The following is a 57,671-nucleotide window of genomic DNA, read 5'->3' as shown; positions in this document are numbered from 1 at the left end:
ACTGGCCGGCGGCCTTCTTCTCGCTCACTTGGTCTCCTCCTCGGTACGTGCGGCCGCTTCTTCGGCCTCCATGACCGTCGCGATCCTGGTCGAGGACAGGGCCGGCGTGACGATGCGGCGGGCCACGGCCTCGTACGTGGGACGGAAGTGCTCGATGAGCTTGTCCATCCATCCGGGCAGGTAGTTCTTCAGGCTCATCGCGGGCTTCTCAATGAGGTGCCACGACAGGTAGGCCAGGATGTGCACGGTTACAACGACCGTCAGGTGGTAGGCGATCCAGCCGCGATCCTGCAGGTGGAAGTAGGCGGCGAACGCCATGATCGGCCACGCGTAGATGTAGATGCCGTAGGACAGGTCGCCGTGCTTCTCCCAGTTCTGCAGGGGCAGGCGAATCGCCAGGTACATGAGGAAGTACAGGAAGCCGTACTGACCGACAATGTTCCAGCCGCCCGACGCGTAGGAGAGCACGCCGAAGATCAGCCCACCCCACGCCAGGCGCGAGTCCATGGGGATCTTGTCGCCGTAGAGCGTGAAGAGCATGCCGAAAGCGAAGGGGCCCATGAACATCAGCATGTAGGGGTCGCGCAGCAGGTAGTTGACGTTGGCGACCTGGCCCGCACCCATCCACTGCAGGGCGTTGAGGGCGATCAGCACGAGGGCGAAGGCGCCGCCCACCTTGCGGTTCGCGAGCGCCCCGAACAGGCCGAGGATCGCCACCAGGATGTAGGCCTTGAACTCGTAGATGAGCGTCCAGGCCGAGCCGTTCCAGTCGCGCGCGCCGTGCAGGATGAAGTATGGCAGGTTCTCGCCCATGCCGGCAATATTGCGCTGGCCCAGGTTCAGCCACATGTTGTTCACGAAGTACGTGAGCGGCGACTCGGTGGCCGGGTGCAGGTAGCCGGAGATGTTATGGAAGGTGTGCCAGTAGGCGATCGGCGCGAGAATGCCGACCGTGAAGAGCAGGGCGGCCCAGAATGCGGGGAAAATACGCAGGACGCGGCGCCACATGTAGCGCCAGATCGTCGCGCGACCCATGCGCGAGCGCGTGATCAGGAATCCCGAGAAAAAGAAGAAACCCGCGACGGCGACGCCACCGATGGACTGCTCCTTAGAGATCTGCACGCCCAGGTCCTCGCCGCCGTAGAAACCGGCAATCGGTCCGGCGTGCGAGAAGATGACCATGAAGGCCATCAGCCAGCGCAAAAACCCAATCGAGTTGGACCTGGAGTTGAATGCCTGCGCGACGGACTGGGGCGTGTGGGGGGCCGCAGCCCGAATCGTGGAGGCCAGGCTCATCGCTCACCCTTCATGGATCGGATCTTATGGACGGCGCCGCGAGCCGCGCGGTACGCCGGCTTGAGCGCGTTACCCAGTCCAGGCGTGCGCACCATGATGTTGGTCTTGACGGCACCCAGCAGGTTCGGGACCGCGCCCATGCGCGCCTTGAGGAAGGGCACCTGGTCGATCGCGAAGGCGGGCATCATCGACGAGGTCGCTGCCAGCTTGTACTCCAGGTAGCCGTAGTACACGCCCGCCCACTTCGGGGTCATGACGGGGCGCACGTAGTAGCCGCGCGACAGGACCGCGTAGGACAGGAGACGCTCGATGACGTGCGCCAGGGAACCGTCCTTGTAGCCGCCTTCTTCGGGGAAGTCCTCGGGGACGAGGCCGGCACCGGTCAGCAGGGACAGGGCCTCCGGGCGCGCGATGAACATGGAGCCGTAGGGGGCCAGCGGCTGGTGCTCGTCGAAGGGGACGGTGATGCCGACCTTTTTGGCGAACTCGCGGGCGGGGGCGCGGTTCGCGAACCACGCGTGGCCCATCGTCGGGTAGCCCATGTGCGGCATGGGCGCAATCGCCATGCCCAGGCCCGGGTGGGCCGCGAACTCCGCGAGGATGCCGGCCACGTGATCGGAGGAGGCCAGCAGGTTGTCGTAGAGGTGCTCCTTGAAGAGCTGGGCGGCGTTGTAGTCGTCCTGGACGGACTTCTTGGAGTGGATCTTCACGACGATGTCGTACTCGCCGGAGGTGAGCACGTCGTTGCAATCCACCAGGAACGCGCCAATGTCGCGGCCGCGGTTGGAGGACACGACGCGCACGTCGGCGTCCACGCCTCGTTCCTGGGCGCGCGCCTCGATGAGAGCCTTGTTCTCCTCGTTCGAGGTCGTGGCCACCAGGTGGTAGCCGTCGGGCAGGACGCTCAGGCGGTCGAGGATCTCGTCGGCCATGTCGGCGTAGAAGATGTGTGCGACCGCGAGGACCTTCAGGGAGGCGGCGGCGTCCAGGGTGGCCTGGTCGGCGCGCGGGGAGATGACGGTCGTCAGGCCCGCGTTGGTCACGAGGTCACGCGGACGCGAGGTGCGCGCGAGGTTCGTGAGGATCAGGTCGGTGTCGTAGCCGGCCTTTTCCGCAAGTTCCAGCATGTCCGCGCCAATGATCGCGTGGCGGTCCAGGTAGAGCGGGTCGTGGAAGAGATTGCGGCGCTTGAGGATCGGGCAGCCGTCCGCGAGCAGCATCGAGGCGTTGTCGAAGACGGGGTTGCGCGAAGGGTAGTCCTCGCGCGGGTATGCCACGACGTGCGTGTAGCCGAGGTTGCCGAAGTACTCCGTGAAGCGCGACTCGTGCCACTGGATCGAGTCGTTGTAGGAGCGGATCGGGGGCATCTCGTCCCAGTACTTGCGGAAGTCCGGGGAGCTGAGCAGCGGGTTGCGCACGGCGATCCAGTGAGACTGGATGTGGCGCGGCATGCGGGTGGCTGCCAGGAAGGGGTGGGGGCGCACCTCGTCGTGTTCGGTGATACCCCAGAAGTCCACAGCTCCGGCGGCATCCACGCGGTCGAAGAGGTTCTTCCACGGGTTGACGGGCGCGAAGAAGGTGTAGTTGAAGAGGATCAGCTCGTCGATCTGGCCGAGGCGGTCCCAGCCGAAGCGGGCGATGCCGTCTCGGTAGCCGCCCACGTCGAAGCCGGTGTTTTCGCGCTCGAAGACCTCGGTGGCGCCCTTGAGGAGGCGCTCGCGCGCGGTGTCGTCCAGGGCAGAGTTGGAGACGACGAGGATCTCGTCGAGGTACTCGCGCAGCGAGGTCAGGCACTCCACGATGTAGTCGTCGACGAGGCCCTGGGGATCGAAGAACAGGAAAATACCGGCGCGCTTCACGGCCTTACTCCCCCGCCCCGTCGACGGCTGCCAGGATCTGGCGGATCTTCGTGGCGTCGCCCCACACGCCGGGCGAGTCGTAGGGACGATCTGGGAATGCCCCGTATTCGAGGGTGATGTCCAGGTCGTTCTCGCGGATGTAGGCTTCGACACGGTCGGCGAGGCTCATGGGCTCACCGCTGCAGATGTTGATGATGCCGTTGACGTCGTCCTGGGAGACGGCGGCGGCGATCTGGTAGGCCAGGCCCTGGATGGAGATGAAGTCGTAGAGGTTCTTGCCCGTGGTGAAGGGGAAGGTCTTCTTGCCTTCCTGGGCGGCGGCCAGGAGCTTGGAGAAGATCGAGGAGCCGTGCGCGTCGTCTCCGACGATGTAGTAGCCGCGCAGCCACTGCATGGTCGCGCCGTGCTTGGTGGTCAGAAGCTCCGTGATCTGCCGCAGCGCGTTCTTGGAGATGCCATACAGGGAGGCGGGGTTGCACGCGGAGTTCTCGTCGATGGCGCCTTCCCAGTAGCCGACCTCGTGCATGGAACCCATGACGGCCAGGTGGGTGCATCCACCCTCGAGGAGGTTCTCGATGAAGCGGTAGTGCGCGGGCAGGTCCTCGATGTGGGCCGGCGAGTTATGCACGAAGCCATCGCGCCAGGCGAGGTGCAGGACCACGTCCGGGCGTCCGAGCTGGTCGTAAATATCAGCGTCACCGCTGAAAATCTGGGTGTCGATGCGGCGCGCGCGCTCGTCGACACCGTCGAGGCGGAAGTCCACGACACTGACGTCGAGGCCGCGCTCCAGCAGGGCGTGAACAATGTGGCGGCCAATGTAGCCACCGGCTCCGGTAACGAGGACAGTCTTCACCATGTCAGCCAGTCTATCAAGGCGTAGGCGCTACGCAGCTCCGCCCCGCGTTGTGTGCCGTGACGCACCCGCAGGCCCCGGCCTCGTCCACGAGGCCGACTCCCCTATCGTCGGGGACGCAGCGCGGTGCGGTGGCGCAGCGCGCGAGGCAGAGCGAGGAGCCCCTGGAGGACTCCGCGGGCCACCGGTCCCCGTCCGCCCGAGCGCACCGCCCGAGCAATCGAGCGGGCGATGGCGCGCGCGACAACGCCCCAGGGGGCGTGCTGGGCGGCGACGATGATGCGGTTGCGCGCGTTGACCCGCAGGAACATGGGCGAGGACGTGCCCGAGGAGGCCGCGTGCTCATGGTCGACGACGGCGCCGGCGACGAAGCGCACCTCGTACCCGGCCTCGCGCAGCTTGTAGGACAGGTCGGTGTCCTCGTAGTACATGAACAGGTCGGTGCGCACTCCCCCGACAGCTCGCCACGCGTCGGCGTCGATCGCACATGCGCCGCCGCACAGGCCGAAGACCTCGGGGGCAGGCAGCGGGGAGTTGGCGGGGTCCAGCCAGGAACGGTCATAGCCGTTGCCGGCGTGATCGACCTCGTTGCCGGTGGAGTTGATGAGAACCTGCCCGCCGCTATCTCCGTCGGCGACGCGCGTCCAGCGGCTGCCGTCGCGCGCAACGAGGAACTCCGTGTCGGAGGGGGTGGAGGGACGCCAGGTGCCGGTCAGGAGGATGAGCGCGGTCGTGGCGCCCACGGCCTCGCCCAGGGGCTCCAGGAGCGCATCGAGGAATCCGTCGCGCACGGTCGCGTCGTTGTTAAGCAGGACGACGGCATCCTCGCTCAGGCCGGCCGCTCCTGCCATGACACCGGCGCCGAAGCCGTCGTTCGTCCCGGCGTTGACGAGGGAGACGCGCGCGGGATCGGCGGCGCCGCGCAGCTCGTCGAGCCCCTTGCGCAGGACGATGAGCGAGTCGTCGTCGGATCCATTGTCGACGATGACGAGGTGGTCCCCCTGTCCCATCTGCGGGGCGATCGAGTGGGCGGCGCGCAGGGTGAGCGGCGCGTTCTTCCAGTTGACGAGGATGACCCTGCAGCTGCGCGCCCTCATCGGTCACCCGCCAGGGACGCGTAGATGGCGGCGTGAGCGGCGGCGGAGGCCTCCCACGTGTAGTCGTGGGCGCGCTCGATACCGGCGGCGGCGAGCCGGTCGTGCTCGCTTCCGGCGGCAGCCTCGAGGGCCTCGGCCAGGGCCGAGGCGTCGGTGGCCGGCACGAGGAGACCGGCGTCGCTGCCCGTAATCTCCGCCATGCAGGTGTCCACGCTGGTCACGACGGGCGTTCCGTGCGCCATGGCCTCGAGGACAGGCAGGCCGAAGCCCTCCCAGATCGAGGGGAAGGTGAAGACTCGGGCGCCCGCATACGCGCAGGCCAGGTCGGTGTCGTCGAGGCGTCCGAGGACGTGAACGCGCCCGGCAGGAAGCGGCGCGTCGGTGGGGTCGCTTCCCCATCCGGCGGGCCCCACGAGGACGAGGTCGAGGTCGGTGCCACGCATCTGCTCGTAGGCCGCAAGCAGGGTGGGCAGGTTCTTGCGGGGCTCGCGGGTGCCGACCCACAGGATGTAGGGGCGTTCGAGTCCGTGGCGGGAGCGGAACTCCTCCACCTGCGCGTCGGTGACGGGAGTGTGGCTCAGGCCGTGCGGGATGACGGTGATGCGTGAGGCGTCCAAGCCCGCTTCGATACAGTCGTCGGCGGTGGCCTGGGACGGAACGATGATGGCATCGGCGCGCTTCCTGGTGATCTCGAGGGCGCGGTGGAAGTACGCGGAGCCGTGGGCCGTGAAGTGGTCGGGGTCGCGCAGGAACGCGACGTCGTGGACTGTGACAGCCAGGGGGCGCGAGGTCGGCGGGATCGCCCACGTGGTCGCGTGCACGACATCCGCTCCGCCGCCCGATCCGACGCCGAGCATCCGGTCGACGCTGGGGGTGCCCAGCCGATCCCAGGCGGCGTACAGGGCGCGGCGAGGCAGCGCCGAGTTGAGCACGGGGATGGTCAGGCCCACCTCGTTCGGCGTGGGCTCGCCCGCGCCGCGCCGTGCGGCGATACCGATAGCACGCACGCCCTGGTCTGCCAGGCGAGCGGCGACCTCGACGATGTACCGGCCCGATCCTCCGGGCACCGGCTGCCACATTTGCTCGACGACCATTCCAACGTTGACGCTCATACATCCAGGGTAGTTCACGGGCGCGCGGGGGCGGTAACAAAAGTATCCGCGAGCGCAAAATGGCATACGATAAGGGGAATAGTTGTTGCTCCCGACCCAATGGGGATGATCGTGGCCCACTTCGTTTCTCACTCGCATCCGATCCGCGTCCTGCTGGATGGGACCGCGATCCCCGCAGACCTGGGCGGCGTCGGCCGCTACGTGGACGATCTGGTGCCCGAGCTGGTCGAGCAGGGCGTGGACCTGACGATGGCGGTCCAGGAGCGCGACGCCGAGCACTTCGCGACACGCCTGCCTTCGGCCCGCATTATCCCGATTTCGCAGCGTTTCGAGTCCCGTCCCGCGCGCATGGCGTGGGAGCAGACGGGCCTTCCCAAGCTGATCCGTAGGGTCCGTCCCGACGTCCTGCACTCCCCGCACTACACATCTCCGCAGTTCCCGGGCGTGCCCGTCGTCATCACGCTGCACGACGCGACGTTCTTCTCGCACCCGCAGGCCCACTCGCGCCTCAAGCAGCGCTTCTTCACGGCGGCGATTCGTCGCGCGATCCGCCGCGCGGACGCCCTCGTGGTGCCCTCTCTGGCAACGCGCGACGAGACCATCAAGTACGCGGGCGGAGACCCCTCGCAGTTCTACGTCGCCTACCACGGCGTGGATCGTTCGATCTTCCACCCTGTCTCCGACGCCGAGCGCGAGCGCGTCAAGGCGTCCCTGGGTCTGGAGGGCCGCGACTACATCGGCTTCCTGGGCACGCTGGAGCCCCGCAAGAACGTGCCGAACCTGGTGCGCGGCTGGGTGAAGGCCGTCTCGGACCGCCCGAATCCGCCGGCCCTCGTGCTGGCCGGTGGCAAGGGGTGGGACGAGGACATCGACCCGGCTCTGGCCTCGGTGCCCGAGCACCTGACGGTCCTGCGCCCCGGCTACCTGCCCCTCGAGGACCTGCCCGGTTTCCTCTCGGGCTGCGTCATTTTGGCCTACCCCTCGATCGCGGAGGGCTTCGGACTACCGGTCCTGGAGGCGATGAGCTGCGGCGCAGCAACGCTGACGACCCGACTGACTTCTCTGCCGGAGGTTGGCGGCGACGCCGTCGCCTACTGCGATATCGACCCAGATTCGATTGCTTCCGCTCTCACCGAGCTACTGGATGACCCTGCTCGCCGCGCGGCGCTGGGCGCGGCGGCGATTCCGCGCGCCGACGAGTTCACGTGGGCCCGCGCCGCTTCCGTCCACATCGAGGCATTCCGCGCCGCCGCCCATTCCTGAGTCGACCGCGCCCGAAGGAGGCCGCCGCATGTCCACGTCCACCCCGCAGCGCCGTACGCTCGTCGCGGTGCTCATCCTCGTTGCCGCGGTGGTTGCGGCGTCGCTGGCGTGGGTCGTGGCGTCCCCGGTCGGCTCCTCCCCGGACGAGGACTTCCACGTCGGTTCGATGTGGTGCCCTCCCCCGGTGGACAAGACGGGCTGCCAGATTTCCACCAAGGACGGCGAGAAGGCCGTCATGGTGCCACAGTCGCTGGCCAAGGAGTACGTCACCTGCTACGCCTTCGACCATGACAATTCCGCTCTGTGCGCCCTCAACGCATCGGACGAGGAGCTGGCGCCGACCCTGCGCTGGGACGACGGCAACTACCCCTGGGGTTACTACCAGTTCGCTCACCTGTTCGTGCAGCGCTCGACGAGCCACGCGGTGTTGGCATTGCGCACCGTGAACACGCTGCTGGCGATCGGCCTGATCGGCGCGATCATTGCACTGGCTGATTCGGGTCTGAAGCGCGCGATCAGCGTCGCCGTGACGGTTGCGTGGCTGCCGATGGGCTTCTATTTCGTCGCCGGCATGAACCCGTCGTCGTGGGCAATGACGGGCACGTTTGCATTTGCTGCTGGGCTACTGGCCGCCACCCGTTCGGTGGGGCCACGCCGGGTAGGTCTGATCGCCTGTGCCCTGGCCGGCGCGGTCTTGGCGTGCACGTCCCGCGGCGACAGCGCCTTCTTCCTCTTCGTCGTCACTGTCGCCCTGGCCTTCGCGGTACCGCTCAGCAGGCGCATCATTCCCGAGGCAACCCTGGCATGCGTCGCCTCCGTCGTGGGCATCTGGGTCATGGCGCGCACGAACGTGGCTGCCTCGCACCTGGGTTCGGGTAACGAACTGGCGGAATACTCTCTCAAACACATCGCGTGGCTCAACGTGTCCTCACTCCCCAACTACCTGCGCGGCTTCGTCGGACACCTGCTGGGACCGGGGTGGAACGACGTGTCCTACCAGGGCACCGTGTCCTACGGCGCCTCCGTCGTGGTCGTCGCCGTCCTGTGCTGGTCGCTGCGCTCACCGTCCTGGCGCAAGGCTCTGTCGGCGATCACGGTGGCCGGTGCAATCACGGGCGTTCCCGTGGTGATTGGCCTGCGCGGACACTTCAACAACGTGCTCACCTACCAGCCGCGCTACATGCTGCCGCTCTTTGCGGTATTCCTGCTCATGCTCCTGGCTCCCTCCCCCGCACGTGCGAACGATGAGGGGCGGCGCGTGGGCAGCGAGGAATTCCGACTCCCCACCAGCATCGCTGGGCGCGTGGGCACGGGGCTCGTGGCGGCGACATGGGCGCTCACTAACGCCCGGGCTCTCTACCTCGTCATCGAGCGCTACGCGTTCGGGCGTACACAGCACGGCTACCCCATCGACCTGTCGACGCGGAACCTCAGCGCGGGGAACGAGTGGTGGTGGCCAACGGCTCCGATCGGACCGATGGCCGTATGGATCCTTGGCACTGTCGCTGGCGCGCTTGCGATTGGCCTGGCCGTTTTCCTGTGGCAACGCTCCCCCGAAAAGGCGCCCGAGCCTCGTCGATAGACACTTCACACCCAAACCGTTCACAAATCCACCTAACAGTGCTATGCTCGAACATGTAGCGCCCAAGTGGCTTCCATGAACGAAAGGTGATCGCATGCCCACGACCAACGTCGGCACGCTCAGCGAGCCCCAATTCAACATCCTGAACGCACTGGCCAAGGCCGACTCCCCCCTCACGCAGCGGGCACTGTCGGAGGCCACCGGCATGAGCCTGGGGCGCGTCAACACCGCCACCCGCGAGTGCGAGGCCGCCGGCTACATCGACGAGCGCGCGATCACCGATGCGGGCCGCGAGGCCCTCGAGCCCTACCGCGTCACGGGCGCCGTCATCATGGCCGCGGGCCTGTCCTCGCGCTTCGCTCCCATCAGCTACGAGCGCCCCAAGGGCACGCTCAAGGTGCGCGGAGAGATCCTCGTCGAGCGTCAGATCCGCCAGCTCCACGAAGCCGGCATCACGAACATCGCGCTGGTCGTGGGCTACAAGAAGGAATACTTCTTCTACCTGGCCGACAAGTACGGCGTCGACATCGTCGTCAACCGCGAGTACTCCACGCGCAACAACAACGGGTCCCTCTGGCTCGTGAAGGACCGCCTGGACAACACCTACGTGTGCTCCTCGGACGATTACTTCACCACGAACCCCTTCGAGCCCTACGTCTACAAGGCCTACTACTCGGCGAACTACGTCGAGGGCCCCACCGACGAGTGGTGCATCAAGACCGGTCCGGGCGACCGCATCACGGGCGCAACCGTGGGCGGAGCCGACGCGTGGGTCATGCTCGGCCACGTCTACTTCGACCGCGTCTTCTCCGCGAAGTTCCGCGAGATCCTCGAACAGGTCTATCACCTGCCCGAAACGGTGTCGAAGCTGTGGGAGTCCATCTACCTCGACCACATCAAGTCGTTCGACATGGTGATCCGCCGCTACCCGGACGGTGTCATCCACGAGTTCGACTCGGTCGACGAGCTGCGCAGCTTCGACCCCCTGTTCATGGAGAACGTGGACTCCGAGGTATTCGACCACATCGTCGACACACTGGGCTGCACACAGGCCGACATCCGCGACTTCTACCCCCTCAAGCAGGGCATCACGAACCTGTCGTGCCACTTCGCGGTCGGAGACGACGAGTACGTCTACCGCCACCCCGGCATCGGCACGGAGAAGATCGTGGACCGCAGCGCGGAGTTTGCTGGCCTGCGCCTGGCCGCCGAGCTCGGCATCGACGACACCTTCCTCACGGGTGACCCCGAGGCGGGCTGGAAGATCTCGCGCTTCGTGCGCGACGTGCGCAACCTGGACGTCACCCGCCCCGAGGAGCTCAAGGCGGCCATGGAGATGGACCGCGCGCTGCACACCTCCGGTCGAATCCTGGACCGCTCCTTCGACTTTGTCACCGAGGGCTTGCGCTACGAGGGCCTCCTCAAGGCCTTTGGTCCCATCGACGTGCCCGGATACTTTGAGCTGCGCGACAAGGTCCTGCGGCTGAAGACCTTCGCGGACACGGACGGCTTCGATAAAGTCCCCTCGCACAACGACTTCTTCCCGCCGAACTTCCTGGTGGACAAGGACGGAAAGATCAGCCTCATCGACTGGGAGTACGCGGGCATGTCGGACATGGCCGCCGACTTCGGCACGATGGTCGTGTGCACACCGGAGATGACCCGCGAGCGCGCGGCCGCCGCCCTCGAGTACTACCTGGGTCACGCGCCCAGCGAGGCCGAGGAGCGCCACTTCTTCGCCTACGAGGTGTTCGCCGGCTGGTGCTGGTACGTGTGGGCCCTCGTGAAGGAGGCCGAGGGTGACGACGTGGGCGAATGGCTCTACACCTACTATTCGCACGCGACACGCACGCTCGATTCCCTGCTCGCAGCCTACGAGGCAGCCTCAAGCACTCAGATCTCGACGGAAGGTGAACTGGCATGAAAACTCAGCACGGAGGCAAGCGCTACGGCTTCTTCTCGGGTGCCCTGTGGGGCCTCGACACGGTAGTGCTGGCGATTGCGCTGGCCATGACACCGTTCCTCGACTTTGGTCAGTCAGCGCTCGCCGGGGCTGTCCTGCACGACGTCGCGTGCGCGCTGATCCTGCTGGTCTACATGGGTGTGCGCGGTCGCCTAACGGACACCGTGAAGGCGCTGCGCACCCGCCCGGGTAAGTCGGTGATCGTGGCGGCGCTCCTGGGCGGCCCAATCGGCATGAGCGGCTACCTGATCGCGATCGACAACATCGGCCCCGGCCTCACCGCGATTATTTCGACGTTCTACCCGGCGCTGGGCACCCTTCTGGCTTTCATTCTCTTGAAGGAGCGGATGGCGCCCCGCCAGATCGCGGCCCTCCTGGTCGCGCTTGGCGCGATCGTCGCGACCGGCTGGTCTGCGACGTCGGAGCCGATCGAGGGCGGCAACGCGATCCTGGGCGTCGTCGGCGCGCTGGCGTGCGTGATCGGCTGGGGATCCGAGGCCGTCATCCTCACGTGGGGCATGCGCGACGAGGCCGTGGATAACGAGGTGGCCCTCCAGATCCGCGAGACGACCTCGGCGGCCGTGTACCTGTTCATCGTTGCGCCCATCGCCGGCGTCTTTGGCTTCACGCTCCACTCGCTGGCCCACCTGTCCGCGGGCGTGGTGGCCCTGGCCGGCCTGGCGGGCACGGCCTCGTACCTCTTCTACTACAAGGCTTTGTCGGCGATCGGCGCCTCGCGCGGCATGGCCCTGAACATTTCCTACTCGGCGTGGGCGATCATCTTCGCCCTGGCGTTCCCCCCGCACACGATTCCGACGCTCACGCAGGTCATCTGCTGCATCGTGATCCTCGTGGGCACGGTCCTGGCGGCCACCTCCAACTGGGGTGACCTGCTTCCCAAGCGAACGGAGAAGGTCACGAGCTCCCAGGCGTGAGACAATGGCGGGTGGGCGCAGGCGCGCCCACCCGCTTAGTCGTATTCGGAGGACTTATGACGACGCCCGACGCCGACCTGCGCAAGGTCCAAAAGCTCCTGACGCTGATCCTGGCCGAGCTCGACCGGGTGTGCCGCCGCATCGGAGTGTCCTATGCGATCTACGGCGGCACCGCGATTGGCGCGATCCGCCACGGCGGCTTCATCCCCTGGGATGACGACATCGACGTGATGATGACGCGCGCCGACTACGAGCGCTTCCTGGCAGAGGCGCCCGCGCTGCTGGATGAGCGTTTCCGCCTGGACAACACGCGCACGCGCGAGGACTTCCCCTTCATGTTCACGAAGATGGTCATGCCGGGAACCCTGCTGATCCCCGAGGCGGACAAGGACTCGAAGTACCGGATGCCCTTCTTCTTGGACATCCTGCCTCTGGATGAGATTCCGGACGACGAGAAGGCCTTCCAGGAGATGTCGCGCCAGTCGTGGTGGTGGGGTCGCCTCCTGTTCCTGCAGGGCACGCCTCGTCCGCACCTGATCAACACCCCCGCGTGGAAGAAAGCGCTGATCTTCTCGGCGACGACTCTCGCGCACCTGGGCCTCAAGGCCGTGCGGGCCACGCCGCGCAGCCTGCAGGAGCGCTGGGAGCGCGCGGTTCGCCGCTACGAAGGCGCGGGCACGGGCGTGTACGCCGACTTCACGATGCGCGACCCGCAGAACTGGATCGTGCGCGAGGAGGAGTTTTTCCCCACCCGCGACGTTCCCTTCGAAGACATCACGGTCATGATCCAAAACGAGTACGACGCGCTGCTGCGCCGCGGATACGGCGACTACATGCAGCTGCCTCCCCCGGAGCAGCGCTACAACCACGAGGCCGCCGTCATCGACTTTGGCCCCTACGCCGACAGCTTGTAAGCCTCACGGCCCTGAAACGATCGGAGAACTGATGAGCGCAGCAGACCCCGCAACCCTGGCAGCCATTCAGCGCGTCACCAAGCGGTGCCTCGCCGAGATCGATCGCGTCTGTACACTCCTGGATATTCGTTACGTCGCCTACGGCGGAACTGCGATCGGGGCTGTGCGCCACCAGGGCTTCATCCCGTGGGACGACGACGGGGACGTATGCATGCCGCGGGAGGATTACGAACGTTTCATCGCCGAGGCCCCCGCTCTCCTTGGGGACGAGTTCTTCATCGCCTCCCCCGCCACTCACCCTGACTATCCGATCAGCTTCGGCGTGCTGGGCTTGAAGGGCTCGGAGTTCGTCTCGAAGGTCGCGAAGGACCGCTCCTTCCGCATGCCGATCGGCGTGGACTTGTTCGTCCTCGATGAGATTGCCGATGACCCGGCACGTTTCCGCGCCCAGTCGCGCGGCACGTGGCTCTGGGCGCGCCTCATGTTCCTGCGCTCCATCCCCAACCCGCCAACGGGGCTGCCCACGCCCGCGCGCCAGCTTGCCTCCGCGGCGATGGCCTGCGCCCACTGGGGCATGCGGGCGCTGCGCGTCAACGAGGCCTCGCTGTACTGCCGTTGGCTACGCGCCGCCCTCAAGGGTCGCGAGAATCCGCAGAAGGCGGCCGACGGCTCGATCTTGTTCGGTGATTTTTCGACGCGCGATCCGCGTCGCTGGAGCGCCTCCGAGGCCGAGCTCTTCCCGGCACGCTCCGTTCCCTTCGAGGACATCACGGTGCGCATCCCCGCCGCTTACGACGTCGTACTCACGCGCGGCTACGGGGATTACATGCGCATTCCGGACCCCGAGGATCGTGTCACCCACGAGCCCTTCCACATCGTATTCGGCCCCAACGATCCGGGGCCCGAGGCCCCCGAGGAGGCCGGCGCGTGAGCGAGAAGGACACCACGGCCTCGTCCATGCCGCCCGACTCCGGCGATGCGCAGGTCGAGGCCACGGAGGAGGCCCTCGAGTCGCGCGGCCAGCTGGGGCGCGACTACCTGTGGAACACGGCAGCCTCCCTCATGTCGAGCCTCGCCGTGGTCATCATGGGCGTGGCGATCATGCGCTCGGGTGCCACGGACTCCTTCGCACGCGCCCAGTACGGTCTGTTCACGCTGGCGCTGGCGATCGGCCAGCAGTATCAGACGGTTGGCCTGTACGAGGTGCGCACCTTCCACGTGACGGACGTGCGTCGCCGCTTCGACTTCGGCACGTACCTGTCGACGCGCCTGCTGACGTGCCTGGTCATGGTCGGCCTCATCGCCTACCACTCGTGGACCGCGTCGACGAAGGACCCCTACCCCGCGTTCACGGTCATCGCAGCGATGGCTCTCCTGCGCATCTTCGACGCCTTCGAGGACGTGTATTACTCGGAGTTCCAGCGTTCAGGTCGCCTCGACATCGCGGGCAAGGCCTGCTTCGCGCGCATTTTCACGACGACCTTCCTGTGGTCGGGACTCTACTGGTTCACCCAGAACCTGCTCACCTCGACACTCATCACGTTCGCGGTCACCTGCGTGGTGCTCGTGGTGGCCTACGGGCTGCCCGCGCGCGGCGTCTTCCCGCTTCTCCCCTCGTTCAATCTCCGAGGCATCGCGGGAATCCTGTGGGAGTGCCTGCCCCTGTTCATCGCCGCGTTCCTCAACCAGTACCTGGCGAACGCGCCGCGCTTCGCGATCCACGCGAGCCTCGGCGATGAGGAGCTGGGCGTCTTCGCGATCATCTACATGCCGGCGGTCGCGATCAACATGCTGTCGCTGTTCGTGTTCCGTCCGCTGCTTACCCGCATGGCGCTGCGGTGGGCGGAGGGCAAGCGCGAGGAGTTCCTATCGATAGTACGCAAGGGCCTGCTGACGACCGCAGCAGCGTTCGTCGTCGTCGCCGCGGTCACCTACGTGATCGGCGCTCCGCTCCTCACCCTCGTGTTCGGCACAGACGTATCGGGCTACGTCGGCGAGCTCATGGTGCTCGTCCTGGGGGGCGCACTCAACGCCGCCGGCGTCATCCTCTACTACGCACTCGCGACGATGCGCCGACTGCGCGCGGTCCTGGTCGCCTACGCGGTGGCCGGCGGGACGGCCTACCTGATCGCACCGATGCTCACGAAATCCCACGCCATGATGGGCGCCTCGCTCGCTTATGCTGCCACCATGGGGCTGCTCGCGATCCTCTTCGTCGCCTTCATGCTCATCCCCGCCCCTCGCGCGACCATCGAAACGGAGCCCGTCAATGACTGATCGCCCCCACTCCCCCGTCAAGGTCGGCATCTTCATGGAGTTCTTCCTGCCCTACCTGGGCGGGATCGAGCGCTACCAGGATCGCTTGAGCGAGCAGCTGCGCGCCCTCGGCTACGACCTGTTCATCGTCACGTCACTGCACGACGAGTCCCTGCCTCGTTTCGAGAACAAGGACGGCCTGCGCATCTACCGCCTGCCCACCAAGGGCCTCTTCAAGCAGCGCTACCCCTTCTTCAAGCGCGACGAGCGCTTCAAGGAGACGATGGCCGCGGTCGAGGCCGAGAACGCCGACTTCTACATCGTCAACACGCGCTTCCACCTCACCAGCCTGCTCGGCGCACGCCTCGCACATCGCCTGGGCCGCCCCGTCGCACTCATCGAGCACGGCACCGCGCACATGAGCGTCGGCAACCCGGTGCTGGACTTCTTCGGAGGCATTTACGAGCACGGCCTCACCCACTTCGTCAAGAAGCACGTGACCTCCTACTACGGGGTGTCGCGCAACTGCAACAAGTGGCTGCGCCACTTCGGGATCGAGGCCTCGGGCGTGTGGTACAACGCGGTCACCCCAGAGGATACGGCCGTCGCTGACGACCGCTACGAGCGCGAGTGGCCACGCGGCGGTGCCGACTCCGAAATCGTCATCTCCTACGCCGGCCGCCTCATCGCTGAGAAGGGCATCGTCGCGCTCCTCGACGCCTTCGCGCGCCTGCGCGCCGAACTCCCCGACGTACCTCTGCGTCTTGCCGTCGCCGGCTCTGGTCCCATCGAGGACGAGCTTCACGAGCGCTACGGCTCCGACCCCGCCGTGTCCTTCCTGGGCAAACTCGACTTCCCCGCCGTCATGAGCCTGTACCGCCGCTCCGACGTGTTCGTCTACCCGTCCATGTACCCCGAGGGCCTGCCCACCTCGATCCTCGAAGCAGCCCTGGGCGACTGCGCGATCGTGGCGACGCCTCGCGGCGGCACCGAAGAGGTCATCACCTCTCCCGCCCTCGGGTGGATCGTGGACGGCCGCACGTCCGCCGAACTCACGGACGCGCTCGTCCCCGCCCTGCGCGAGGCCGTCACCGACCCCGTGCGTCGCGCATCCTGCGCGGCGGCTGTGGGCGCACGCGTGCGCGAGCATTTCACGTGGCAGTCCGTGGCCCGAGAGGTCGCCTCCGTCATCGACGAGGCCGTGGCGCGCTAACTTCCCGCATCCTCGCGCCACCAGACCTCCGTGCGGCGCGAGCACGCATCTTGTTGTCTATGGCTGCTCTGTGTGCCGGTGGGCGGCGGCCCGCCCGCGAGATCGCCACACGCGAGCTCCGCTCGGAGTGATCGATCTCGAGGCCCGCCCTGGCCCTGCCACCGCCCACCGGCACCGCAGCCACCTCCACCCCAGCAGGCCTCACGCCACCCTCCAGTCGGGCGGCTTCTACCACCTGGCCCTGCCCCCTGACAGCCAGGCAGGCATAGACTCGCAGGTCACGCGCCCGACCGACATTAGAATTACTGACAAATGAAGACCTTTGTCCATTCCACAGTTCACTCGTTTTTGTATGGACAATTGACCGGCGCGACGAATAGGCTTATACCCGTCGGAAGGAACGAGCCCCAGCGGTTCGACGCCCTTCAATTCACAAGGCCGTGTGGGCACACACGGCCTTTATCCGTGTCTCCCACACACATTGACTTTCAATCACACCCAGGAGACACCATGGAAACCCTCGTCCGCGAGACCACGATTGCCGCTCAGTCCGTCCGTTCCGAGCAGGCCTCCGATACCTCCCTCGCCAACAATCTGAGCTTCGCCTTCGCACTGACCGCTGTCTTCATTGCCGGCATCACGATGGCCATCGTCGGCGCCGCCACGGCCTCGACCGTGATCCTCAGCTCCGCCATCATTATCACGACCGTCGCCGCCTTCGTGGGCGTGTACGGCATCCTCAACATGATGACGCGCTGACCTTTACGTCAGATCGATCCCGCGCGGATCGCCACAAACAATAAGTCAGGCCCACTCCCCCGAACCCCGGGGTGAGTGGGCCTGCCCCTATGCGCCGTCAGGTCTCACAGAGACATGTCGACGACAGCGCGACCCTGGACGGCGCGATTGCGCAGTGCCTCGTATCCGGCGGCCGCCTCGTCGAGCGAGAAGCGGCGCGTGACCAGGTCGTCGTAGTTGATGACGCCGCGCGCGGCCAGGTCAACGACCGCCGGCAGGTCCTGGCGCGTGCGCGCGCCGTAGGATCCGAGGATCGACTGGGAGCGGCGCACGGTCCGGTTGATCTCAACCTCGGCGGTCTGGCGGCCGGCACCCAGGCCGATCGGCACCATGCGTCCGCCGTCGGCGAGAACGTCAAGAGCGGTGCTCCACGTGGAGGGAATGCCCAGAGCCTCGAAGGAGACATCAACGCCGCGACCATTCGTCAGCTTGAGGACCTCTTCGCGGGCATCCTGGGTCATGGAGTTAATCGTCGCGGTCGCACCGAAAGCCTTGACGGCCTCGAGCTTGTCGTCTGCGACATCGATGGCGATAACCTGGGAGGCCCCGAAGGCGCGGGCGATCTGCACGATGTTCGAGCCCACGCCGCCCACGGCGACGACGGCAACGGTCTCACCGTACTTGATGTCGGCGCCGCGTCGGACGGCACCGTAGCCGGTCATGGCGGCGCAGCCCAGGATCGCCGACGACACCGGGTCGACACCCTCAGGCACGGGGGCCAGGGCGGTCGCGGGGACGACCGAGTACTCGGCCAGGCCACCCATCGAGTACATCTGGATGGGTTCGCCATCGAGGGAGTACAGGCGGGTCGTACCGTCATAGAGGACACCCTTGAGGCGGTTGAGCTCGAAGAAGGGCTCACACAGCTCGTCGCGGCCGGCGGCGCAGTGGCGGCACTGGCCACAGGGCATGAGGAAGCCGCCGGCGACCTGCTGGCCAACCTCGAGGCCGGTGTGTTCAGTGCCGGGGCCGAGCTCGACGATGACACCAGCGACCTCGTGACCGAGGACGGCGGGCAGCGGGAAGGCAATGGCACCTCCGATGACATGGAGGTCGGAGTGACACAGGCCACACGCGGTCACCTTGATGAGGACTTCACCGGCCTTGGGGCGCGGCGTGCGGATGGTTTCGACCTGGAGGCCCTTGTCGTAGTCGCGTAGGACGGCCGCGCGCATAGTGTCGGGAATAACGGGAGTTTCGGTGCTCATGGGCTTCACCTCGTAGTGGTTGGATGCCGCGTACTTCATCGATCACGGACATCTTTATAATAGCCAACGAGCAGACCATTTGTCAGGACAAATGACCTATATCTGATGATGACCTGACATAGACGAGGCCGAGGCCCCCTACTCCGCATACTCGTGAGGCAGGCGCACCAACAGAAGGATCAGGGCGATGCACTGCAGGACGAAGTAGACGCCGAGAGCCACGCCGCCGGGAAGGAAGACTGTGAAGCCGCCCAGGATAAGCGCGAAGGTGCGCGCCACCACGTTGAGGGTGATGACTGCCTGGCGCTGCCAGGTAACGAGCCACGGCGGAATACGCGGATCTATCGCGCCGTGACAGGCAGGGTAGATCCAGATGCGCTGCGCAGCCATCATGAGCAGGGCAACGATCAGCATCGCAACGGGGCCAATCTCCCCGTTGACAGAGAAGACAGCGACGCCAATCATCGAGGACAGGACAGCCCCCACGGACCCCAGCGACGCGCGCAGAAAACGGTGGGTGCCAACGCGGCTGACAGCGGTCAGGGTCGCCAACGCGATGAGCACAACGCCAGTAGCAAAGGTCAACTGCATCCAACCGTCCGCCCCCACACCGGCGAGCAACGCCGGCGTAAAGATGATGACCGCAACGACGAGGGGCGCCTCCTGCACACACACAAGGGCGAGGGCCGTCGCCAGCGCAGAGCGCACCTGGGGGATGGCGACGTCGCGCAGGTGCAGGGGGTGCTGCTCGCGGGCCATCTCCGCGTCGAGACGCACGTGGTCGATCTCGACCGAGGCCTCGAGCGCACCATGCAGAGACTTGAGCGCCAGGAAGGCGTCGACCTCGCGCCCCTTGGAGGCGTACCAGGCGGGAGATTCGGGCAAGAGCGAGGCCGCGATAAGAAGGGCGAGAGAAAAGCCGACGAGCGTCACGGAGGGCAGGAGCGGCCCCACACCGTGCACGAAGCCGAGGGCAATCCCCACTCCCCCGCCGACGCCAAGAAGGGAGTTGGCACGAGGCACGAGGCGGGCGTGACCTCGCAGGGACAGCTCGTGCGCCATGCGAGGCAACAGCGACCACAGGGCCCCATATCCCAGCCCGAGGAGGGCGTATCCAATGCAGTAGGCGACAACCACGCCCACCCCACTTCCACCAGCACCCACGGCGACGGCGCAGGTCGAGGCAATCACGAGAGATCCCGCGGCGAGCGTCAAGGCTCCCACGCAATTCGGGATGCGGCGCCCGATGTGCTCGGACAGAGACGGGGTGAGGATCGCAGACAGCAATGATGGGAGCGATAAGGCAGCAATGAAGAAGCCGATGGCGTGGGCGAAACCCGCAGACCAGACATGAATGGCCAGGACGCCATCGATGAGACCGATAGTGATGCCCGTCAGGTAGGCGAATGCGCGCATACGTGCCTCACCGCGACCAACCGGCGGACGAGCCGCACCGCTCGCGTTGCGCGTTGCACCTCTTACCATCACCTCTCCTCGTCTCGATGGTACGCGAGCGCCCGGTGGGGCGGCCAAGCCGCCCCACCGGGCTCACGCGTTCAGATCACTGCGTTTCAGGAGTAATCCTTCTGGAACTTCAGCTCCAGCTCCTCCAGCGAGTGGAACTTCGTCTCGGGGACGACCTTCCAGTAGAAGAGGAAGGAGAGGAAGTTAATGGCCGCGAAGATCGCGTACGTGCCTGCCCCACCGACGGTCGCCATGAGCGGCGGGAAGATGACGGAGACCAGCGCATTGGCGAGCCACAGGGTGCCCACCGCGATACCGAGGGCACTGCCGCGGACGGCGGCCGGGTAGATCTCGGAGACGAGGACCCAGGTCACGGTGCCGGACTGCTTGATGAACACGAAGAGGCAGACGATGCCAAGAACCAGCCAGGGGGCGAAGTTCGGGGCGCCGGAGATGTTGCCATCTGCGTCCAGGTAGGGGCTGATGAAGATCGCGAACACAGCGGACAGTGCTGCCAGGGAGATCGTGATGCCGAGCTCCTGGTACATGCCAACGTGGCGGCGAGCGAAGCGGGCGACGAGCCACAGGCCGACGGCGGAGCCGATCGCGGAAATACCACCGGAGACGACATTCAGGGTGATGGCGTCTTCCATGGGAACGCCGGCAGCGTTGAGGATCTTCGGCGTGTAGTACATGGCCGTGTTGATGCCGGTCAGCTGGTCGGCGATGCCCAGGATGATACCGATGTAGAGGAGCTTGCGGGCCCACTTAACCTTGAGGATCTGGGAGAGCGACCACTTCTCCTGCTTGGACTCAGCGCGCTGGACCTCGAGCATCTCGTTGAGCTCGCCGGCGACGTCGTCCTTCTTCTCGTCACGCACGCGCTTGAGGGAGCCGATGGCCTCGACGATGCGCAGGTTCGCGGCGTACCAGCGGGAGGACTCCGGCATCATGCGGATACCGACCCACAGCGCGATGGCGGGCAGCGAGCACAGGATCAGCATGTAGCGCCAGGTCAGGCCATTACCGGCGCTGGTGACCTCGGCGATGTTGACGGCGGCGCTAACTGTCTCCCACGCGACGGAGGTTCCAGCCTGGCCGAGCACGTGGCCAGACGCGTCCACGGCGTCACCGGTCAGCGTGACGGTCGGGCCGCCCTGCCAGCGGGCGATGACGGCGTTCATGGAGAAGGCCAGGAACTGGCCGAAGACGATCATCATCTGGTCGGTGGCGACCAGAACGCCACGCAGGCGCTTGGGCGCGGTTTCGCCGAGGAAGACGGGAACGGTCGCGGAGGCTCCACCGACGGCGAAGCCGAGGATGACACGAGCGAGGTACAGGACCCAGATGTTCGGGGCGATCGCACAGCCGATGGCGCCGAAGAGGAACACGATGGCCAGCAGAGTAATGTTGTGGCGGCGGCCGTAGCGGTCAGAGAGGCGACCGCCAAAGAAGGCGCCGGCGGCGGCGCCGATGCACAGCAGACCACCGACCCAGCCCTCTTCGAAGGTGGTCATGTGCAGGCCGCCGGCGTTTCCGGGCATGTACATGTAGGGCAGGGCGCCCGCGATGACGCCGGTATCGTAGCCGAAGAGGAGCGAGCCAAGCGTCGCGACGGCCGCGATGGCGCCCAGGGAGCACTTCTTGCCCGAGGCCGGGGTGGTCGCGACGAGGTCACGCACCTTATCGGGCGTGTAGTCGTCAATCGTTAGAGTGTTTGACATGTGTTTCTCCTATTGCTTCTTCTTTGGAGCTGTACGGATGAAGAGCGCTTCACCCTGGTCGGCCTAACGGCTGAGCAAGTCCCACTCCCAGGGAGCGAGGATACCTCGCCCACGATCGTGGAATCGCTGGGATCTCGACACTGATTGCTTGACGACATCGTCCCTGTGCATCGACTGGCCACACACTCTCCACTACCCCCTTTCGGCAGCGGTCAAGCATTTGGCAGATCTCGCGTTTGACTTAACAAACATTCGATCGAGTATCGCAACTTTGCTGACTCACTTAGTTTAACGCGCTATATTCATGATTTCAAGCGGCGCTGCCAAACAGTTTGTTACGACAAAGCCACATACAAAGGAGGGGTGGACGCAATGCGCCCACCCCCCATAAGGAGACTGTCAAGCTCAGCCGTTCGTCGGGAAGCTCATGCCGACGTAACCAACCTTCTCACCACGCTTGGGCCAACGGGTCGTGACGACCTTGGCCTTCGTGTAGAAGCGCACGCCCTCGGGGCCGTGAATGTGGGTGTCGCCCAGCAGCGACTCCTTCCAGCCACCGAAGGAGTAGTAGGCGACCGGAACAGGGATCGGCACATTGACACCGACCATGCCGGCCTCGACATCGACGACGAAGTGGCGGGCCGTGTCACCGTCGGAGGTGAAGATCGCGGAGCCGTTGCCGAACTCGGAGGAGTTCACGATCTCAATGGCTTCCTCGTAGGTGTCAGCGTGCACGACGACCAGGACCGGGCCGAAGACCTCTTCGCAGTAGACGCTCAGGTTGCGATCCACACCGTCGATGATGGTGGGGGCCAGCCAGAAGCCATCCGCGTATTCCTCGCCCTCGGGGCGGTAGCCACGGCCGTCGAGGACGATGTTCGCGCCCCTCGCCTCGGCCTCGTCGATCCACTTGGTGATGCGCTCCTGGGAGGAACGGGTGATGACCGGACCCATCTCAGAGGCCGGGTCGGTGCCGGGGCCGACGACGATCTTCTCAGCGCGAGCCTTGATCGCGGGAACCAGCTTCTCCTCGACGCCTCCGACGGCAACGATCACGGGCAGGGCCATGCAGCGCTGGCCGGCAGCGCCGAAGGCGCCGGCGCTAATGTGCTGCGCGGCGAACTCGATGTCCGCGTCGGGCATGACGATCGCGTGATTGTTTGCGCCACCCAGAGCCTGGACGCGCTTGCCGTGGGCCACGCCCGTGTCCTGCACGATGTGGGCGACCGGGGTGGAGCCAACGAAGGAGATGGCATCAATGCCGGGGTGAGTGAGGATGTCGGTGACCAGGTGGCGATCGCCGGCGATGACGTTGAACAGGCCGTCGGGCAGGCCCGCCTCCTTGTAGAGGCGAGCAATGATCAGCGAGGCGCTGGGAACGGTCGAGGCAACCTTGAGGATGAAGGCGTTGCCAGTGGCCAGGGCGACCGGGTGCATCCACATGGGGACCATGGCCGGGAAGTTGAAGGGGCAGATGCCGGCGACGACACCGACGGGCTGACGCAGGGTGTGCACGTCCACGCCGGTCGAGGCCTGATCGGTGAACTCGCCCTTGAGGGCAGCGTTGATGCCACACGCAAAGTCGATGGTCTCGCGGCCACGGGCGATCTCGCCGAGGGCGTCGCCGTGGGTCTTGCCACCCTCGCGCACGATGGCGTCGGCGATCTCATCCTGGTGATCGATGACGAGCTGGCGGAACTTGAACATGATGTCCACGCGCTTGGCCAGGGCGGTTCGAGCCCATTCCTTCTGCGCGTTGCGGGCGATCTCGACGACGTGGTCGAGGCAATGCTTGTCGGCCAGGGCGAGCTGGTCGACGACCTTACCGGTGGCAGGGTTTTCGATGTCGATAGTCTTCTCAGAGTGAGCGACGTACTCTTCGCCGTTGACCCACAGGTTGATTGTCATTGGTTTTACCTTTCTTCCCATTCATCCACGAATGGCGAAACAACTTTGTTAGGACAAAGTGTAGCATGTTCCTAGGACCTATGTCGCGACATCTGCAACATCAGCGCAAACAGGGACCGAATTGTCCCGTCTATTGGACACGCCCCATCGACAACTCCCCGCCCCAGCCAACGCGCCGTTCCAAGAGGCGTTTCACGAGGCGTTTCACGCCGGTGCTACTCACGCACCGAGGCATACGTGAGCGGGGCGGCCCCGGATTTCTCCGGGGCCGCCCCTCACACACTCAGCTCATCACAGGTAGTGACGCTGCGGCTTGCGATCACTGCGGTAGTCCTCGTACGCACGCTGCGTCGACTCGAGCACGGACACCTCCGAGATCGCCACGTCCCACCAGGAGGATCCGGGCGGGTTGGGGCCCATCAGGTCGGTCTCGATGTGGATCATGGTCGCGCGATCCGAGGCAGCGGCAGTCTTGTAGGCCTCCTTGAACTCCTCGATCGTGTGGACCTCGAGCACGTCGATGCCCCACGAGCGTGCGTTCGCCGCTATGTCCACGCCAGCGATCGTGTCCGTATCCTCCAGGTGCGAGCCGGTCCCACGCTGGCGGTACTTCGTGCCGAAGCGCTGGGAGCCGCGCGACTCGGACAGGGCGCCGATCGACGCGAAGCCGTAGTTCTGCAGCAGGACGTAGATGACCTTGATGCCCTCCTGGGCAACCGTGGCCAGCTCCATCGGAAGCATCTGGTAGGTGCCGTCGCCGACGATCGAGACGACCTCGGACTGCGGACGCGCCAGCTTGACGCCCATGGCGGCCGGGACCTCGTAGCCCATGCAGGAGAATGCGTACTCGACGTGGTACTGGACGGGGGTCTTGGCCTGCCACAGGGCCTGCAGGTCGCCGGGCATCGAGCCGGCGGCGTTGATGACCACGTCCTCGTCGCCCATCAGCTCGTTGAGGGCGCCGAAGACCTCGGTCTGAGCGGGCAGCGGGGCGTTGCCCACGTGGTAGCACTGCTCGACCTTGGCGGCCCAGGCCTCGCGCTCGGCGGCGATCTCGGCGGTGTAGGCCTCGTCGACGCGGTAGTCGGCCAGCTCCTCGGTCAGCGCCACGAGCGCCTCGCGCGCGTCGGCCACGACCATCTCGGCGCTCTGCTTGGCGGCGTCGAAGGGCGTGATGTTGATGTTGACGAAGGAGACATCGGGATTCTTGAACTGCGTCTTCGAGGCCGTGGTGAAGTCGGAGTAGCGCGTGCCCACGCCGATGATCAGGTCGGCCTTGTCGGCGAGGTGGTTGCCCGAGTCGCCGCCGGTGGAGCCGACGCCGCCCACGGAGCAGGGGTGATCGCAGTTGATAGCACCCTTACCGGCCTGCGTGTCGGCGACCGGGATACCGGTCGAGGCCGCGAATGCGCGCAGCTCCTCCGAGGCCTCGGAGTAGATGACGCCGCCGCCGGCGATGATGAGGGGGCGCTTGGCGGCGCGGATCTTGGCGACCGCGCGCTCGATGGCGGCACGCTCGGCCGGGGGACGGCGCACGTGCCACACGCGCTTGGTGAAGAACTCGACCGGCCAGTCGTAGGCCTCGGCCTGAACGTCCTGAGGCAGAGCGATCGTGACGGCACCGGTTTCGGCCGGGTCGGTCAGGACGCGCATGCCGTTGAGCAGCGAGGGAATCAGCTGCTCGGGACGGTTGATGCGGTCGAAGAAGCGCGACACGGGACGGAACGCGTCATTGACGGTCACGTCGAGCGAGGTCGGATCCTCGAGCTGCTGGAGGACCGGGTCCGGGATGCGGGTCGCGAACTGGTCGGAGGGGAAGATGAGGACGGGCAGGCGGTTGGTCGTCGCCGTCGCGGCGCCCGTGACCATGTTGAGCGAGCCGGGGCCAATCGACGCGGTCGTCATCCAGGTCTGTAGGCGGTTCGTCGTCTTGGCGAATGCCGTGGCCGCGTGGACGGCACCCTGCTCGTTGCGGGGCATGATGTAGGGCATCGGGTTCTCGCCCTCGGCGGGCGCAATCTCGTTCTGCAGCAGGGCCTGACCGATGCCGGCGACATTACCGTGGCCGAAAATACCGAAGGCGCCCGCGATGAGGCGGTGCTCGACGCCGTCGCGCTCGGTGTACTGGTTGGACAGGAAGCGAATGATTGCCTGCGCGACCGTCAGGCGCACGGTTCCCTTGTAGGCTTCTTTGCTCATGGGTAGTCCTTTCGGGCTTTCTTACTTGTTCATGGGGAGGCGGGGGTCTACTTCCTGGTTTTCCCAGGTCGCGCGGATCCAGTGGTGCGCCGGATCGTCGGGGGCGAGCCACACGAGGTCCTCGTTCGGGCCGGCCATGACGTTCAGGTAGTACATGTCGTAGCCGGGGGCCGCGACGCAGGGGCCGTGGTAGCCGTGGGGCACGAGGGCGACGTCGCCGTCGTGGACCTCGCAGCACAGGTCGATCGGGCGGCCGGGGCTGCCGTAGGTGCGGTGCAGGCCAAAGCCCTTGGACCCCTCGGGGCCGTCTTCGATCTCGAAGTAGTAGATTTCCTCGAGCTCACGCTCGTCCTCGGAGTCCTGCTCGTGCTTGTGGGCCGGGTAGGAGGACCAGTTACCGCCGGGGGTGATGACCTCGCAGGCCAGCAGGTGGGAGGTGGTGACGCCCTCGACGGCCAGGGAGTAGTTGTTGACCTGGCGCGAGCAGTCGCCGGCGCCGCGCAGGTCGATGCGAACCTGGCTCTTGGGGTAGTAGGCGACGGGGATGTCGCGGGTGGCGATCGCGGAGGGGAAGGCGAAACGGCCGCCCTGGGCGGAGGTGATCGTCAGGGTCTTGCCGCGTCCGACGTACAGGTAGTCGGTGACGCCGGAGAAGACGCTGCGGCGCCCCTCGAGCTCGAAGGTCTGCCCGTCGACCTCGACGGTTGCGCCGCCGGCGAGGGGCAGGACGAGGAGCTCAGCCTCGCCGGTTTCGACGACCTGGGAGGCGCCGGCCTCAAGAACGAGGACGCGCAGGCCCGAGAAGGCCCAACCGGCACGCTGGGGATCAATGTCGACGGTGAAATTGCCGTGGCCGGAGGAGCCGGCGGGAACGTAAATATCGGGAAGAGTCATCGTAGTCTCCTGAAAGTTGGGCATCGGTGCCGCTGGATGAAAGAGGGGACGAGGCTGGGGCGAGTCGGGTGGGTTACGGGACGACCCCCGTTTCGACAAAGGCGTGCAGCTGCTCGCACGTGGGCATCGCTGTCGAGCATTCGATGTGCAAACACACGTAGGCTCCCGCGGCCGAGGCGTAACGGATTGTGCGCTCGAGGTCCCATCCTTCGACGAGGCCATGGATGAGCGCGCCTCCAAAGGCATCCCCCGCGCCGAGGCCGTTGACGACGTCCACGTCCCAGGCGTCGACCCACACGCGCTCGTCGGCGGTCTTGGCGAGGGTCCCCTTGGGCCCCTGCTTGACGATCGCCAGCTTGACGCCCCGTTCGAGGAGGGCGTCGGCCGCTCCTTCGGGATCGGAGACGCCGACGGCCATCTCGCATTCCTGGCGGTTACCGACGGCGACGTCCACGCGGGACAGGACGGCTGCGACGCGCGAACGCGCCTGGGCCATACCGCTCCACAGGTTGGAGCGGTAGTCGAGGTCGAGGATCGTCACGCCATTGGAACGGTCGCGGTGATCGAGGGCGCGCAGGTGCAGGCCGAAGGAGGAGTCGCGCGAGAGGCCAGTCACGGTGAACCAGAAGATTCCGGCGCGCTCAACGGCGTTCCAATCCACCTGGTCCTCCCCCAGCTCCAGGTCCGGGGCGCTGGGTTCTCGATAGAAGTAGAGCGGGAAGGAGTCGGGCGGGAAAAGCTCGGCGAAGGTCACGGGTGTGTGGAAGTCGCGCACGGTGACGACATGGTCGGAAGAGACGCCGAGACGTTCCAGCTCTCGAGTCACGAAACGGCCGAAGGGGTCGTCCCCCACGCCGGTGATGACGCCGGCGCGGTGCCCGAGGCGCGCGGCGGCGACGGCGACGTTCGTCGGGCTGCCACCGAGGAACTTTCCGAAGGTCTCAACGTCTTCGAGATGGGCGCCGACCTGGAGAGGAAAAATGTCGATACCAGAACGACCCATTGTTAGAATGTCGACATAGCGGCGTTCAAGGGACATCGTTGGTCCTTCCTCTCCATTGGGGTCGCCCGCAAGCCTGACGTTCCAAGGATGCACTATCGACAGGCAATCGTCAAACTTTGTCCATACAATATATTTCAGCGCGTCACTCTCACCCTTTACATCAACGCTGATACTATGTAACCCTATATATTTAGCACCGCTGTCGCGCCACACACGAAGGTTTGACATGTCCAAAGCATCGCCCGCCTCGGAGAACACCCCCTACGTTCCGGACATCACGCTGGATCGCTCCTCCCCCGTGCCGCTGTACTTCCAGATTTCGGAGCCCATTGCACAGCTCATCAACTCCGGCGCCCTGCCTGCGGACACGCGCCTGGAGGACGAACTATCGATGGCTGCGCGACTGCATGTCTCCCGCCCCACTGCACGACAGGCGCTCCAGCGCCTGGTCGATCGCGGCCTGCTCACGCGCCGTCGCGGCGTCGGCACAATCGTGTCCCCGCGTCACGTCCACCGCCCCATGGAGCTCACCTCCCTCATGCGCGACCTCGTCGACGCCGGCCACAAGGTCCACACGACGATCCAGCGCTACGAGGCGCGCCCAGCCAACGCCCAGGAAGCCGACGCTCTCAAGATCGCCGAGGGCACCCTCATCGTCCACATCGAGCGCACGCGTTTTGCCAACGACGAGCCAATCGCCGTGCTCACCAACGCCATCCCGACGGACATCGCGCCGACCATGCAAGAGCTCGAGTCCGGCTCCCTCTACGACCTCATGCGCGAGCGCGGGGTCACCCTGGCCTCGGCCCGCCAGGTGATCGGCGCCCGCAGCGCGACAACGAAGGAAGCCAAGCTCCTGTCCGAGCATCGCGGCGCGGCCCTGCTCACGACGCAGCGCACGACGTACGACCCCTCGGGACGCATCGTGGAGTACGGCGACCACATCTACCGAGCATCGCGATACTCCTTCGAGGCCAGCCTTTTCGCACAGTGACAAAGCATTGACACTTTGTCCTAACAAACTGTTGACAGGCAGTAGCGCTCGCCGTAGACTTATTTCCGACGGAGAAAGTCGAAAGCAATCACAAAGGAGTGCTTCCCGCCATGTCCATCGAGTACACCCCCGGCCCCCTTCTGGACGCCGCGCGTCACACCCCCACCGCCCTGTGGAACGATTCCTCGGATCCGGGTGAGCTGGCGCAGTCCATCTCCTTCGGCGGCGTTGGTGCTACCTGCAACCCGACCATCGCCTACACCTGCATCAACCAGCGTCGCGACGTGTGGCTACCCCGCATCGCGGAGCTCGCCAAGGAAATGCCCAACGCCACCGAGTCCGAGATCGGCTGGCAGGTCGTGCGCGAGCTGTCCCTCGAGGCCGCCAAGCTCCTCGAGCCCATTTTCGAGGCCGAGAACGGCCGCAACGGTCGCCTGTCTATGCAGACGGACCCGCGCCTGGCTCGCTCCGCCAAGGCTCTGGCCGACCAGGCCGAGGAGTTCCACAACCTCGCCAAGAACATCATCGTGAAGATCCCCGCCACCTCGGTGGGCATCGAGGCCATCGAAGAGGCCACCTACCGCGGCGTGTCCGTCAATGTGACGGTCTCCTTCTCCGTCGCACAGGCCGTCACCACGGGCGAGGCCATCGAGCGCGGCCTCAAGCGCCGCGAGGCCGAGGGTAAGGACACCTCCCAGATGGGCCCGGTCGTCACCCTCATGGTGGGCCGCCTCGACGACTGGATCAAGGAGGTCGCCGCGCGCGACGAGATGTTCCTGGATCCGGGTCACCTCGAGTGGGCGGGCATTGCCGCCTTCAAGCGCGCCTACCAGGAGTTCCGCAAGCGCGGCCTGCGCGCCCGCATGCTCTCTGCAGCGTTCCGTAACGTCATGCACTGGTCCGAGTTCGTCGGCGGCGACGTCGTCGTCTCCCCGCCGTTCAAGTGGGCCAAGCTCATCAACGACTCGGACTACAAGGTGGAAGAGCGCATGGACATCCCGGTGCGCGAGGACATCATGAAGACGCTGCTCTCAATCCCCGAGTTCGTCCGCGCCTACGAGCCCGACGGCATGACCCCGGAGGAGTTCGACACCTTCGGCGCCACCGTGAAGACCCTGCGCGGCTTCCTTCAGGCAGACGCTGACCTCGACGCCCTGGTGCGCGACGTCATTATGCCCGCTCCGTGATCCACCCGGTGGCCCCGCACGTCGCGTGTGGGGCCACCACCGGTCAAGGTTTTCTGCTCTCCAGCACCCCCTCTCACCTAGAAAGAAGCAAAGATGCTTAACATTGCCGTCATCGGCGCCGGTCGCATCGGCCACGTCCACGCCAAGACCATCGCCGCCCACCCCGGCGCCACCCTCGCCATCGTCGCAGATCCTTTCGGTGACGCCGCGCAGAAGCTGGCCGAGGTCTACGGCGCCCGTCACACGACCGACGTTGATTCCGTCTTCACCGACGAAGGCGTCGACGCCGTCGTTATCGGCTCTCCCACGCCACTGCACATCCCCCACCTGCTCGCCGCCGCCAAGGCCGGCAAGGCCGTGCTGTGCGAGAAGCCCATCGCGCTGGACATGAAGGACGTCGAGGCCGCTCGCGACGAGCTGGGCGCCGTGTCCGTGCCCGTCATGTTCGGCTTCAACCGCCGCTTCGACCCCTCCTTCGCCGCGGTTCACGCCCAGCTCGAAGAGGGAAAGATCGGCGATCTGGAGAACCTGCTCATCATCTCGCGTGACCCTGCCGCTCCCCCGGCCGAGTACGTGAAGGTTTCCGGCGGTATCTTCCGCGACATGACCATCCACGACTTCGACATGGCCCGCTTCTTCCTGGGCGACATCGTCGAGGTGCACGCCTTCGGCCAGAACTTCAACGAGGAGATCAGGGAAGCCGGCGACTTCGACGCCGCCGTGGTCACCCTGAAGAACGCCGCCGGCGTCGTCGCGACCATCGTCAACAACCGCAAGTGCTCGGCCGGCTACGACCAGCGCCTGGAGGCCCAGGGTTCGACGGGCACGCTTAACGCGGACAACATCCGCGCCACCACCGTGCGCCTGTCCAATGCCGAGGTCACGGATGCTGCCGAGCCGTACCTGGACTTCTTCCTGCAGCGTTACGCGGACGCCTACCGCATTGAGCTGACCGAGTTCATCGACGCGGTCGTCGCAGGCACCAAGCCCACGCCATCCATCGACGATGCGATCGAGGCTCTGCGCCTGGCCGAGGCCGCCACGGAGTCGGCGAAGACCGGCAAGCCCGTGTCGCTGGCCTGACATTCGGCTGAATAATCCCGGTGGGACGCCTCGCGTCCCACCGGGATTGTCTTATCCAGTGCATTGACCTTTACAGCATGCGTTACCACCTTGGGAACCGCCGCGACAATTCCCGCCAGCCACAGCCACGTATGGGCGTGCGTTCAGCACTGACAAACCCTCCTGAGAAATCTCCCAAGCCGCCATCTTTGTCTGGACAATCAAACGAGATTGAGTAGAATAGTGACACCGGCATAATTCGCCGATGCTTATTACCGCGACTCATAGGAGAGCTGCAATGACTCACGTCTACGATCCCGCAACCGCGATTTCGGACCCGAATGGCATCACCTGGGGCATGCACCCGATTGCGTGGCGTAACGACGACATTCCCGAGGTCGGCGAATGGAACACCATCGACGTCATGTTCGACGACCTGGCCGAGGCCGGCTTCGCTGGCACCGAGGTCGCCGGCTGGTACCCCTCGAAGGAAGAGACGAAGGAGAAGGCCGACGCCGCGGGCCTGAAGATCGTCGCCCAGTGGTTCTCCAGCTTCATCGTCCGCGACGGCGTCGACGCCGTCATCCCGGACTTCCGCGCCACCTGCGAGTACCTGCAGTTCCTGGGCGCGACCCGCGTCGTCGTCTCCGAGCAGACCGGCTCGGTGCAGGGCATCCGCGACATCTGCATCTTCGAGAACAAGCCCGTCCTCAAGGACGAGGAGTGGCCGGTCCTGGCCGAGGGCCTGAACAAGCTCGGCGAGATCGCCCACGAGTACGGCCTTGACCTGGTCTACCACCACCACCTGGGCACCGTCGTCCAGACCAAGGATGAGACGCTGCGCCTGCTCGAGCTGACCGATCCGGACAAGGTTTCCCTGCTCTTCGACACCGGCCACGCGTTCGTGGGCGATGGCGACGTCATGGGCCTACTGCGCGGCGCGATCGACCGCATCAAGCACGTGCATTTCAAGGACGTGCGCCCCTCCAAGCTGGAAGAGTCCCGCGAGGCCAAGCGCTCCTTCCTCGACTCCTTCCTCGCCGGCATGTTCACGGTCCCCGGCGACGGCACCATCGATTTCACCGAGCCCTACGCCTTCCTCGTTGAGCACGGCTACAAGGGCTGGATCCTGGTTGAAGCCGAGCAGGATCCGAAGATCGCCCCTCCGCTCGAGTACGCGCACATCGCGCGTGACTACGTAAAGGGCACGCTGCTGGGTCAGTGAGCAGCTTCGCGCGGTTCCTCAACTTCCCGCGCGAATCAACTGGGGGTGGAAGCGACTTGTTCGCTTCCACCCCTCTGTCGCTGTACGAGCCACGAAAGGCCTCGATGGATCTGTCAACGCTGACGGCGCTCACGTGGGACGCCCTCGCGCAGCAACGGTGCCGCTGCTCGCATAAAAAAGTTGTCGGCGCGAGCCTGAAGGCCCGCGCCGACAACCTCGTCTCACACCCGTGGGGCGGTGATGACCAGCGGCAGGGCATCGCCGCGAGCATCGCTCGGAGGCTGCTCCCCCGCCTGCACAGTCAGACTCCGCCCATCCCACGAGCACGCCGCGCCCGGCGTGAGGATCGTGGAACGCGAGTAGTCGAATCCGCTGGGCAAACCCGACACCTGCGTGACGGACGCATCCGCCACCACGGCGACGTGGTCCTCGTGAACGAGAAGGCGGACCCAGGCCTCGTCCTGCGAGGACTGCGCGGTGACGGCCTCGAAGTCGTTGGCCGACAGCGCACGCACGCCGCGCAGCTCCGATCCGTACAGGTCATTCCAGGCTCCCAGGCCCTCGAGGCACTCGCGCTGCTCGCGCGGGATCGTGCCGTCGGCACGCGGACCCACGTTGAGCAGGAGGCGACCGCCGCGCGAGACCACGTCCACCAGGTGGCGGACGGCGGCCGCGCCGCTGAGGTACTGGTGCTCGCCCTCGGCGCGGTTGTAGCCAAACGACAGGCCGACGCCTCGGCAGTTCTCCCACGGCTTGCCGCTCGTCTCAGAGTCGCCCATGTGCTGGTATTCGCTCGTCAGGTAGTCCGCGTGAACACCGCCGTAGCGGTCGTTCGTGACGCCCTCGGGGCGCGCCGCATAGAAGTACTCAAAGAGCGTACCCAGGCCGTGGGGGCCAAAGTTCTTGCCCTCGTCCGGCCAGTCGATGTCATTCCAGATGACGTCGGGCTGGTAGCGGTCGATCAGGTCGCGCACGTGCACGAAGCAGTAGCGCGCGTACTCCGCATCCTTGGGACGGCATAGATCCTTGCAGTCGTCTTCGGAGAGGATCGGGCGGTGGGGGCGGTAGTGCCAGTCCAGGCCGCCCGAGTAGTACAGGCCGACCCGCAGGCCCTCGTCGCGCGCGGCGTCCGCGAAGCCCGCCACGAGGTCGGTACGCGGTCCACGGCGCACCGTGTTGCGCGTGCCCGTCTCGGGGGCATCCCACAGGGTCACGCCGTCGTGGTGCTTGGTCGTCAGCACCGCGTAGCCGGCGCCGGCACGGTGGAACAGGCGCATCCACTCAGCCGGATCCCACGCGTCGGGGTCCCACGCGTCCAAGAACGCATCGTACGAAGCCGACCCGTACAGGTCCTTGTGGCGCTGCGCGGCCGGGGACCCCGGAATACGAATCGTGTTGAAGTACCACTCCGCGTAAGAATTGTGGGTGAACCAAGCCTCCCAGTCTTCCTCGACGCCCAGCTCGCCGTGATCCTCGGCCCACGCGGGCACCGAGTAGGGACCCCAGTGGACGAAGATCCCCAGGGGGGCATCCTCGAACCACTGCGGGGTCGGGCGCGCCAGCGCGCTCCAGCGCTCGGTATCAGTCATCGTTTCACTCATGTTCGTCACCGTCCTCCGAAGGCACCCAGGGTGACGCCCTTTTCCAGCTGCTTCTGCAGGAACACGACCAGCAGGATCGACGGGATCGTCGTCATCGTCACCGCGGCCATCAGCGGACCCCAGTCCGTGCCGCGCTCACCCGAGAACATCTGCAGACCCAGGGGGATCGTCGCCAGCGACGAATCGTTGACCACAATGAGGGGCCACAGGAACGCGGACCAGTAGTCGATGAACGCGAACACGCCAACCACGGTGATCGGCGCCTTAAGCAGGGGCAGCAGGATCTTCGTCAGGATCTGCCAGTCGCTGCAGCCGTCGATGCGTGCCGCCTCCTCGAACTCGAGGGGCAGGGACATGAGGAACTGACGGATCAGGAACGCGCCAAACGCGCCGAACGCGAAGGGCACGATGAGGGCGAAGTAGGAGTTGATCAGTCCCATGCGCTGCATGCCGATGTACAGCGGGATCACGAGGACTTCCTGGGGCAGGACGAGCGTTCCCAGGAACAGCATGAACAGGTGATCGCGGCCCTTGAAGCGCAGGCGCGCGAACGCGTAGGCGGACAGGACCGACACGACGACCACGAGGGCCGCACCGGCCAGCGACACGATGAACGAGTTGAGGACGACTCGGCCAAACGGAATCGAGTTAAGAGCCGACGGATAGTTGTCCCAGGCGATTCGGCTACCCGTCGGGCTCAGGCTAAAGACCTCGGTCGTGGGCTTGAGGGAGGTCGCAACCATCCACGCGAAGGGGAAGAGGAACGCGACCGCGATCAGCCCCAGGAGGACGACCGAAATCGTCGTTGATACGCGCTTGTTATGCATCGTAGTTCACCCACTTCTTCTGGCCAGCGAACTGCAGGGCCGTCACCGTCATGACAATCACGAAGAGCACCCACGCCATCGCGGACGCGTAGCCGAGCTTGTCGAAAGAGAAACCGTTGCGGTACAGGGCCAGCACGATCGTGTTGGTCGCCTCGCCCGGGCCGCCCAGCGTCAGGAAGTAGGGCTGAGCGAAGACCTTGAAGGCGCCGATGATCGTCATGACCGTGCAGAAGAAGACGGTCGGAGAAATCATCGGGAAGACGACCTTGAAGAAGCGCTGGACGCCGTTGCAGCCGTCGATCGTCGCGGCCTCGAGCACCGAGGTGTTCAGGCCGTTGAGGCCAGCCGTCAGCACGACGATGTTGTAGCCCAGGCCCTGCCACAGGCTCATCATGAGCAACGAGCCCATCGCGAGAGCCGGGTGGTTCAGGAAGGGGATGTGTTCGATACCGAAGACGGCCAGGGCCGAGTTGACCACGCCGTTGTCGGAGAGCATGAGGCGCCAGATCAGCGCGTTACCGACCATCGGCGTGACGACCGGGATGAAGGAGATGACGCGCAGGATGCGGCTGAGCCATTCGGGAACGCGCTGGAGCCAGTAGCTCAGGCCAATCGAGATCACCAGGTTCAGCGCCGTGTAGCAGGCGGCGAACACGACGGTGTTGCGCATGACCGTCCAGAACGCCGGGTCCTCGCCGCTGAGCATGCGCCGGTAGTTTTCCACTCCGATGAAGCGGCCGCCGCCGAAGATCGACCAGTCGTAGAAGGAGATCACAAGGGACGCGATCAGGGGCAGGACGATGAAGACAAGGAAGCCCGTCATTCCGGGCGAGAGGTAGATGAGGGCGCGCAGTCCATCACCGCGCCGACCCTCAGCGCGCGCGGAGTCTTTACCGCGCTTGGAGGCCTTCGCCTCCCCCGCGCCAGCCGCGCCCGAGGGCGCCTCGCGGCCGGGTTTCACAGTGTCAACGCTCATGAGCTTTGCACACCTTTCGTCGAGTGTCAGTGGGTTGTGCAGTCCCGCTCACGCCGTCGTTAGCGCTAACGGGAAGAAACCCACGAAACGAGGCCGGGGAACCGAGCGGCCCCGGCCTCGTTCATGGTGAGCTGGGATCAGCCAGCGGAGTTCTGCAGATCGGTGAGGATATCCAGCGCGGTCTTGGTGCCGCGGAAGCCCTCAGGCGAGTACTGCTGGAAGGACGTGTTGATCTGGTTCCACGTCGTGGTCGTCACCAGCGGGGTGCCATTGTCGAGCAGAGCCTGCACGGCCGCGGCGGTATCCGCGGGCTTGTTGGCAGCCCACTTGTCCATCGCGGACTCAACGGAGGGAACGGTGCCCTGCTTGTCAGCGACAGTGCCGATGACCTCGGGGGTGACCAGCTGCTTGAGGACGTCGAAGGCAGCCTGCTTGTCCGGGCAGGACTTCGCGATGCCGAAGCCAGAACCCTGGATAACCGCACGAGGCTGACCCGTGGGGGTCGGGATGACGGCGACACCGAGCTTATCGCCCAGCTCCTTCTCGAAGGAGCCGTACATCCACGGGCCGTCCACGATCATCGCGGCGGTGCCGGAGGTGAAGGCGGTCTGCGCGGGGCCGTCGTTGTCGGCAGCGTTCGGGGCAACCGCGACCTGCTCCTTGTGGACCAGGTCGAAGGCGAACTGGACGCCCTCAACGAACTTGGGATCCGTCAGGGTGTTCTTGCCGTCCGCAGAAACCTGGCCGCCGAATGAGATACCGAAGTCACCGGGGGCATTGCCCAGGAGGAGCGGCTTGACGGCGATGCCGTACTTGCCATCCCCCGTCAGCGCCTTGGCGTCCTTGAGGAACTGCTCAGTCGTGTAGGAGGTCGAGGGGGCCTGCAGGCCGGCCTTCTCAAACATCTCACGGTTGTAGTACAGGACGTCGGGCTCAGCATCGTAGGGCAGGGCCAGAACCTTGCCATCAACCGTCATTCCCTGCATCATCGCAGCGTTGTAGTCGGAGGCCTTGATGCCGGCGGCTTCCATGTAGGAGTCGAGAGGCTCAAGCAGGCCGGACAGCTCCTGCGCGCGGGCTGCCTGGGTCGTGAGGATGCAGGGCGCATCGGAGGCGACCATGCGGGTCTTGACCTTGGTCCAGTAGTCGTTGAAGGCCGGGCCGTCGAAGGTCAGGGTGAAGTTGGGATCCTTCTCCTTGGCCGCGTCCACGAAGGACTGCCACTGGGCGCGGTCGTTATCCGTGGAGACCCAGGTGTACATCTGGTGGACCTGGTCCGAAGCAGAACCACCGCTGGAGCTGGTGCTACCCGATCCGCACGCGCCTGCGAGCAGAGCGAAGGCCGAGGCGGTCGCACCGAGTGCGAGGAACTTGGAGATAGTGGGGCGCACGCTGCGCTCCTTCCTTGTCAGGGGCACCGGGGGTTCCAGTGATCGCGTTGCCTCTCTGTAACGCGACTGGCGGGAACGTTCCCGGAAGTGCCGTCTCTCGTCATTGAAATTGACAGGACAACTGTACCAGCCTCTGAACAGGGCACACAAGCCATATTTTCAAATTCATCACATCCGGCGATTAAGTCTGACTATCCTGTGAAGACTTTTCACAACCCGACTGAGAGGCCTTTCAACCATTTTTGACAAACTTTTGCCCGCCTGTCACCCCTTCAGTTGGATTAAACAGGGATTTCAATTCTCAAGAACATCCCGTAGCGCCTCATCCAGGGACGACGCGCCCGACCCCAGCATGGCCTCGAGGCTCTCGAGCGTGTGGTGCGAGGGGCCCGCCAGGAAGGCGACCATCGCCCCCACCTGGGAGGTGTCCACGCCCGTGCGGGCCGCCCACGCGCGCTGGTACAGGCGCAGCTGAGTCACGAAGTAGGCGACCTTTTCCGGCTTGGTCGTGGCGGTCACCGGGCGTCCACTCTTCCAGTCGACGACCAGGTATCGGGGACCTTCGCCGCGCACGCGCTCGAACACGGCGTCGATGCGGCCCTGGACGGACACGCCGCCCACCTCCACCGAGAAGGCCTCCTCGATCGCGACGGCCCGGTAGGCAGACAGCTCGTTCGCAACAAACGCGCGGAAGTTCGCGCGCAGCCGCTCCAGGCGCTCGCGCTCACCGTCCGTCAGCAGGGCCTCGTCCGACGCGTCGTCGCCGCCGGCCAGAGCGGCATCCTCACCCGCACCCACCTCGTTGCCCACGGTGATCTCCGAGGCCGGATCCGCGCTCGCGAGGTGAAGCTCGCGCTCCACCCACGCGTGAAACACCGTGCCCAGCGCGGAGAACGAGCTAGGGCGAGCCGGCATGGGTCGGCGCATATCTCGTGCGAACTCATCCGCGTCCTGCAGGAGGGCCGACACGGACGTCGCGGGCACCCGCTCGGCCCACAGCTCCACAACCGGCGTCTCAAGCCCCAGGTGATACTCCTCGATGAGTGCAACCGTATCGCGCACCGCGGGGTCCTCCCCCAGCTGCGCCAATGCCTCGTACACATCCTGATCCTGCCCCAGGTCGCGGATCTGCACCTCGACGGCCTGCGCGGCCGCGGCGACCCTCTGGCGCGAGGGCCCGGGTTCCTCCGGGAAGGACACCGACGCTGCACCGGCCCCACTGTCGACGATGTCCTCGTCGCCGGGCTCCGGCGCGATCAGGCACACCCCGGCCCCGGAGACCGATTCCACCCCCAGGCTGCGCCAATCTCCCCTGGCCCACACGCCGCGGTCCCCCACGCGCACGAGCGAGTCGTCGACCAGATCCGGCGCATCACCGAACAGCTGTGCTCGCGCCTCCATCAGGTAGCGGGAGGGCTGGCGCGAGGACGAACCCGTCCGATAGATCCACGAGCCAACGAGGAGCTGGATGCTCCGAGCGCGCGTCATCGCCACGTACGCCAGGCGGCGCTCCTCGCGCTCCGCGTGCACACCCAGCGCGCGCCCGTAGTGCCCCTTCACCCACTTCGAATACGCGGCAGAGGGCTTGGCCTCGCCCTCCACGTCCAGCAAAAACGGCGGCAGATCCGCGCGATCCCCGCGCAGCGGGTGCGGCAACGCGCTGGCATCCGTCAACCAGGCAGTAGCGATCGGCGGCTCGTCCAGCCACGACACCGTCTTGCGCTTGTCGTGCGACGGGAAGATGCCGTCGCTCAACCCGAAGACGACGACGCAATCCCACTCGAGGCCCTTGGAGGCGTGGACCGTCATGATCTGCACGGCGCGCGGATCCGGCTCCCCCAGGGGTGCCTCGAGTCCATCCTCGCGCTCGTCGGCCATGCGCAGGTATGCCAGGAACGAGCCGAGGGAGGCCCCCGGCGTGTCCTTCTCGTAGGCCGCCGTCACCGCGATGAACTCATCGAGCACGGCTCGCCCGCCCATCGACAGCGGATCTGCGATCACATCGTCCAACGTGCCCATGATGAGGATCGCCCGCTCGACCTGCTCGGTCACCGAGCGCCCCACGCCCTCGCGGACCTGCCGCAGGCGCTCGCCCAGCAGCCGCACGCGGCGCACCGCCTCCTCACTGATCGCGGGCCGCCCCTCGGCCGCCCACCCCGGCTCCGGCGGAGAATCCACCGCATCCAAAAGGACCGCCTGGTGCGGGTTCGTCCCCTCCGAGCGGGCGAGGACGCGCGACCAGTCGCCCAGCGCCATCAGGTCGGTGGCCCCCAGGTCGATGCCCGCCAGCAGGCGCGCCAGCCACGGGGAGGCCTCAACGTCATAGGCCAGTTCCAGCGCGGCGCGCACATCCTGCACGGCGGGCTGGTCGAGCAGACCGCCGAGCCCCACGATCTCCGTCGGGATACCCGCGTCGCGCAGGGCAGCGTCCACGTACGCGAAATCCTTGCGGCGCCTGCACAGCACCGCGACCGTGCGCCGCTTGCCGCCCTCACTCGCCTGGGAGCGCACGCTACGGGCGAAGTCGACGACGGTACCCAGCGCGGCCTCGTAGTCAGGGGCGTACGCAACGTCGACATGCCCGGACCCCGCTCCATTTCGTGCGACCAGGACGGGCGACTGGGCCTTGAGGTGCTCTTTGCCCTCCTGGTACGCGGCGACCTCGCGCAGGGGCGCGGCCACGCGATTCGCCGCGTCCAGGATCGTCTGGTCGTTGCGCCAAGCCGTGGACAGGGTAAGCGTCTGGCTCTCCTGCGCCTCCCCCGTCTGGAATCGATCCAGGAAGGACTCCAGCGACGAGGCCGAGGCCCCCCTCCACCCGTAAATAGCCTGATTCGGGTCGCCCACCGCGGTGACAGCGTGGTCGCCAAACAGCATGGACAGCAGGTCCATCTGGATGACGGACGTGTCCTGGAACTCGTCGAGGAGGACCGCGCGGAACTCTTCGCGCAGCGACTCGCGAACCGCCGGGGCCTCGCGGACAATGCGCGTGGCCAGGACGAGCTGGTCGGAAAAGTCCAGCACACCCATGTCGCGCTTGCGCTTCTGATACTCCGCGATGGGGTCAAGGAAGGCGATGCGGCGCCGGTTCGCGCGCAGCAGGCGCCGCGCGTCGTCATTCGTCTCGCCCACCTGTTCGAGCTCGCGCCCAAAGTCGACGAGGGCCTCGCGGGCGCTCTCCACCGTGTACCCGTGCTCGGCGACCTCCCCAGCCAGGTGCAGGATCTGGCCGACTGCGCCCAGGGGTGTGAGATCCTCGTCGAGGTCGGTGGGCCACGCCTCGACGATCTGCAGCATGAGATCCAGAGCCCCGGCCTCGGAGAGCATCGAGAAATCGGGGTCGATGCCGATGCGCATCCCGTGCTCGGACACGATGCGTTCGGCGAAGGAGTTGTAGGTGAGGGATACGGGGTCCTCGTCGAGGCGCTCGCGCAGCTGCGGCATCTCGCGCGAGAGCAGCCGGATGCGTTCGCGCAGGCGCTCCCCCAGCTCGCCCGCCGCCTTGCGCGTGAAGGTGAGGCCCAGGATCGAGGACGGGCTCAAGTCGGGGTGATTGGCGAGGAGCCACAGCACACGCATCGACATGGTCTCGGTCTTACCCGACCCCGCGCCCGCCACGACGAGGAGTGGGCGACGCGGGGCCTCGATGACGCGCACCTGCTCGGGCGTCGGTGTCTTCGTCGCGTCGACGATCGCCTGAATCTGCAGGGCACTCAGAGCCATTGCGCTGTCCTTTCCCACGTCACTCCACCACCTTGCGGCCGCGCTCGCGCGCAGGGCACAGCCGGTCGAAGGAGCAGTATCGGCAAGCCTCCGCAGAGGGCCTCGCCTCGAAGTACGGGCCACGGGCGCTGAGTGCCACCTCGCGCACCGACTCGCGCCACCGCTCCAGCTCCTCGCCCTGGAGCGCAGGCTGATCGTAGATCTGCGGCTTGGAACCGCCCAGCAGCGTGATGCGAGCCCCCGCGACCTTTTCGCCCGAGGCGAGCAGGGCCATCTGATAGGCGGCCAGCTGCGGGTTCTCCAGGACGTTGGCCTTCGTGTAACCGCTCTTACCGGTCTTCAGGTCAGTCACGCGCACGCCCTCGTCCACCTGCTCGAGTCGGTCCATCCGGCCTCGGATGGTCACGCCCTCGACCTCGGCCGACACCGTCTGCTCAACCGCAACGTCACCGGGCACGCCGACGACGTAGGAGGCCAGGTTGTTCACGATCTCGCGCGCGTGACGGTCGGCGACGCGCCCCGCCCACGTGTCCAGGTTGTAGCCCAGCTCCTCGATGCGCGCCTCCAGCGCCTCGGTCAGCTCCTCGGGGGTGCCGTGCGGATGCTCCTCGGCGACCGCGTGGACGAGCGTGCCGAGGCTGGCAGCCGCGTTCGAGGGCGCGTCGGCTCCGATCGTCGTGAGGAACCACCGCAGCGGGCATGCCAGCGCGCGTTCGAATTGCGACGGGGACAGGACGATCTGCCCGCGGTAGTCCTGCGCGCTGGTCGGCGTGCCGCCCGCACCCAGCCACCGGTGCGGCTGCGCGGAAGCGATCCCCTCGCGCGCCATGAGAGCCAGGAGGGTGGCGGCGAGCTGGGCGTCAGCCGGCTCGTCGGAGTTGGCCGCGCGCGCCCGCAGGTCCGCGATATGCCCGGACAGGGACAGCGGCGCCTCGACCGGATCCACCGGGACGATGTCGTTCTCTCGATGGGTGCCCGCCAAGCGCGCCACCAGGTCGAAAAACACCGAGGGCGCCGCATCCTCCGAGCGCACCGCGCCGGCGTGCACGATGCTGCGCGAGCGCGTCACGGCCGCGACGAAGAGGCGATACTCGTCGTCCAGCACCGCGCGCCGGGCCGAGCGCGTCGAGTCGATGAGCTCCTCGCGCCCGTCCTCGCCCACGGCGATACGGCCCGCCCCCACGTCCGCAAGGAGATCAGCGCGCAGGATCCGGTCACGCAGGCGCAGGTTCGGCCAGGCTCCGTCCTGCAGGCCCGCGAGGACGACGACCTGCCAGTGGCGACCCATCGCCTGCGCGGGCGTGAGGACCTCGACACCGCCCGGACGCACGCCCACGCGCGAAATCGTGTCGATGGGGACCGAACCGGCCAGCAGCTCCGATGCGAAGCCCACGGCGGAACCTGCGGGGTTGCGCTGCTCCCACACGTCGGCGACGCGCAGGAGCGCCACGACAGCGTCCAGCTGATCGTCGTACCAGCCCGACGACTCGTCCGATGCGATGGCCCGAGAGCGCCACTCACCGGCCACCCCGGATGCCTCCCAGAGGGACCACAGGCGTTCCTGGGGGCGCGCGCTGCCGCTCATCCCCAGCTCCCACAGGCGCGCGGCCGTCTCAAGCGGACGCGCGAGCATTGCTCCGGCACGGGCGCGCTTGCCGCCCGCCTGCTCGGCCTGTTCGATGAACTGCCTCCACGTCTGCGGGTCACTGACGAGGTCGGCAGCCGTCAACGGGATCAGCACGGCCTCGTCGCCCGCTTCCTCGGCGGCCTGGGCGCGCGCGGCGTTCAGGCGGCGTAGGAGACGGTGGATGGCGAGGGCGTCGGCGCGCACGAGGGGCGAGGGCAGGAGGCGCTCGGCGAGCTCGCGGCGCACGGCCCCGTCCGTGTCGCTCGCCCCCGTCGGCATGGTCACCAGGTCCAGGAGCAGGCGCGTCGTCGGCTGCGTCGCGAAATCGAAGGCCCGGCCGCCACCCGCGACGGGGACGCCGCCGCGCGCCAGGTATCGGGTGGTTTCGGCGACCATCGAGGAGCTGCGCACAATAACGACCTGATCCGCAAAGTCGATGCCGTCGTGCAGATGGTGGGACCTGAGGGCTCGCGCGATGAGGGCCCCCATCTGCGAGGGCGTGGAACCCAGGTGCGTGAACAGACGTCCCTGGGGGGCATCGTCCGAGACGCCGGCCTCGCGCCGGGCGGGTGATCCGGACTGTGCGATGCGCGTGCATGCCTGGCGTGCCAGCTCCCGCACGGCGCGGGACATGTCGTAGACCTGGCCGAGCTCCGCGATCTCAACGCCCAGGGCGGATGCGAGCCGGCGGTCCAGGTGCGGTTCGCCGCCGCGATACCCAGCCACGGCCACGTCGGAATCCGAAAACGCAACGATCCGAGCACCCGCGTCGCGGCAGGCGGTCAGCAGCCTCAGCGTCGAAGGCGTGCAATCCTGCAGGTCATCGACGATTACGACATCCGGAACCGGGGACGGCGCCTGCACGCCGTGCTTCGGCGCGTCCTGCTCCCACGCGTCGATCAGATCGGCCGCGAGCACCTGGATCCGAGACAGGTCCACGCGCAGGGTGCGCGGATACTCCGGCGAACGCTCGGGTCCTTCCTCCAGCGCAGCAATGATCGCACCCGCACCCTGCCACTCCGGACGGCCGAACCGAGCCCCGGCCTCGGACAGGGAGGACGCGTCCATCCCGGCCTCGCCCGCGCGGGCCACCAAGTTGCGCAACTCCGCGCGGAAGGCCGGCATCGCACGCATCTGCGGTCCGATGTCCTCGGGCCACGGTGCCTCCACGGACTCCAGGGCCTCGGCGAGCATCTGGTCCTGGGCCGCGCCCGTCACCAGCTCGACCCCCTCCAACGGCACGTCGCGCTGGGTGCGCCACGTGGCCACCACCTGATAGGCGAAGGACGCAGGGGTGCGCACCGGGCGCACCGCGTCCGGGCCAAGCGCCTGCGCGCGCGGGGTCAGCACGTCGGCGCGCGTGCGATCGGGAGCGAGAATCAGCGCGGAGCGACCCTGGGAGGCCGCCTGCTCGAACACGGCCAGGGCACACGTACTCCGTCCCGACGACGGCGCGCCGCGCGCAATCACGTCGCCCGAGCGCGCCGCGTCCACGACCGCGCGCTGGCGCGCGTTCAGCTCCGGCAGACGCCACCAATCGGCGCTGCGGCTGCGCAACCTGACCTGAATTTCGCTCATAACGCAATACTCGCAGACCCCACCCGCATCTGCGGCACATATGATGGCCATGACGATATTTACCAGCAAGGAGTCACCATGGAGATCTTCATCGGCATCCGTGACAACACGCGCCAGCTCGGCCTCGACGTCGACATGAGCGAAAACGAGCTCATGGCCAAGGTCAACGAGGCCCTTGCCTCCGCCCACGGCGTCCTCGACCTCACCGACACCAAGGGCCAGCGCACCCTCGTGCCCGCCCACGCCCTCGCATACGTGCAGATCGCCGCCAAGACCGAGCGCCGCGTCGGCTTCGCGATCCACTGATTCGCGCCCAGACAAACGAGGCCGGGGAACCCGAGCGGACACCATACCGCCCGAGGAACCCCGGCCTCGTCTATACCTGCGGCCTCAGGCCTTCAGGTGAATGTCCTTCATGCGCTCCCCGTGGCGCTTGATCACGTACTCCGTGATCTCGTCGACGTTCTCCGGGGAAGCAGCCAGCGACGGGTAGGTGAACAGCGTCGCGCGCACGAGGCCGAGAGCCTCACCCGCCACGCGGCGACCCCACAGGGACAGGCGCGCCGACAGCTGCTCATCAGCCTCGATCTGCGGGCCCAGGTGCGCGCGCACCCAGTGCCCCTGCTCAAAGGGCCACACGTCCTCGATCCCCTCGAACAGGCCGTGCACCTGCGCGACGCGGATCAGCATGTCACCCAGCATGCCGCGGGTAATGAACGTCTTGACAGCCCGCTCCGCGAACGTCGTGGGACGCGTGCGCGCATCCAGGTCATCGTACGCGCCCGAGAACGCATCACCAGCAGCCAGCAGGTCAAAGCCGCGGTGCTCACTCCACACCTCCAGCTGCTGGTAGAGCTTGAAGCAACGCGCCGCCATGCGCGCATGCTCCACGTGAGCCTCGAACGTGGGGGCCTGCTCGCCGTCCTTCGCCAGGCGCGTCATGAACGCGAGCGACGAATAGGCGAGAATACCAAGGACTTCGGCGTCGTCGGCGGGGACGGAATCAAACTCGTGTGCCATGACTCCAGCATAGTGCCTGACAAGCTCCACGGCCCGCCGCATGGGACCCTGTTCTTCCCGATTAGTGCCTGTCTCTGTGACCAGCCCCTCCCCCGCGAACTCGTCACACACCATTACACTGAAAGGTGACCACCGGAAGACCGGTCGCATTCTTGAGACATAACACCTACGCGCGGACGAGTTTCCCCGCGCCAGATAATGCGCGATCGGCACCGACCCCAACCCCGGAAAAGCCCGGGAGACAAGGTAGATCGTGACCAACACGAGCACTGAGGCAACTGTGCCCACCACCGACGTTGACACCACCGAGAAGGCCGCCCCGGCCTCGTCCGTCGAATACTCCGCAGGCGTCGTCCGCCTCGGCAACATCAAGCCCGCAGCCCCCGAGGTCGAAGATGCCACCCCGGACATCACCGGCAAGGGCGAGGATCTCGACAAGAAGTCCTTCGCGGACTTCGGCGTCACCGACCCCATCGTCGACGCCCTCGAAGACAAGGGCATCACGCACCCCTTCCCGATCCAGGCCCTGACGCTTGGCCCCGCGCTGGACCGCCACGACATCATCGGCCAGGCCAAGACCGGCACCGGCAAGACCCTCGGCTTCGGCATCCCCGTCCTCGAGGACGTCATCGCGCCCGACGAAGAGGGCTACGAGGACCTGCTCAACCCGAACAAGCCGCAGGCACTCATCATCCTGCCGACCCGCGAGCTCACCAAGCAGGTCGCCCAGGATCTGCGCGAGGCTGCCAAGTACCTGTCGACCCGCATCGTCGAAATCTACGGCGGCGTCGCCTTCGAGCCCCAGATCGAGGCTCTCGAGCGTGGCGCCGACATCGTCGTGGGCACGCCCGGCCGCCTCATCGACCTGCTGCGCAAGGGCCACCTGCACCTGTCCGGCGTCGAAACCGTCGTCCTCGACGAGGCCGACGAGATGCTCGACCTGGGCTTCCTGCCCGACGTCGAGACGCTGCTCAGCCGAGTCCCCGAGAACCGCCACACCATGCTGTTCTCCGCGACCATGCCCGGCCCCGTCGTGGCCCTGGCCCGCCGCTTCATGGTCCAGCCGACCCACATCCGCGCGCAGGATCCCGACGACCAGAACCAGACCGTCAACACGGTCAAGCAGGTCATCTACCGCGTTCACGCCATGAACAAGGTCGAGGTCGTCGCCCGCATCCTCCAGGCGGAGGGTCGCGGCCGCACCGTCATCTTCTGCCGCACCAAGCGCACCGCCGCCCGCCTGGGCGAGGACCTGACCGCCCGCGGCTTCGCGGTCGGCTCGCTGCACGGCGATCTGGGCCAGGGCGCCCGTGAGCAGGCTCTGCGCGCCTTCCGTAACGGCAAGGTCGACGTCCTGGTCGCCACCGACGTCGCCGCGCGAGGCATCGACGTCGACGACGTCACGCACGTCATCAACTACCAGTGCCCCGAAGACGAGAAGATCTACATCCACCGCATCGGCCGCACGGGCCGCGCGGGCAACTCGGGCACGGCCGTCACCTTCGTCGACTGGGACGACACGCCGCGCTGGTCGCTGATCTCCAAGGCCCTGGGCCTGGGTGTGCCGGATCCGCTCGAGACCTACCACACCTCCCCCCACCTGTTCACCGACCTGGATATCCCGGAAGGCACGACCGGCCGCCTGCCGCGCGCCAAGCGCACGCGCGCGGGCCTGGACGCCGAGGTCCTCGAAGACCTGGGCGGCTCCTCTCCCCGCTCCGAGGGACGAGGCCGTGGCGGCTCGCGTTCGGGTTCCGGTGGCTCGCGTGGTGGCTCGCGTGGTGGCCGCGGTCGTTCATCGCGTGGTGGTTCGGCTTCTTCCTCCGACGCGTCGCGTTCGCGCGGGTCACGTCGCGGCTCCCAGGACGGCGATCGCACGCTGAACGCCGGCAAGGGCGGCCGCTCCGACCGCGGCACGCGTGGCCGTGGCCGCGGCGAGCACTCGCAGCATGCGGGTGAGGCATCTGAGGGCGCGCCCCGCGCCCGCAAGCGCATCCGCCGCCGCAAGGGTGGCGAGTGAGGCGATAGCGCGCTGCGTTGATGTGACGTGAGGAGGGGTCCGAGCCGCAAGGCTTGGGCCCCTCCCCTGTTTGGGGCCTCAGGGCGCGGCAAGATTCAACCTGATCGGGAACATTCAACCCGTTCGGGAAGATTCAACCCGATCAGAAGGGGTTGAATCTTCCCGATCGGGTGCAACACCTCATCGGTAACAAGCTTGCGCGCGGGTTTCCTCGCTGACACTGCACATACCAGCATCCAACAGGCCTGGCTCACGCAGCAATGCACTAGATAGGAGAGCATTGCACTGCCAACTATCCAGTGCAACGCTGCGCTAAGTAGTGCAATACCCCTCGGCAACAAGCTCTGTCGCGGTAAATGCGCTCCATAACAGCTCCAACGAGCCTCCAGCCGAGCCACAGCAGACAGCCCTGCACCCATTCCGTCGCGATACACCCGTTACGTCGCGATGCACCCGATCAGAAGGGGTGCAATGCCTACGGATCGGGTGCACCGCCTCCCACAACAAGCACAACCGCGAAAACGTTCCGTCTCGCAAGAAGCCGCGCCGGCTGCCCCTCGGCAACCGGCGCGACCCTGCTCTCACAATTCAGCTCTCCAGGTCCTGGTAGACCGGCTGCCACATGGCGCGGCGAACGGCCTCGACGACGTCACCCGGATCCATGTCGCACTGGCCATCTGCGATAGCCTGACGGACGACGGCGACCGCGACAGTCGCCGACGACGCGCGCAAGTGGTCCACCGGCGGCAGTAGGGACGCACCCAGCTCGTGCGATGTCACCTGACTGGCCACGGCCTCGGCGGCGGCCAGAATCATCGCATCGGTCACGCGAGGGGCACCGGACACGATCGTTCCAAGCCCCAGGCCCGGGTACAGCAACGAGTTGTTTCCCTGCCCGATGTGGAAGGTTGTCCCCTCGTAGTCGAAGGGCAGGATCGGAATGCCCGTGGCCACCAGCGCACGCCCCTTAGACCAGGCGATGACGTCCTGCGGCATAGCCTCGATCTTCTCCGTCGGATTCGACAGGGGCAGGACGATGGGCCGCTCGCACCCCTCGCTCAAAGACTCGATGACATCCTGCGTGAAGGCGCCGTGATCCGTCGACGTTCCAATCAGGATCGTCGGGTGGACGCGGCGAACGGTCTCCAGCAGGCCGATCGCACCGTCCTTGCGCTCCCAGTCGGCGACCTCGGAGGCGCTGCGCGCGTAGGCCGCCTGATAATCGGGCAGCCCGTCCATGTCATCGGTCACCAGTCCGGCGCGGTCGATCAGCCAGATGCGGTCCTTCGCCTGCTCGGGCGTCAGTCCAGCGCGCACCATGCCCGCATGGATCTGATCGGCCATGCCAGTTCCCGCGGTGCCCGCGCCGTAGACAAGGAGGCGCTGGTCCGCGAAGGTCGTGCCGTTGGTCTTCATGCCCGCAATGACAGCGGAGATGACGATCGCTCCGGTGCCCTGCATGTCGTCGTTGAAGATGCGGTACTTGTCCCGGTTGTTGACGAGGATGCGGCGCGCGTTTGAGGCGCCGAAGTCTTCGAAATGCAGGAGTGCGCGGGGGTACAGCTCGGATGTGACGCTCAAGTACTCATTGACGAGGGCGTCGTAGCGTTCTCCGCGCACACGACCATGGCGGTTGCCGAGGTAATCGGGGTCGTTGAGCAGCTCCTCGTTGTCGGTGCCGACGTCGAGGTTGACCGCGATGACGCGCGACGGGTCAATACCGGCTGCGGCTGTGTAGACGGCGAGCTTGCCGACGGAGATGTCGGTGCCGTTCACACCCCAGTCGCCGATGCCGAGGATCTGTTCGGCGTCGGAGACGACCAGAAGGTCGACGTCATCGGGGCCGAGGCCGAGGCCTTCAAACGTGGGCCGCACATCCTCGACTCGATCGACGGAGAGGTAGATGGCGCGCGAGCGGCGGTAGTCTGCGGACCATTTCTTGATGGCCTCGCCGATCGTCGGATCGTAGATGACGGGTAGGAGTTCGGCGATGTGGTCGATGATGACCTTGTAGTACAGCGTCTCATTGCGGTCGTGCAGCTGTTCGAGGTAGATGTACTTGTCGAGGTCGTCGTCGAGTCGACACACCTGCTTGTAGGCGCGTGCGGCCTGTTGTTCGAGCGTTTCGACAGCTGCGGGAAGACGCCCCATCAGCCCCAAGCGCTTGCGCTCGTCGAGGGTGAAGGCGGTCCCACGGTTGGTCTGAGGATCGGCAATGATCTGCGGTTTTGCTGGCATCAGCGGCTCCTTTCTGGTAGCTGTTTTCAGCGTAAACCAGTTGCACGCCGCTGTCCCCGTCTATCGTTTGGCATTCTCTCAGCGGGCTCCCAGGAATACGCGGCCTCATGAAGTTGGCGGGGGCGCACGGTTCGATTGCGTTGTTCCACGCAGGAATTCACGTGCTACATGGCTGTGCTTGCTTCCCCCGGCGATCACACCTGCGGCTGGATAATCAACGCGCAGCAAGGCCACGGTGTCTGGTGATCCTGCTCCCGATGGGGTGTCGCACCTCATCGCCCACGAGCCCCAGACGGCAAGGCGCTCCCGTTCACTCTTCAACGGCCCACCATCCCGGCTACAACAGGCAGCGGTGCACCCCTTACGTCGCCGTGCACCCGTTACGTCGCGCTACACCCGTTACGTCACGATGCACCCGATCAGAAGGGGTGTAATGCCTACGGATCGGGTGCACCGCCTCCCACAACAAGCACAACCGCGGGCACTCCCTCCCGACACACCACAACCGGCAGGATCAGACGCAGCCACACGGCCTCGAAATACTCGTACCGATTCCGCGCAAGAGGCGCTGCACCCGTTACGTCGCGATACACCCGATCCGTCGCGATGCACCCGATCAGAAGGGGTGCAATGCCTACGGATCGGGTGCACCGCCTCATCGACATCAAGCTTGCACGCAGGTTGCCTCGCTGACACTACACATGCGGGTATCCAATAGGCCCAGGCCGCGCAGCGCTGCACCAGATACAGCAGCAATGCACTAGATAGGAGGGCATTGCACTAGCTACTAAGCAGTGCAATGCTGCGCTAACTAGTGCAATGCCACTGGCCAACAAGCCCCGTCGCGGAAAATGCTGCTCCATAACAGCTCCAACAAGCATCCAACCAAGCCACAGCAGACAGCCCTGCACCAGTTAAGGAGCATTACACGAGTTAGGGAGCATTACACCACCTCCGAGCTGGTGTAACACCCCGCTAAGTGGTGTAACACCACTTAGCAACAAGTATCAGTGTGGAGATATGCCACGACTCTCCAGTCGAAACGTGAGGCAACGCAGTTCAACGACGACCAAAGAGACGACTCACAACCGAGAAACACACGCCAGCGACAAGGCCACTGACCGCAGCACTCATCAGCTGTTTGGACACAGCACCACCCGAACCGCGTGCGCTCACCAGTCCGTCCTCAGACTGCACAGGGACAGCCATGCTATCAGCAGACTCTTGAGACATACCAGTGACCACCGACGACAACACTGAAGACAGTTCAACTCGGTCACTCTGATTACCAGAAGAGGACACCACCTCGCTAGCAGAAACTAACGCTTGAGAGTCTGTAGTAGCAGCACTAGAACACTCCAATTCGTCGTCGCCAGCTAACTCTGCAAAGTTCTGAAGATAGCTCCCAACGGATGGCACAAACAAGCCAAACACAAACATCATTGATAGAGAAGCAGCGTACGCGACAGCTATTTCAAAAAGTATGATCCAACTTGATTCCTCAGGCAAACAACCATCGGTATAGCAGTGAGCTCGAAGCAAAGAATATGATTCGAGCACTTTAGGCATCAATATACCCATGATAACCAAAACTCCACCGACAGTGGTTTTCATTTCTGTTCGGCGTTCGTCATACGAAGTCAATACCAGCAAAAACCCAGCTCCCACATGAAAAAGCGCCCAGGTAAAAAATGGTTCATAACCCGACACTACACCTCCTCCAAGAGATCCGACAAAGAAGGCCATAGTATCGTTGTCGATAGTTTCAAATACTGCTAGAAATACAAATGCGAAAACGGTAAACAGAAGCAACTGCTCCAGCACTATGATTCGTCGCCTCGACTCTCCTGCATGCAACACCCCTCGCCGAGCAAAGAACACCACAGACGCAACGGAGACCACATGCATAATCAAGGCTGTCCGATACACGCCATCCGCTAAATCAACTACAGTTCTCGCAAGACAACCCACAATAACGATCAGCAAAAAAATGCAGAGCGCACGATACGCGACTACAACGGGTCTTTGTCGCTGCCACCCAAGAATTCGTTTACCGGCTCTTCAGAGTTGAGTGTGGGCGGAGGCGTCTAGGCCTCCTGCGATGAGGAGCATTCGGAGTCTGTAGTTGGTGGGGTTGCGGTAGCCTCTGGCGGTGCGTCTGCCCAGCTCGATGATTCCGTTGATGGCTTCGGTGGGGCCGTTGCTGGCTCCGCCGGTGTCGAAGTAGGCCAAGAAGGCGTCCTTCCACTTGCGTAGGGTCCGGCCCAGGCGAGCGATTTCGGGGATGGGACACGTTGGTAGGCGCTCGATGAGATGAGCGGCCAGGCGTCGGCCTTGGGCGGGTGTGGCTTGGTGGAAGACATCTCGCACGTGCTGGGCACAGTGGTAGGCGACTTCGACACTGATATGCGCCTCATCTGCCGTGAAGGCCTCACGGAGGCGTTCTTGTTGACGTGGGGTGAGCCTATGGCGCGAGGCGCGCAAAAGATTGCGGATCTGATAGAGGGGATCGCCCTTGCGTCCGCGGTGACCGGTCGTGTCTTGCTGGACGCGACGACGCACCTCATCAAGGGCGTCGCCAGCGAGCTTGACGATATGAAAGGCGTCCAGCACGCTGGTTGCGTCTTGGAGCTGGTCATCAATGGCGTTCTTATATCCCTGGAAGGGATCCAGTGTTGCGATCTGGATACCGGAGCGAAACTGTTCGCCGCGCTCTTCTAGCCAGTTCTTGTACACGGTGCCAGACCTTCCCGGGACCAGATCCAACAAGCGGGCCGTGGGATGATCCTCCCCGCGCGTCAGGTCCACGATGCCAGTGAGCTCACGGGGGCCCCGTCGGCGTCGGTCCTGGTGGTGCCACACGTGCTCGTCAACTCCCAATACCTGCACCCCTGCGAAACGGGCAGGGTCATCAGATGCGGCTTGCAGACACGGCTTGATATGGGACCACACGGTATTCCACGTGGTTCCTAACTGGCGAGCCAATCCTGCAATGCTGGCTCCCTCGAAGCGCAACTGTCGGATCGCCCAGCGGATCGCCCGGGCGCCCAGACGCGCCCGGTGTGCACACACCCGCTCGTCATGCTCCAGGAATGTCACCGTCTGGCAGGTGGTTTCGCGGCATATCCAGCGCCGCTTAAACCACCGGATCCGCACCGGGACCCCGGCCCAGGGCGCGTCGATCACCTCCACCACCACGCGCCCGTGGCCTTGAGCGATCACCCCACACCCAGGGCATCCAGCACAGCGATCACAGGACTCTATGTCGAGCACCAGACCACACTCACGTCGAGCGACAGCAACCAGATGGAAGCCCTCCAAACCGACGAGCAGATCACACCGATCACAACGATCAAGCGACGCAGAGCAGCAGCAGGTAGGGTGAGACATTGTCGAGGTCCTTGACGACAGCGGGGGTAGAAGTCCGCTCATCATCAAGGACCTCGACCTCTACCCGCAACCCCCGACCAAGACCCGGTCACCCACACTCAACTCGGAAGAGCCCGTTTACCCATGCTCACAGTGTACTGCGGCGCACTTTACACTCTGAAGCCCGCCCCGTTGCTTACCGCCCCACGTCGGGCAAATCCGCCTCCACAAGAACCGGATTCAAGCACACCCACGCCACCGCCAGCTCCGTGATGTCATCGACGGCCTGGTGGGACATCGAACGAGACTTGAGGGAGGCGACGGCAGCCTCGGCCCGAGCCACGGAGGCAGGCGGCATCGGCAGGCCTGAGCGCACGACACTGAGATACTGGTCCAGCAGCGCCCCAAAAGAACGATCCCAGTTGATGCCGCCGTTGTCATAGACCTCGTAGCCGACACGCCCCGCAATGCGAATGACCTCGCCTTGCAGCGTCTGACACTGGCCGCTGTCGGGCACGAGAAGATCCCATAATTCCCCGTGCTGGCGGAGAGCTGGCACGGACGGATCCAGCTCCAGCCGCTCCCCCACGGCAGGCGCGCGCTGAGCCTCGCGCTGCTCCACCGCGAACAGGGCGCACAACTCCGACAACGCGGCCGAGGCCTCGTCGAATACCGTTTGAGACACCGTCTCCGGCAGCCCGTGCATGATGAACGTGCAGCGCATCCGGTCCATGGCCCGCAGCGCGGTCGGCACACGCTCGCCGACGGGTGCCCCAACGGACAGAAGCAACCGAATCACCGCGAGCGCGCGTGGGGCGTCCAGGAAGTTGTGCCAGGACACGACGTTCTCGACTAGCGTCGCCTTCCCATAGACCCGCGAATCAGCGACAACCAGCGGATCCGCGCCCCACGACATCATCCGCGACACGTCGGCAACGGGAAAACGCTCGACGACGTCGAACAGCGCCGTCTGGTCGGATGTATCGCGGGCGTTGATGTCGCCTCCACGAGCGATCAACAGCGGGATCTGATCGAGGCATCGCGACCGCACGCGCGCGTGAATCGGAGTGCGCTGATACCGATCGCGCGAGTTGATGTCCTCGCCCCGCGCGAGCAGGAAGTCCGTGATCTCCTCGGAGGCCGGGAAGTGCATGAGCCGCGACTCATAGGCGGAGCCCCGCAGGTACGCGCCAACCTCGCAGCGCGCGACCGCGCGCGCCACGGCCTCGACGTCCCCGGATGCGATGATCTGCTCGATGTCCGCGGGCAGGGTCTTGCGCAGGCTCACACCCACAACTCTCCTCTCTGAGTTCCTGGGGCCAGTCTAACCGCGCGCCTACTCCCCCTCAGATGCCCCACCACCGTGCTTCGCGCGCTCCGTGAGGACGCGCTCGACGACGCGCGGCAAGCGGGTGGGCGTGTCGCGGTGGCGACGAAGCGTGAAGAACAGACGCGCGCGGGTCAGCGGCGAAACGCGCACAGATTCGGGCCAGCGCGTGGCCACGTACTGCACGGCGTCGGCGACCTCGAGGCGCCTCGTCGAGTTGCCGACGCGCACCCACAGCTCGGCCTCACCCTTGCCCTTGGGGCCCTTCAGGTACACGGGGCGCGTGGACGGCGGGATCGTCACCCGGCACACCTCCTGGGGCCCGTAGCCCTCCTGGGGGTCCGAGGCCTCGGCGAAGTCGAGGAGGGGCAGCGCGGCCGCGTTGGTCCCCAGGCGCTGGCCCCACAGGTCACGGATCCACAGCTCGAAGCGGTCGGCGTCCGGTGTCTTGAGGGTCGCGTAGTCGGGGCCCAGCCCGATGAGGCGACCATCGTCATCCACGCCGATGAGGAGGGTGCCGCCGCCGGAGTTCATGAACGCGGCAACCGTCTTCGCGATAATGGTCTCCATGGCGTCGTCGCGCTTGCCGGCGCGCATGTTCCAGCGGGCGCTCGACTTGAATTCGAGGGAGTCGGATTCGCCGCGCTTGGCGACCTCGACGATGGGTTCGAGGCCGGGGCGCGGGTGCAGGTAGGCGACGATCAGGGAGACGATGACGACCACGACGAGAGCCACCGCTGCGGCCACACCGAGCATCGCGGGGCGCCACATGTCGGAGGAGGAGAAGATCCAGCCTGCGACCAGGAGGCCGCCCCACAGGCCACCCAGGCCGGTGAGGGTCGCCGAGGCCGTGGACATCGTCATGCGCGAGGCCAGGAGGCGCCGCACGACCATGCCGATCACCCAGGCGATGATGAGAAGGAGGACCTGAATGCCGATCCACCGCAGCAGGTCGGGGTTCTGGGGTGTGGCCCCAAAACGGGGTCCCTCGGCGGTCATCTGCGCTCCTCACACAACGAGTCGGCGGTGGGTCGGATACCAAAATCCTATCCCACCGCCGACTGGCGCTCAGCGGGTCATGCGCTCAGCGCAGGGACGTGTGCTTCTCGATCGAGCGAGAGGCCCACAGGCCCAGGATCAGGGCGAACAGGGGCACGAGGACATAGGAGCCGATGCCGATGACGTTCGGCTGGCCCTCGGTTCCCATCGTCGCGCGGTACGAGGTCCACATGATCTCGGTGGAGAAGTGTCCGTCGGTTGTAACGGACAGCGGAAGGAAGAACGTGCCAACCGTGGAAAGCACCTGGTTCACGATGTACAGCAGGACGAAGCCGATGATGGGCGCGCCGAAGCCAAGATGGTTGAATCGTCCTTCAGCGCCGATCGTCATGGCGGCGCAGGCCTGCACAACCCAGGACATCGACAGGATGACCTGAACGACAATCATGAGGGCCACGGTGAAGGTGGGGATTCCGGCCACGACGGAACGCGGTCCGGCCGTGTACTCGGCGAGGCTGATGCCATCGCTCCACGCGGCGGCCGACGCGACGGCGAGGATTCCGCCGACGGCCAGCACGAGGGCCAGGAGGCACTCGATCATGATGCGGGTGTTCTTCGCCCAGAAGATGACCTTTCCGGAGATCGGCAGGCTCATCGTGAAGTATCCGCGCTGCCCGTAGAGGGTCTTCCAGTAGTCGGCCAGGGCCGCGATCGCGCAGGCGACCGGCGTGAGCGCACACAGGGCGTAGGCGAGAACAGCGGTGGAGCCACTGATCCCCGGCAGCCCCGCGGCGACGATTCCCGACGCGACGGCAATGGTGACGATAAACGCCCCGAAGGAACGCCCGTCCGCGACGGCGCGCGACCGGATTTCGTAGGCAAGTAGTTTGGTGAACATCAGCGGTACTCCTTCCGGAAGATGGCGTCGAGGGAATCGCCGTGGGTGGCCCGCAGGTCGTCGGCGTCTCCCTGTAGGAGGACCTGTCCGTCCTTCATGAAGATCGCGTAGTCGACGAAGTGCTCGATGTCGGAGATGAGGTGGGTGGACATGATGAGCAGCGAGGCGGGGTCAAATTCGCGCAGGATGCCGTCGAGGATGACGTCGCGCGTCGCGGGATCGACGCCGCTAATGGGTTCGTCGAGCAGGTACACGCGGGCGCGCCGGGACATGATGAGGCTGATCTGAAGCTTCTCCCCCATGCCCTTGCTCATCTCGCTGAGGCGGCGGTCGGTGGGCAGTCCGAAGAAGTCGACCATCGAGGCGGCCTTGTCGGCGTCGAAGTCGGCGAAGAACGTGGAGTAGACGCGGATGGCGTCCGCAGCGGTCCAGTCGGTGTTCAGGAAGTCGGCGTCGGGCAGGTAGGAGACGATCGCTTTGGTGGCGACGCCGGGCGCATGCCCGTCGATGGTCACGGTGCCCTCGTAGTCGGAGAGGACTCCGGCGAGGATCTTGAGCAGCGTGGTCTTACCGCAACCGTTGGGGCCCATGAGGCCGACGATGTGGCCAGACTCGAGGCTCAGGTTGTAGTCGCGCAGGGCGGGGGTCGAGCGGTAGCTCTTCGTCAGGCCGGTGACCTCGACGAGGCCGGGGCCGGCCGCACTCACGCCTGTGGGTTGGGTGGTCATGAGAGTTGTCCTCCTGGTTTACAGGTCCGCGTTCCAGCGTTCATCGACGAGGCCGTGAGCACCGTCGCTGTCAACGCCAAGGGCTCGGCAGGCGCGGATGAATGCGTCGGCCGCAGTGCGTGCATCCTCTTGGCGGAGGGCGTGGAGCGCCGTGTCGTCGGTGGCGACGTATCGTCCGGCCGTCCGCTTGGGGACGGTGAGTCCTTCGTCGTCGAGGGCGGCGAGGGCTCGCTGGACGGTGTTGGGGTTGGTGCCGGCCTCGATGGCGAGGTCGCGGACGGAGGGGATCTTCTGGCCGGGCTTCCACGTGCCGTCGGTGATACGGGCGCGGAAGTTGTCGGCCAGCTGGATCCAGATGGGGCGGGTGTCATCGATGCGCATCGACGCGTCCCTCCTGTCTTGCTGTATTAATACACTAATACAATGACACAGGTGCCTAACTGTGTCAACCCACTAATACAGTTGGACCACATGCCGATACAACCACACGTCTTCACACAACAAGAGAGGCCCGGAACCATGCGGTTCCGGGCCTCCCCTGCGCGAATGCGTCAGTCGATCGGCTCACCCTCGATGTGCCAGACCTCGCGAGCATAGTCGGAGATCGTGCGGTCCGAGGAGAAACGGCCGGAGCGGGAGATGTTCGCCCACACGCGGCTGTTCCAGGCCTTCTGGTCGCGATAGTCGGCGGCCATACGATCCTTGGTCTCGCGGTATGCGGCGAAGTCGCCCAGGACGTAGTACACGTCGGCCGGGTCGTAGCCGCCCTCGAGGATCGAGTGGCGGATGTCGTGGAACCAGCCGGAGTTGGAGTCGTCGAGCGTACCGTCGGTCAGGGCGTCGATGACGCGCTTGAGGCCGGGGACGTTCTCGTAGTGCCAACGGGGGTCGTAGTGGCGACGCAGCTCAGGCAGCTCATCGTCGGTCGCGCCGAAGATGTAAGCGTTCTCGTCGCCCACGGCCTCGAGAATCTCGACGTTCGCGCCGTCGAGGGTGCCCAGGGTGAGGGCGCCGTTCATCATGAACTTCATGTTGGACGTGCCCGAGGCCTCCTTGCCGGCCATCGAGATCTGCTCGGAGACGTCGGCGGCGGGGATGATGTGCTCGGCGGGCGAGACGTTGTAGTTGTGGACGAAGACGACCTTGATACGGCCGTTGATGTCCTCGTCGTTGTTCACCAGCTCCGCGATGGCGTTGATGAGCTTGATGATGGCCTTGGCGCGGATGTAGCCGGGGGCAGCCTTGGCACCGAAGATGAACACGCGGTTGGGGGTGTCCAGCGTCGGATCGTCCTTCATACGGAAGTACAGGTCCAGGACGTAGAAGGCGTTGAGCAGCTG

Annotated in this window: 44 protein-coding genes (2 of these 44 running past the window's edge); 15 read left to right on the top strand and 29 right to left on the bottom strand. The window is 65.8% G+C overall.

The window, feature by feature from the left end; genetic code table 11:
* The 6 genes from JJJ16_RS01290 to JJJ16_RS01265 all read right to left on the bottom strand — a co-directional run.
* Nucleotides 1–28, bottom strand: partial view of an alginate O-acetyltransferase AlgX-related protein gene (locus JJJ16_RS01290; RefSeq protein WP_219751080.1) — the 5' portion only. Its footprint begins 1,277 nt before the window's first position; only the first 28 of its 1,305 coding nucleotides appear in the window; its start codon is at nucleotides 26–28; the stop codon falls past the left edge of the window.
* Complete coding sequence (locus tag JJJ16_RS01285) at nucleotides 25–1,296, bottom strand: acyltransferase family protein (RefSeq protein ID WP_219751079.1); 1,272 nt, start codon at nucleotides 1,294–1,296, stop codon at nucleotides 25–27. Before JJJ16_RS01285 ends, JJJ16_RS01290 begins: the two co-directional genes overlap by 4 nt.
* The gene (locus tag JJJ16_RS01280; RefSeq protein WP_219751078.1) at nucleotides 1,293–3,155 is read right to left on the bottom strand and encodes a rhamnan synthesis F family protein; all 1,863 of its coding nucleotides are present in this window, start codon (nucleotides 3,153–3,155) and stop codon (nucleotides 1,293–1,295) included. Before JJJ16_RS01280 ends, JJJ16_RS01285 begins: the two co-directional genes overlap by 4 nt.
* Before the next feature lie 4 nt (nucleotides 3,156–3,159).
* The gene (locus tag JJJ16_RS01275) at nucleotides 3,160–4,011 is read right to left on the bottom strand and encodes an NAD-dependent epimerase/dehydratase family protein (protein ID WP_219751077.1); all 852 of its coding nucleotides are present in this window, start codon (nucleotides 4,009–4,011) and stop codon (nucleotides 3,160–3,162) included.
* 101 nt (nucleotides 4,012–4,112) lie between these two features.
* Nucleotides 4,113–5,105 (bottom strand): glycosyltransferase family 2 protein, encoded by a 993-nt coding sequence (locus JJJ16_RS01270; protein ID WP_219751076.1) that lies wholly within the window; start codon nucleotides 5,103–5,105, stop codon nucleotides 4,113–4,115.
* Nucleotides 5,102–6,217, bottom strand: coding sequence for a glycosyltransferase family 4 protein (locus JJJ16_RS01265; protein ID WP_225904954.1), 1,116 nt, complete (start codon nucleotides 6,215–6,217; stop codon nucleotides 5,102–5,104). The genes JJJ16_RS01270 and JJJ16_RS01265 overlap by 4 nt, the downstream gene beginning before the upstream one ends.
* Before the next feature lie 99 nt (nucleotides 6,218–6,316).
* Between JJJ16_RS01265 and JJJ16_RS01260 the strand changes: the two genes are divergently transcribed.
* The 9 genes from JJJ16_RS01260 (at nucleotide 6,317) to JJJ16_RS01220 (ending at nucleotide 17,102) form a co-directional block, all read left to right on the top strand.
* Nucleotides 6,317–7,480 (top strand): glycosyltransferase family 4 protein, encoded by a 1,164-nt coding sequence (locus JJJ16_RS01260; RefSeq protein ID WP_219751075.1) that lies wholly within the window; start codon nucleotides 6,317–6,319, stop codon nucleotides 7,478–7,480.
* A gap of 28 nt (nucleotides 7,481–7,508) precedes the next feature.
* Nucleotides 7,509–9,062: a DUF2142 domain-containing protein gene (locus JJJ16_RS01255; RefSeq protein WP_219751074.1), complete on the top strand. Its 1,554-nt coding sequence runs from the start codon at nucleotides 7,509–7,511 to the stop codon at nucleotides 9,060–9,062.
* Nucleotides 9,063–9,156: 94 nt separating this feature from the next.
* Complete coding sequence (locus tag JJJ16_RS01250) at nucleotides 9,157–10,986, top strand: phosphotransferase (RefSeq protein WP_219751073.1); 1,830 nt, start codon at nucleotides 9,157–9,159, stop codon at nucleotides 10,984–10,986.
* Complete coding sequence (locus tag JJJ16_RS01245; RefSeq protein WP_219751072.1) at nucleotides 10,983–11,960, top strand: DMT family transporter; 978 nt, start codon at nucleotides 10,983–10,985, stop codon at nucleotides 11,958–11,960. The genes JJJ16_RS01250 and JJJ16_RS01245 overlap by 4 nt, the downstream gene beginning before the upstream one ends.
* Before the next feature lie 56 nt (nucleotides 11,961–12,016).
* Nucleotides 12,017–12,874 carry a LicD family protein gene (locus JJJ16_RS01240; protein WP_219751071.1) on the top strand — a complete coding sequence of 286 codons (858 nt, stop codon included), beginning with the start codon at nucleotides 12,017–12,019 and terminating at the stop codon, nucleotides 12,872–12,874.
* Nucleotides 12,875–12,905: 31 nt separating this feature from the next.
* Nucleotides 12,906–13,805: a LicD family protein gene (locus JJJ16_RS01235; protein ID WP_219751070.1), complete on the top strand. Its 900-nt coding sequence runs from the start codon at nucleotides 12,906–12,908 to the stop codon at nucleotides 13,803–13,805.
* Nucleotides 13,802–15,151, top strand: coding sequence for a lipopolysaccharide biosynthesis protein (locus tag JJJ16_RS01230; protein WP_219751069.1), 1,350 nt, complete (start codon nucleotides 13,802–13,804; stop codon nucleotides 15,149–15,151). Before JJJ16_RS01235 ends, JJJ16_RS01230 begins: the two co-directional genes overlap by 4 nt.
* The gene (locus tag JJJ16_RS01225; RefSeq protein ID WP_219751068.1) at nucleotides 15,144–16,343 is read left to right on the top strand and encodes a glycosyltransferase family 4 protein; all 1,200 of its coding nucleotides are present in this window, start codon (nucleotides 15,144–15,146) and stop codon (nucleotides 16,341–16,343) included. The genes JJJ16_RS01230 and JJJ16_RS01225 overlap by 8 nt, the downstream gene beginning before the upstream one ends.
* A gap of 510 nt (nucleotides 16,344–16,853) precedes the next feature.
* Entirely contained in the window at nucleotides 16,854–17,102 is a 249-nt protein-coding gene (locus JJJ16_RS01220; protein ID WP_219751067.1) for a hypothetical protein, read from the top strand.
* A gap of 104 nt (nucleotides 17,103–17,206) precedes the next feature.
* Here JJJ16_RS01220 and JJJ16_RS01215 read toward each other — a convergent pair whose 3' ends face one another.
* The 7 genes from JJJ16_RS01215 to iolC all read right to left on the bottom strand — a co-directional run bounded on the left by JJJ16_RS01215 (nucleotide 17,207) and on the right by iolC (nucleotide 27,577).
* Nucleotides 17,207–18,349 carry a zinc-binding dehydrogenase gene (locus JJJ16_RS01215; protein WP_219751066.1) on the bottom strand — a complete coding sequence of 381 codons (1,143 nt, stop codon included), beginning with the start codon at nucleotides 18,347–18,349 and terminating at the stop codon, nucleotides 17,207–17,209.
* Between the two features lie 138 nt (nucleotides 18,350–18,487).
* Nucleotides 18,488–19,834, bottom strand: a complete 1,347-nt coding sequence (locus JJJ16_RS01210; RefSeq protein WP_219751065.1) for an MFS transporter — start codon at nucleotides 19,832–19,834, stop codon at nucleotides 18,488–18,490.
* Nucleotides 19,835–19,920: 86 nt separating this feature from the next.
* On the bottom strand, nucleotides 19,921–21,537 hold the full coding sequence (locus tag JJJ16_RS01205) for an MFS transporter (protein WP_034465557.1): 1,617 nt from the start codon (nucleotides 21,535–21,537) through the stop codon (nucleotides 19,921–19,923).
* A 405-nt stretch (nucleotides 21,538–21,942) separates the two neighbouring features.
* Nucleotides 21,943–23,445: a CoA-acylating methylmalonate-semialdehyde dehydrogenase gene (locus JJJ16_RS01200; protein ID WP_219751064.1), complete on the bottom strand. Its 1,503-nt coding sequence runs from the start codon at nucleotides 23,443–23,445 to the stop codon at nucleotides 21,943–21,945.
* 291 nt (nucleotides 23,446–23,736) lie between these two features.
* Nucleotides 23,737–25,644, bottom strand: a complete 1,908-nt coding sequence (gene iolD / locus JJJ16_RS01195; protein ID WP_219751063.1) for a 3D-(3,5/4)-trihydroxycyclohexane-1,2-dione acylhydrolase (decyclizing) — start codon at nucleotides 25,642–25,644, stop codon at nucleotides 23,737–23,739.
* A 21-nt stretch (nucleotides 25,645–25,665) separates the two neighbouring features.
* Nucleotides 25,666–26,538: a 5-deoxy-glucuronate isomerase gene (gene iolB, locus JJJ16_RS01190; protein ID WP_048673327.1), complete on the bottom strand. Its 873-nt coding sequence runs from the start codon at nucleotides 26,536–26,538 to the stop codon at nucleotides 25,666–25,668.
* Nucleotides 26,539–26,611: 73 nt separating this feature from the next.
* Nucleotides 26,612–27,577 (bottom strand): 5-dehydro-2-deoxygluconokinase, encoded by a 966-nt coding sequence (gene iolC / locus JJJ16_RS01185; RefSeq protein WP_219751062.1) that lies wholly within the window; start codon nucleotides 27,575–27,577, stop codon nucleotides 26,612–26,614.
* 190 nt (nucleotides 27,578–27,767) lie between these two features.
* On the opposite strand from iolC, the gene JJJ16_RS01180 reads away from it, so the two are divergent.
* The 4 genes from JJJ16_RS01180 to iolE all read left to right on the top strand — a co-directional run bounded on the left by JJJ16_RS01180 (nucleotide 27,768) and on the right by iolE (nucleotide 32,009).
* Nucleotides 27,768–28,535: a GntR family transcriptional regulator gene (locus JJJ16_RS01180; RefSeq protein ID WP_034465543.1), complete on the top strand. Its 768-nt coding sequence runs from the start codon at nucleotides 27,768–27,770 to the stop codon at nucleotides 28,533–28,535.
* Nucleotides 28,536–28,645: 110 nt separating this feature from the next.
* A complete protein-coding gene (locus tag JJJ16_RS01175; RefSeq protein WP_219751061.1) occupies nucleotides 28,646–29,722 on the top strand; it encodes a transaldolase family protein in 1,077 nt (358 codons plus the stop codon).
* A gap of 93 nt (nucleotides 29,723–29,815) precedes the next feature.
* Nucleotides 29,816–30,805 (top strand): inositol 2-dehydrogenase, encoded by a 990-nt coding sequence (gene iolG, locus JJJ16_RS01170; protein WP_219751060.1) that lies wholly within the window; start codon nucleotides 29,816–29,818, stop codon nucleotides 30,803–30,805.
* A gap of 277 nt (nucleotides 30,806–31,082) precedes the next feature.
* Nucleotides 31,083–32,009: a myo-inosose-2 dehydratase gene (iolE, locus tag JJJ16_RS01165; protein WP_219751059.1), complete on the top strand. Its 927-nt coding sequence runs from the start codon at nucleotides 31,083–31,085 to the stop codon at nucleotides 32,007–32,009.
* Between the two features lie 221 nt (nucleotides 32,010–32,230).
* Here the strand turns inward: iolE and JJJ16_RS01160 are convergent, their stop codons facing one another.
* The 6 genes from JJJ16_RS01160 to JJJ16_RS01135 form a co-directional block, all read right to left on the bottom strand.
* Complete coding sequence (locus JJJ16_RS01160) at nucleotides 32,231–33,610, bottom strand: alpha-L-fucosidase (protein ID WP_219751058.1); 1,380 nt, start codon at nucleotides 33,608–33,610, stop codon at nucleotides 32,231–32,233.
* Nucleotides 33,611–33,615: 5 nt separating this feature from the next.
* Nucleotides 33,616–34,437 carry a carbohydrate ABC transporter permease gene (locus JJJ16_RS01155; RefSeq protein ID WP_219751057.1) on the bottom strand — a complete coding sequence of 274 codons (822 nt, stop codon included), beginning with the start codon at nucleotides 34,435–34,437 and terminating at the stop codon, nucleotides 33,616–33,618.
* Nucleotides 34,430–35,413 carry a carbohydrate ABC transporter permease gene (locus tag JJJ16_RS01150; protein ID WP_219751056.1) on the bottom strand — a complete coding sequence of 328 codons (984 nt, stop codon included), beginning with the start codon at nucleotides 35,411–35,413 and terminating at the stop codon, nucleotides 34,430–34,432. Before JJJ16_RS01150 ends, JJJ16_RS01155 begins: the two co-directional genes overlap by 8 nt.
* 137 nt (nucleotides 35,414–35,550) lie before the next feature.
* Entirely contained in the window at nucleotides 35,551–36,804 is a 1,254-nt protein-coding gene (locus JJJ16_RS01145) for a sugar ABC transporter substrate-binding protein (protein WP_318836506.1), read from the bottom strand.
* Between the two features lie 294 nt (nucleotides 36,805–37,098).
* A complete protein-coding gene (locus JJJ16_RS01140) occupies nucleotides 37,099–40,527 on the bottom strand; it encodes an ATP-dependent DNA helicase (RefSeq protein ID WP_219751054.1) in 3,429 nt (1,142 codons plus the stop codon).
* A 19-nt stretch (nucleotides 40,528–40,546) separates the two neighbouring features.
* A complete protein-coding gene (locus JJJ16_RS01135; protein WP_219751053.1) occupies nucleotides 40,547–43,732 on the bottom strand; it encodes a UrvD/REP family ATP-dependent DNA helicase in 3,186 nt (1,061 codons plus the stop codon).
* 78 nt (nucleotides 43,733–43,810) lie between these two features.
* Between JJJ16_RS01135 and JJJ16_RS01130 the strand changes: the two genes are divergently transcribed.
* Entirely contained in the window at nucleotides 43,811–44,038 is a 228-nt protein-coding gene (locus JJJ16_RS01130; RefSeq protein ID WP_219751052.1) for a DUF3107 domain-containing protein, read from the top strand.
* Nucleotides 44,039–44,122: 84 nt separating this feature from the next.
* Here the strand turns inward: JJJ16_RS01130 and JJJ16_RS01125 are convergent, their stop codons facing one another.
* On the bottom strand, nucleotides 44,123–44,752 hold the full coding sequence (locus JJJ16_RS01125; protein WP_219751051.1) for a ferritin-like fold-containing protein: 630 nt from the start codon (nucleotides 44,750–44,752) through the stop codon (nucleotides 44,123–44,125).
* A 253-nt stretch (nucleotides 44,753–45,005) separates the two neighbouring features.
* Between JJJ16_RS01125 and JJJ16_RS01120 the strand changes: the two genes are divergently transcribed.
* The gene (locus tag JJJ16_RS01120; protein WP_219751050.1) at nucleotides 45,006–46,772 is read left to right on the top strand and encodes a DEAD/DEAH box helicase; all 1,767 of its coding nucleotides are present in this window, start codon (nucleotides 45,006–45,008) and stop codon (nucleotides 46,770–46,772) included.
* Nucleotides 46,773–47,360: 588 nt separating this feature from the next.
* Here JJJ16_RS01120 and JJJ16_RS01115 read toward each other — a convergent pair.
* The 9 genes from JJJ16_RS01115 to JJJ16_RS01075 all read right to left on the bottom strand — a co-directional run.
* Complete coding sequence (locus JJJ16_RS01115; RefSeq protein ID WP_219751049.1) at nucleotides 47,361–49,010, bottom strand: NAD-dependent malic enzyme; 1,650 nt, start codon at nucleotides 49,008–49,010, stop codon at nucleotides 47,361–47,363.
* Between the two features lie 1,059 nt (nucleotides 49,011–50,069).
* On the bottom strand, nucleotides 50,070–50,834 hold the full coding sequence (locus JJJ16_RS01110; RefSeq protein WP_219751048.1) for a hypothetical protein: 765 nt from the start codon (nucleotides 50,832–50,834) through the stop codon (nucleotides 50,070–50,072).
* 237 nt (nucleotides 50,835–51,071) lie between these two features.
* Entirely contained in the window at nucleotides 51,072–52,400 is a 1,329-nt protein-coding gene (locus tag JJJ16_RS01105; RefSeq protein WP_219751047.1) for an ISL3 family transposase, read from the bottom strand.
* Between the two features lie 175 nt (nucleotides 52,401–52,575).
* The gene (locus tag JJJ16_RS01100; protein WP_219751046.1) at nucleotides 52,576–53,667 is read right to left on the bottom strand and encodes an ankyrin repeat domain-containing protein; all 1,092 of its coding nucleotides are present in this window, start codon (nucleotides 53,665–53,667) and stop codon (nucleotides 52,576–52,578) included.
* Nucleotides 53,668–53,715: 48 nt separating this feature from the next.
* On the bottom strand, nucleotides 53,716–54,705 hold the full coding sequence (locus JJJ16_RS01095) for a helix-turn-helix domain-containing protein (RefSeq protein ID WP_219751045.1): 990 nt from the start codon (nucleotides 54,703–54,705) through the stop codon (nucleotides 53,716–53,718).
* Between the two features lie 85 nt (nucleotides 54,706–54,790).
* Nucleotides 54,791–55,603 (bottom strand): hypothetical protein, encoded by an 813-nt coding sequence (locus JJJ16_RS01090; RefSeq protein ID WP_219751044.1) that lies wholly within the window; start codon nucleotides 55,601–55,603, stop codon nucleotides 54,791–54,793.
* Entirely contained in the window at nucleotides 55,603–56,331 is a 729-nt protein-coding gene (locus tag JJJ16_RS01085) for an ABC transporter ATP-binding protein (RefSeq protein WP_219751043.1), read from the bottom strand. The genes JJJ16_RS01090 and JJJ16_RS01085 overlap by 1 nt, the downstream gene beginning before the upstream one ends.
* 18 nt (nucleotides 56,332–56,349) lie before the next feature.
* On the bottom strand, nucleotides 56,350–56,712 hold the full coding sequence (locus JJJ16_RS01080) for a GntR family transcriptional regulator (RefSeq protein WP_219751042.1): 363 nt from the start codon (nucleotides 56,710–56,712) through the stop codon (nucleotides 56,350–56,352).
* 170 nt (nucleotides 56,713–56,882) lie between these two features.
* Nucleotides 56,883–57,671, bottom strand: the end of a protein-coding gene (locus tag JJJ16_RS01075; RefSeq protein ID WP_219751041.1) for a glycogen/starch/alpha-glucan phosphorylase. Its footprint extends 1,578 nt past the window's final position; the window shows 789 of its 2,367 coding nt (coding positions 1,579–2,367); the start codon falls outside the window, past its right edge; it ends in the stop codon at nucleotides 56,883–56,885.

The organism is Schaalia sp. ORNL0103, assembly GCF_019429565.1.
Classification (GTDB): domain Bacteria; phylum Actinomycetota; class Actinomycetes; order Actinomycetales; family Actinomycetaceae; genus Pauljensenia.
The sequence above is the reverse complement of the archived record's forward strand: the minus strand, read 5'-3'. Positions and strand labels throughout refer to the sequence as shown.

Bases quoted from the DNA above. Each gene is read 5' to 3' on its own strand.
- JJJ16_RS01130 (WP_219751052.1), top strand. From the start codon at position 43,811: ATGGAGATCTTCATCGGCATCCGTGACAACACGCGCCAGCTCGGCCTC.
- JJJ16_RS01275 (WP_219751077.1), bottom strand. From the start codon at position 4,011: ATGGTGAAGACTGTCCTCGTTACCGGAGCCGGTGGCTACATTGGCCGC.
- JJJ16_RS01150 (WP_219751056.1), bottom strand. From the start codon at position 35,413: ATGAGCGTTGACACTGTGAAACCCGGCCGCGAGGCGCCCTCGGGCGCG.
- JJJ16_RS01260 (WP_219751075.1), top strand. From the start codon at position 6,317: ATGGGGATGATCGTGGCCCACTTCGTTTCTCACTCGCATCCGATCCGC.
- iolB (WP_048673327.1), bottom strand. From the start codon at position 26,538: ATGACTCTTCCCGATATTTACGTTCCCGCCGGCTCCTCCGGCCACGGC.
- JJJ16_RS01265 (WP_225904954.1), bottom strand. From the start codon at position 6,217: ATGAGCGTCAACGTTGGAATGGTCGTCGAGCAAATGTGGCAGCCGGTG.
- JJJ16_RS01160 (WP_219751058.1), bottom strand. From the start codon at position 33,610: ATGAGTGAAACGATGACTGATACCGAGCGCTGGAGCGCGCTGGCGCGC.
- JJJ16_RS01255 (WP_219751074.1), top strand. From the start codon at position 7,509: ATGTCCACGTCCACCCCGCAGCGCCGTACGCTCGTCGCGGTGCTCATC.
- JJJ16_RS01125 (WP_219751051.1), bottom strand. From the start codon at position 44,752: ATGGCACACGAGTTTGATTCCGTCCCCGCCGACGACGCCGAAGTCCTT.
- JJJ16_RS01235 (WP_219751070.1), top strand. From the start codon at position 12,906: ATGAGCGCAGCAGACCCCGCAACCCTGGCAGCCATTCAGCGCGTCACC.
- JJJ16_RS01225 (WP_219751068.1), top strand. From the start codon at position 15,144: ATGACTGATCGCCCCCACTCCCCCGTCAAGGTCGGCATCTTCATGGAG.
- iolG (WP_219751060.1), top strand. From the start codon at position 29,816: ATGCTTAACATTGCCGTCATCGGCGCCGGTCGCATCGGCCACGTCCAC.
- JJJ16_RS01135 (WP_219751053.1), bottom strand. From the start codon at position 43,732: ATGAGCGAAATTCAGGTCAGGTTGCGCAGCCGCAGCGCCGATTGGTGG.
- JJJ16_RS01220 (WP_219751067.1), top strand. From the start codon at position 16,854: ATGGAAACCCTCGTCCGCGAGACCACGATTGCCGCTCAGTCCGTCCGT.
- JJJ16_RS01080 (WP_219751042.1), bottom strand. From the start codon at position 56,712: ATGCGCATCGATGACACCCGCCCCATCTGGATCCAGCTGGCCGACAAC.
- JJJ16_RS01210 (WP_219751065.1), bottom strand. From the start codon at position 19,834: ATGGTAAGAGGTGCAACGCGCAACGCGAGCGGTGCGGCTCGTCCGCCG.
- JJJ16_RS01215 (WP_219751066.1), bottom strand. From the start codon at position 18,349: ATGAGCACCGAAACTCCCGTTATTCCCGACACTATGCGCGCGGCCGTC.
- JJJ16_RS01140 (WP_219751054.1), bottom strand. From the start codon at position 40,527: ATGGCTCTGAGTGCCCTGCAGATTCAGGCGATCGTCGACGCGACGAAG.
- JJJ16_RS01205 (WP_034465557.1), bottom strand. From the start codon at position 21,537: ATGTCAAACACTCTAACGATTGACGACTACACGCCCGATAAGGTGCGT.
- JJJ16_RS01175 (WP_219751061.1), top strand. From the start codon at position 28,646: ATGTCCATCGAGTACACCCCCGGCCCCCTTCTGGACGCCGCGCGTCAC.
- JJJ16_RS01250 (WP_219751073.1), top strand. From the start codon at position 9,157: ATGCCCACGACCAACGTCGGCACGCTCAGCGAGCCCCAATTCAACATC.
- JJJ16_RS01115 (WP_219751049.1), bottom strand. From the start codon at position 49,010: ATGCCAGCAAAACCGCAGATCATTGCCGATCCTCAGACCAACCGTGGG.
- iolE (WP_219751059.1), top strand. From the start codon at position 31,083: ATGACTCACGTCTACGATCCCGCAACCGCGATTTCGGACCCGAATGGC.
- JJJ16_RS01155 (WP_219751057.1), bottom strand. From the start codon at position 34,437: ATGCATAACAAGCGCGTATCAACGACGATTTCGGTCGTCCTCCTGGGG.
- iolD (WP_219751063.1), bottom strand. From the start codon at position 25,644: ATGAGCAAAGAAGCCTACAAGGGAACCGTGCGCCTGACGGTCGCGCAG.
- iolC (WP_219751062.1), bottom strand. From the start codon at position 27,577: ATGTCCCTTGAACGCCGCTATGTCGACATTCTAACAATGGGTCGTTCT.
- JJJ16_RS01090 (WP_219751044.1), bottom strand. From the start codon at position 55,603: ATGTTCACCAAACTACTTGCCTACGAAATCCGGTCGCGCGCCGTCGCG.
- JJJ16_RS01200 (WP_219751064.1), bottom strand. From the start codon at position 23,445: ATGACAATCAACCTGTGGGTCAACGGCGAAGAGTACGTCGCTCACTCT.
- JJJ16_RS01105 (WP_219751047.1), bottom strand. From the start codon at position 52,400: ATGTCTCACCCTACCTGCTGCTGCTCTGCGTCGCTTGATCGTTGTGAT.
- JJJ16_RS01085 (WP_219751043.1), bottom strand. From the start codon at position 56,331: ATGACCACCCAACCCACAGGCGTGAGTGCGGCCGGCCCCGGCCTCGTC.
- JJJ16_RS01245 (WP_219751072.1), top strand. From the start codon at position 10,983: ATGAAAACTCAGCACGGAGGCAAGCGCTACGGCTTCTTCTCGGGTGCC.
- JJJ16_RS01285 (WP_219751079.1), bottom strand. From the start codon at position 1,296: ATGAGCCTGGCCTCCACGATTCGGGCTGCGGCCCCCCACACGCCCCAG.
- JJJ16_RS01270 (WP_219751076.1), bottom strand. From the start codon at position 5,105: ATGAGGGCGCGCAGCTGCAGGGTCATCCTCGTCAACTGGAAGAACGCG.
- JJJ16_RS01240 (WP_219751071.1), top strand. From the start codon at position 12,017: ATGACGACGCCCGACGCCGACCTGCGCAAGGTCCAAAAGCTCCTGACG.
- JJJ16_RS01095 (WP_219751045.1), bottom strand. From the start codon at position 54,705: ATGACCGCCGAGGGACCCCGTTTTGGGGCCACACCCCAGAACCCCGAC.
- JJJ16_RS01180 (WP_034465543.1), top strand. From the start codon at position 27,768: ATGTCCAAAGCATCGCCCGCCTCGGAGAACACCCCCTACGTTCCGGAC.